Genomic DNA, 56,105 nt, shown 5'->3' with positions numbered 1-56,105 from the left:
GGGTCGATGAGGGGTCGTCGACCGACACGCTGTCACGCGTCGGCCTTGCCTGTGGTGCGCCCGGCCCGGCTGCGGATGGCGTACCAGCCCGCGACCAGCGCCGCGACGATCAGCGGCAGGCACAGCACGGTGGTGCGGCCGGCGCCGCCGTCGGCGTACATGAGGACCAGGACGGAGGCCAGGAAGGCCAGGGTCACGAGTTCGGTCCAGGGGGAGCCCGGCAGTCGGTAGCCGGGGCGGGTCAGCTCGCCCTTCTGGGTCTTCTGCCAGAAGAGCAGGTGACAGATCATGATCATGCCCCAGGTGGAGAGGATGCCGATGGCCGCGAAGTTCAGCACGATCTCGAACGCCTCGGCGGGGACGACGAAGTTGAGACCGACGCCGAGGACACAGATACCGCTGGTCAGCAGGATGCCGCCGTACGGGACCTGGCTGCGGCTCATCACCGAGGTGAACTTCGGGGCGGAGCCGGACATCGCCATGGAGCGCAGGATGCGGCCGGTGGAGTACAGGCCGGAGTTGAGCGAGGACATGGCCGCGGTGAGCACGACCAGGTTCATGATGCCGCCGGCCGCCGGGATGCCGATGTTGGACAGCACGGTGACGAAGGGGCTCTCGCCCGCCTTGTACGACGACCAGGGCAGCAGCATCGACAGCAGGACGACCGAGCCGACGTAGAACAGGCCGACGCGCCACATGATCGAGTTGATCGCCTTCGGCATGATCTTCTCGGGGTTCTCGGTCTCACCGGCGGCGACGCCGACCAGCTCGACGGAGGCGTAGGCGAAGACGACGCCCTGGACGATGAGCAGCATCGGGAGCAGGCCGTTGGGGAAGACGCCGCCGTTGTCGGTGATCAGGGACGGGCCGGGGGTGTGGCCGTCCACGGGCTGCTGGGTGACCAGCAGGAAGATGCCGATCAGCATGAAGACGACGAGCGCGCCGACCTTGATGATCGCGAACCAGAACTCCAGTTCGCCGAAGAACTTCACCGAGATCAGGTTCACGGTCAGGACGACGGCGAGCGCTATGAGCGCGATCACCCACTGCGGTATGTCGGAGAACATGCCCCAGTAGTGGGTGTAGGTGGCGACCGCCGTGATGTCGGCGATGCCGGTGGTCGCCCAGTTCAGGAAGTACATCCAGCCCGCCGTGTACGCGCCCTTCTCCCCCATGAACTCCCGGGCGTACGACACGAAGGCGCCGGAGGAGGGCCGGTACAGGACGAGTTCGCCGAGGGCGCGGACGACGAGGAAGGCGAAGATTCCGCAGACCGCGTAGGCGATGAACAGGGACGGGCCGGCGTCGGCGAGTCGGCCGCCGGCACCGAGGAACAGGCCGGTGCCGATGGCACCGCCGATGGCGATCATGTTGACGTGCCGGGCCTTCAGCGACTTGCTGTAGCCATGGTCTCCGGCGTCTACGTGACCGGACGAGGGGCGCGTCTCTTCTTTGAGGTGCTGCTCGCTCACGCCTCGGGTCCGCCTTCCGTGGGGCTGTCCGTGCGCGGGGGGCGCACGATGTCGGTGAGGGTCGTCTCGACGCGGTCGAGGTGGTGCGCCATGGCGTCGGTCGCGTCGAGTTCGGAACCGTCGATCAGCGCCTCGACGATGGCGCGGTGCTCCCGGTTGGACTGTTCGCGGCGGCCGCCCAGTTCGTTGAGGAAGGCCGACTGACGCGCCAGTGCGTCACGGATCTCCTCGATGACCCGGCGGAAGACCGGGTTCTGGGCGGCCTCGGCCACGGCCAGGTGGAAGAGGGTGTCCATCGCGACCCACGCGGTGGTGTCCGTCTCCCGTTCCATACGGTCGAGCAGGTGAGCCAGGTGGTCGAGGTTCTCCGGGGTGCGGCGCAGCGCCGCGTACCCGGCGACCGGGATCTCGACGTGACGGCGCACCTCCAGCAGGTCGCTCGCCGAGTAGTCGCCGAAGGTGGGGTCCTCGACGGTGCTGGCGACGACGAAGGTGCCCTTGCCGGTCTTGGAGACGGTCAGGCCCATGGTCTGCAGGGCCCGCAGGGCCTCGCGCAGGACGGGCCTGCTGATCTCCAGGGTGCGGCACAGCTCCGCCTCGGAGGGGAGCTTGTCGCCGACGGCGTAGTCGCCGCGCTCGATGGCGTCGCGCAGATGCGCCAGGACCGCTTCCATGGCGCTGATGCGTCGCGGAGGCTGTCCGGCTGTCCGGCTGTCTGACAGGTTCACGGGAGTGATACTCCGGGTGAGCTGTGGGTGGTGTCAAGGGATGCGAAGGGAGAGATTCACCGGGCGTGACGCCTCAAAGCCGGCATCACGCCCGTGAGAGCCGGCATCACGCCGGGGCTCCCGTCAGCTGTTGATCACACCCGCGCCCAGCAGCCCGAACAGCAGCAGCCCGACGACGATCCGGTAGATCACGAAGGCGTTGAAGGAGTGCTTGGCGACGAACTTGAGCAGCCAGGCGATGGAGGCGTAGGCGACGACGAAGGAGACGGCGGTGCCGACGGCCAGCGGCAGCGCGCCCGTGCCCGTGGTGCCGAGGGCGTCCTTCAGCTCGTAGATGCCTGCACCGGTCAGGGCGGGAATGCCGAGGAAGAACGACAGTCGGGTGGCGGCGACGCGATCGAGGTCGAGCATCAGCGCCGTGGACATCGTGGCGCCCGAGCGTGAGAAGCCCGGAAAGAGCAGGGCGAGGATCTGGGAGCTGCCGACGAGCATCGCGTCCTTGAAGGAGGTGTCGTCCTCCCCTCGCTTGTGCCGTCCCATCTGGTCCGCCGCCCACATCACACCGCTGCCCACGATCAGCGAGCCCGCGACCACCCACAGGGAGGCGAGCGGTCCCTCGATGAGCGGCTTGGCGACCAGGCCCACGGCGACAATCGGGATCGTCGCGTAGATCACCCACCAGGCGAACTTGTAGTCGTGGTGGTACCGCTCCTCCTTGTCCCGCAGCCCGCGCAGCCACGCGGAGACGATCCGCACGATGTCCTTGAAGAAGTACACGAGGACGGCGGCGATGGCACCGACCTGGATGACGGCCGAGAACCCGACGACCGCGTCGTCGTCGACGGGGATGCCCATCAGCCCTTCGGTGATCTTCAGATGGCCGGTCGAGGAGACGGGCAGGAACTCGGTCACCCCCTCGACGGCTCCGAGGATGAAGGCCTGACCGACGCTGATGGCGCTCATGGGATCCAGTTCCAGGGGTCGGCGGGACAGCTGGTGCGCACTGTCCTACCAGGTGCGGGTGTGGATCCGTGGCCCGCGACGCCGCGATGGCGGCCTACGACCACACCGCCTGAGCGACCGACACGCCGAGGAACGCGGCACCGAGGCCCACGGTCACGCTCCCCACGACGTTGGCGACGGCGTAGCGCCCGGCGCCCGCCTCGGTCAGCCGCAGGGTCTCGTACGAGAAGGTCGAGTACGTGGTCAGGGCGCCGCACAGGCCGGTGCCGAGCAGCAGCTGGAGGTGGGAGCTCGCGGCGCCGGCCGCCACCGCGCCGGCGAGCAGGCCGAGGATCAGACAGCCGGAGACGTTGACGACGAAGGTGCCCCAGGGGAACACCGAGTCGTGCCGGGACTGCACCGCGCGGTCGGTGAGGTAGCGCAGGGGCGCGCCGACGGCGGCGCCCGCGATCACCAGGAGCCAGTTCACGGCGACTTCTTACCTTTCGTATCCGATGTGCGCGGAATGTCGCCGCCGGTGTACCGGATGACCTCGCAGTCGTCGAGGGTGACGAGCCCTTCGGTGACGAGTTCGTCGAGCTGCGGCAGGAAGGCCCGTACGCGCTCCTCGGTGTCGACGACCACGACCGCGACCGGCAGGTCCTCGCTCAGCGACAGCAGCCGTGAGGTGTGGATCAGCGAGGAGGCGCCGAAGCCCTCGATGCCGCGGAAGACGCTGGCGCCCGCGAGGCCGGCCGCGTGGGCTCGGTGCACGATCTCCGCGTAGAGGGGTTTGTGGTGCCAGGTGTCGTGCTCGCCGACGAGGACGGTCAGGCGCAGGGCCCTTCCGGTCAGTCTGGTCATGACTGCCTCCGCTTCAGGACGCGGCGGGTGGCCGCTGCCGCGAGCCAGACCGCCGCAAGTGCCGTGATCAGGGTGGCGGCCAGGTAGGCCATCCCCGTGCGAGGGTGCCCCTCTTCCACCAGTCTGCGGATGTCCACGGCGTAGGTGGAGAAGGTGGTGAAGCCGCCGAGCACGCCGGTGCCGAAGAAGGGGCGGACGAGGCGGTGGGCGGCCCGCACTTCCGTGATCACCACCATGAACACGCCGATCACGGCGCAGCCGGCGGCATTGGTCCAGAAGGTCGCCCAGGGGAAGCCGCCCGGCTGGACCGGCCACCACAGGGTGAGCGCGTACCGGGCCGTGGCACCGATCGCTCCGCCGGCCGCGACCACCGCGACGATCGGCGCCTGCGTCCGCCAGGCCGGCTGCCGTGAGGTGCCGGCGGGGGCGCGGAGGCTCTCGGTGTCCGGAGCTGTCATGGTCGTACGTCTCCTACTCGCCTGGGCCCGGGCGTGCGGGCCTCGCGGGTGCAAGTAGGGACCGTTGGCGGCACCACTGCCGCGGTTCGGGTACGGCGGGCCCCACCACCGCGCCGCGAGGGTGATCGCGGCTGGTCAACAGGGTAACGGTCCAGTCGGCTGATCGTCCTGCCGCTTCGCCCAGGTCCTCTGGCCGTGGACCCGGACCGGCCGGACGTGGGCGCCAGGCTGCGCGTGCGGGTGGGGGTCGGCCGCCCGACCCTGGAAGCCGGGGCCCGGCCGCGACGGCGCGGCCGGGCCCCGCGTCACTGACTCGTCCGACTCACCGGTGGCGGAACCACGCCGTCGACGAGAGCGCCTTGTCGTCGTAGCCGAACAGGGACTGGTTCTCCCAGCCGTTGCCCGAGGAGGCGTCGGTCGGGTCCCAGCCGTTGCCCGTGACGGCGGTCCAGGTCGCCTCCCAGTAGAAGACGCCGAGGCCACGGCCGTTCGGGACGGCCTCCACGATGCTCGCGACGTCGTTCATCCACTTCGTCTGCCCGGCCACGGTGGCGGGGTAGCCGGAGACCAGTTCAGCGGTGGTGTCGATGATGTTCTCGTGCGCGTCCTCGCTGTCCAGCCGGAAGGGGTAGGCCGTCTCGGCGACGAAGACCGGCTTGCCGTAGCGGGAGGCCGCGTCGTCGAGGGTCGTCTGGAAGTCGTGGAGCGTGCCGTGCCAGTAGCCGTAGTACGACAGGCCGATCGCGTCGAACTTCACGCCGCTCGCGACCGCGTTGTCGAACCACCAGCGGGTGCCGGAGAGGTCGCCGCCCTTGGCGAGGTGCAGTGCGACCGTGGTGGACGAGCTGACCGCCTTGACCGCGTCGTAGCCGGAGTTGAGCAGGCCGGCGAGCTGCGCCCAGTTGTCCGTTGAGCCCTCGGACCACAGCATGCCGCCGTTGATCTCGTTGCCCACCTGGACCATGTCCGCGGTGGTGCCCTGTGCCTTGAGCGCGTTCAGGACGTCGTAGGTGTGGTCGTACACGTCGGTCCTGAGCCGGCTGTACGAGTGCCCGGACCAGGCGGCCGGCTTGGCCTGGGCGCCCGGGTCGGCCCAGGTGTCCGAGTAGTGGAAGTCGACCAGCAGCTTCAGGCCGGCCGCCTTGACACGCTTGGCCATGGCGAGAACGCGTGCCTTGTTGTTGTAGCCGTCGGCCGGGTTGACCCAGACCTTCAGGCGCGCGTAGTTCATGCCGGCGTTCTTCAGGATGGTGACCGCGTCGCCGGTGGTGCCCGAACTCGTCCGGTAGAGGCCGCCCTTGGCCTCGCTCTTGGCGAGGGAGGAGATGTCGGCGCCGTGGATCGACGTGCCACCCGTGCCGGACGCGAAGGTCAGGTCGTCGACGTTGAGCCAGTTGCCCGCGCCCGCGTCGCTGTTGATGCTGATCGTGCACTGGTTGCCGGTCACGCTGACCGGCACGACGATCCGGATCCAGCCGCTCGCCGAGACCGGGAGGTCGGTGTGCTGTTCGGCGCCGCCGCAGTTCTTCAGCGCGATGTACGCCGAGTTCTGGCCGCCGCCCGAGCGGACCCAGGCGGTGAGCTTGTAGTTCCCGTTGGTCAGGCCGGACAGGTACTGGTAGGTCTCCACCTTGTACGCCGACGAGGACCAGTGGGTCAGCCGGTAACTCCCGCTGTGCCCGCCCGCTTCGGTGAAGGAGGCGGAGTTCTGCCCGGCCGCCGAGTACGTGGACCAGCCGGCCGGGGTCGCGGTGCCGGTGCCGTCCGACTCGAAGCCGCCGTTGGTGAGCGTGCTCGCCGCCGAGGCGGTCTGCGCGGGCAGGGCGGTGAGGGCGAGTCCGGCGGCGAGCGGTATCAGCAGGACTCCGAGGGTGCGTCTGGGATGGAACATCTTCGTCCGTCGTCCCTTCGACGTATGGGGATGGGGGTCCCTCTCCGGGGAGGCCGGCGAGGGCCTCGCCACGGCGTTGACGAAACCGCCGCGGTGAGGAGCCCCTCCGCCCGCGGCTCGCGGCACACGCGGGCGGAGGGGAGTCGGCTCAGCCGTCGAGTCGTACGACCCGGACGGCTCCCGCGGGGACCTCCAGGCGACCCGCGGCGCGTTCTCCGGTCAGCAGCTCGGTGCCGGGCGCCTCCAGCGGCACCTTGGCGTCCGACGCGGTGTGGTTGACGGCGAACAGATAGCTGCCCGACTCGCCGGCGCGGCGCACGACCTCGACATCATGGGGAAGGTCGACACGCGGTGTGACCTGCGCGTCCTCGATCGCCCAGCCGAGCAGCGCGTCGAGGCCCTCGGCGCCCAGGCGCGTGGAGACGTACCAGGCGGTGCCCTCGCCGAGCCGGTGCCGGGTGACGGCGGGGTGGCCGGCGGTCAGGCCGTCGGCGTACGTCCAGACGGTCTCCGCCCCGCGCGGGACGACGAACTCCGACCACACGTCGCCGCTGAGCTCGGAGCCGTCGGGGCCGGTGATGCGCACCAACTGCTCCCGCAGCAGCGGCGAGAACTCCTCGATCGTCAGGCCGAGGACATCCCGCAGGGCGCCGGGGCAGGCACCCTCGTGCACGGCGTCGTGGTCGTCGACGATGCCGGAGAAGTACGACACGACGAGGGTGCCGCCGCTCTCGACGTACTCCTTGAGGTTGTGCCCGGCCGCCTCGGTCATCAGGTACAGGGCCGGTACGACGACAAGGGGATATCTCGACAAGTCGGCTTCCGGAGGGGCGAAGTCGACCGTGAGGTGGCGGTCGAAGAGCACCTCGTAGAAGGCGTCGGCGCGCTCGCGGGCGTCGTGGTCCTCACTGGGGCGCCAGTCGAGGTTCTGCGCCCACCAGGACTGCCAGTCCCAGAGCATGGCCACGTCGGCCTGGGTGCGGGTGCCGCGCACGCCGCTCAACAGGTCGAGGGCGGCGCCGAGTTCGACGACCTCACGCCACACGCGTGTGTCGGTGCCGCCGTGCGGGAGCATCGCCGAGTGGAACTTCTCGGCGCCGCGCCGGGACTGCCGCCACTGGAAGAACATGGCGCCCTCGGAGCCGCGCGCCACATGGGCGAGGGAGTTGCGGGCCATCTGGCCCGGGGCCTTGGCCGGGTTGCGGGGCTGCCAGTTGACGCCCGAGGTGGAGTGCTCCAGCAGGATCCAGGGCGCTCCCTGGGCCACCGAGCGCGTGAGGTCCGCGGCCATGGCGAGGTTGACGTGGGTGCGGCGGCCGTCGGTGATCAGGTAGTGGTCGTTGGTGACGATGTCGACCTCACGGCCCCAGGCCCAGTAGTCCACGGAGTCGCACTGGCTGAGGGCGGTCATGAAGTTGGTGGTGACCGGCACGCCGGGTGAGAGGTGGTGCAGGATGTCCCGCTCCATACGGAAGTTCTCGCGCATGGTGGCGTCGGCGAACCGCTTGTAGTCCAGCGCCTGGGCCGGGTTGACGGCGGTGGGTGTGCGGCGTGGCGGGTTGATCTGCCCGAAGTCCGTGTAGCGCTGGCCCCAGAAGGCGGTGCCCCAGGCCTCGTTGAGCGCGTCGACCGTCTCGTACGTCGACTCCAGCCAGCGGCGGAAGTGGGCGGCGCAGGAGTCGCAGTAGCAGGCCGAGACGGGGACGCCGTACTCGTTGTGCACGTGCCACATCGCCAGCGCCGGGTGGTCGCCGTAGCGTTCGGCGAGCTTGGTGGTGATGGTCGCGGCCGCCGTGCGGTAGTCCGCGTTGCTGTGACAGATGGCGGCGCGTGAGCCGAACTCGTGGCGCACGCCCTCCGCCGTCACGGGCAGCGCCTCGGGGTGGGCGCGGTAGAACCACACGGGCGGGCAGACGGTCGGTGTGCCCAGGTCGACGCGGATGCCGTGCTCGTGCAGCAGGTCGAACACACGGTCCAGCCAGCCGAAGTCGTACGCGCCGGGAGCGGGCTCCAGCAGGGCCCAGGAGAAGATCCCGACGCTCACCATCGTGACGCCGGCCTCCCGCATCAGCCGGACGTCCTCCGCCCAGACGCTTTCCGGCCACTGCTCGGGGTTGTAGTCCCCACCGAAGGCAAGCCCGGTGAGGCCCCTGGGGTTGGTCTCCGGCATGGATCTCTCCCGTTTGGTCGATCATTTGGGAACGTGCACACACTCGATCGGCGGTGCGAGCCCAACATAACCGCACAGCAACAACCATTGACAAGTGTCCGGGATGTTTCTCTACTGTGAACGCTCACAGAAGCATGGCAGGCCCTCGCAGCAGGCGAGGGCCCAGGTCAGGGGAGAGATCCATGCCCATCTCACAGCGCCGACGGCTCTTGTCCAGAAGTGCAGCCACATGTGTCGCCGTCGCCCTCGGCGCGACCGCCCTCACCGCTTGCGGCTCCGAGGACAGCGAGGCCGAGTCCGGTCCCGTCTCGCTGACGTACTGGACCTGGACGCCCGGCATGGACAAGGTCGTCGACCTGTGGAACAAGGGTCCGGGCAAGAAGGACCAGATCACCGTCACGGTGAAGAAGCAGGCGTCCGGCGACACGCTGGTCACCAAGATCCTCACCGCGCACAAGGCCGGCAAGGGCCCCGACCTGGTGCAGGCCGAGTACCAGGCGCTGCCGACGCTGGTCAGCAATGACGCGGTCGCGGACATAGCCGGCGAAGTCGGCGACGCGAAGGGCAAGTTCGCCGACGGTGTGTGGCAGCAGACCACGCTGGGCACCGACGCGGTCTACGCGGTCCCGCAGGACATCGGGCCGATGATGTTCTACTACCGCGAGGACCTGTTCAAGAAGTACGGCCTGAGCGTCCCGACCACCTGGGAACAGTTCGCCGAGACGGCCCGCGCGCTGAAGAAGAAGGCCCCGGACACGGACCTGACCACCTTCTCCGCCAATGACTCCGGGCTCTTCGCGGGTCTCGCCCAGCAGGCCGGCGCCAAGTGGTGGACGACCTCCGGCGACAAGTGGCAGGTCGGCATCGACGACGCCGCCTCCCAGAAGGTCGCCAAGTTCTGGGGTGACCTGGTCAAGGAGGGCGCCGTCGACAACCAGCCGATGTACACGCCGGCCTGGAACAAGGCGCTCAACACCGGCAAGCAGATCGCCTGGGTGAGCGCCGTGTGGGCGCCGGGCACGCTGACCACGGCCGCGCCCGCCACCAAGGGCAAGTGGGCCATGGCCCCGCTCCCCCAGTGGTCGCAGTCGGAGAACGTCACCGGCAGCTGGGGCGGCTCCTCCACCGCCGTCACCACCGACTCCCAGCACAAGGCGGCCGCCGCGAAGTTCGCCGCCTGGCTGAACACCGACGGCGACGCCCTCAACGCGCTGGCCAAGGAGAGCGGCATCTACCCGGCCTCCACGTCGGCCCAGCTCAGCGGCGCGTTCACCACGCCGCCGGACTACTTCTCCCAGCAGGCCGACTTCTACACCAAGGCCGCCGAGATCGCCGAGACCACGGCGCCGTCCGCGTGGGGTCCGAATGTGAACGTCGCCTACACGACGTTCAAGGACGCGTTCGGCAAGGCCGCCAAGGACAAGTCGGACTTCGTCGCCGCCCTGAACTCGATGCAGGACGACACGGTCGCCGACCTGAAGAAGCAGGGCTTCGAGGTCTCCGAGTGACCAGCACAAGCCGGAAGGCGTACGGGGTGAAGGGGGCCCCGTACGCCTTCCTCCTCCCCGCGACGATCCTCTTCGCCTTGTTCTTCGCACTGCCCATCGGCTACGCGATCTGGCTCAGCTTCCGCAAGATGAAGGTCTCCGGGCTCGGTCTCGGGTCCGGCGCCCGCAAGGAGGTCTGGGCCGGACTGGAGAACTACACCGACACCCTCACCGACAGCGAGTTGCTGAACGGCGCGCTGCGTGTGCTCGGCTACGGCTGCATCGTGGTGCCGGTGATGCTGGGCCTCGCCCTGCTGTTCGCGCTGATGCTCGACTCGGAGAAGGTGCGGCTCGCGCCCTTCACCCGGCTCGCGATCTTCCTGCCGTACGCCATCCCGGGCGTCGTGGCCGCTCTGCTGTGGGGTTTCCTGTACCTGCCGGACGTCAGCCCCTTCTACTACGTGCTGGCGAAGCTGGGGCTGCCGCAACCGGACCTGCTCGACGGCGGCCCGCTCTACCTCGCCCTGTCGAACATCGCGGTCTGGGGCGGTACCGGCTTCAACATGATCGTCATCTACACCTCGCTGCGGGCCATCCCGGCCGAGGTGTACGAGGCGGCCAGGCTGGACGGCGCCACGCCGCTGCAGATCGCGCTCAGGATCAAGATCCCGATGGTGGCGCCCTCGCTGGTGCTGACCTTCTTCTTCTCGATCATCGCCACGCTCCAGGTGTTCAACGAGCCGACCACTCTGAAGCCGCTCACCAACTCCGTGTCCACGACCTGGAGTCCGCTGATGAAGGTGTACCAGGACGCCTTCGGCAAGGGCGACATCCACGCGGCGGCCGCCCAGGCCACGATCATCGCCCTGGCCACGCTGCTGCTGTCCTTCGGCTTCCTGCGAGCCGCGAACCGTCGTAACAGGCAGGAGGCAGCACGATGAGTTCTCTTGCCGTGAGCAAGACGGGGCCGGCCGCCGGCACCGCCCCCGGGACGGTCCACAGCCGTCCGCCACTGCGCCGCCGGATCGCGCTGACACCTACGGTCACGCTGCTGCTCGGCGCGATCTACTGTCTGCTGCCCGTCGCCTGGGTCGTGATCGCCGCGACCAAGTCCGGCAGCGAGTTGTTCTCCACGTTCACGTTCCTGCCGGGCACCGGTTTCGCCGACAACCTCTCGGACCTGAGCGCCTACCGCGACGGCGTCTACTGGGAGTGGATGGGCAACTCCGCCCTGTACGCCGGTCTCGGCGCCCTGCTGTCGACGGTCGTCTCGGCGTTCAGCGGCTATGCGCTGGCCGTCTACCGCTTCCCCGGCCGGGAGACGATCTTCAACGTGCTGCTCGCCGGCGTGCTGATGCCGCCGGTCATCCTCGCCATCCCGCAGTACCTGCTGCTGGCGAAGGCCGACCTGACGGACTCGTATCTGTCCGTGCTGCTGCCGCAGATCCTCTCGCCGTACGGTGTCTACCTCTCGCGGATCTACGCGTCCGCCGCCGTCCCGGCCGATGTGGTCGAGGCAGGGCGGATGGACGGGGCGAGCGAGTGGCGGATCTTCACCCGAGTCGCGCTGCCGATGATGGTGCCCGGCATGGTGACGGTGTTCCTGTTCCAGTTCGTGGCGATCTGGAACAACTTCCTGTTGCCGTACATCATGCTCAGCGACGACGAGAAGTTCCCGATCACGCTGGGCCTGTTCACGCTCCTCGAACAGGGCGCCAACACCCCGGCGCTGTACACGCTGGTGATCACCGGCGCGTTCCTCGCGGTGCTTCCGCTGGTGGCGCTCTTCCTGGTCGTCCAGCGCTTCTGGAGCCTGGATCTGCTTTCCGGGGCCGTAAAGTCATGACCATGAGCAACACGGGGGGCCGACGCAGACCGCCGACCATCCACGACGTGGCGCGCGAGGCCGGAGTCTCACGGGGCACCGTCTCGCGCGTGCTCAACGGCGGGCACTACGTCAGCCCGGCCGCGCAGGACGCGGTCAACGCGGCGATCCGCAAGACGGGTTACGTGGTCAACCGGCATGCCCGCTCACTGATCACGGGCCGTTCGGACTCGATCGGCTTCCTGCTGACCGAACCGCAGGAGAGGTTCTTCGAGGACCCCAACTTCAACGTCCTGCTGAGCGGCTGCACCCAGGCGCTCGCCGCGCACGACATCCCGCTTCTGCTGATGCTGGCGGGTACGAAGGACGAACGGCGGCGCATCACGCGGTACATCACGGCCGGGCACGTCGACGGGGTGCTGCTGGTGTCCAGCCACTCCGGTGACCGGGTCGCGGAGGAACTGCGCGAGGCCGGTGTGCCCCTCGTCCAGTGCGGCAAGCCCATGGGGCCCGGCTCCAAGGTGAGTTACGTGGCCGCCGACGACCGGGACGGCGCCCGGGACATGGTGCGCCATCTGCTGTCCGTGGGCCGCCGCCGGATCGGCGTGGTGAGCGGCCCGCTGGACACCCCGGGCGGGGTGGATCGCCTCGCCGGCTACAAGGAGGTGCTCACCGAGGCGGGAATCGAGATCGACGAGCGGCTCATCGTCTCCGGCGACTACAGCCGGGCCAGCGGCGAGGCCGCCGCCGAGCGGCTGCTGGCGCAGGCACCCGACCTGGACGCCCTGTTCGTGGCCTCCGACCTGATGGCCCAGGGCGCCCTGGCGGCGCTCCACCGGGCGGGGCGCCGGGTGCCCGAGGACGTGTCCGTGGGCGGCTTCGACGACTCCGTCGCGGCGACGGAGGCCAGCCCCGCCCTCACGACGATCCGGCAGCCCTACGACCGCATCAGCGCCGAGATGGTGCGGCTGCTGCTCGCGCAGATCGGCGGCGAGGACCCGGCCGCGGTCATCCTGCCGACGGAGCTGGTGAGGCGGGACTCGACGTAGGGGTGTCGGGGGCGTGGGGGGTGGAGGCATGAGCGGGTCGCGAGGGGGCGGGTCGGGCAGGAACTCGCGAGCCGGTCAGGAATCGAGAAGCGGCCCGGCGCTCCCCCGTCCTAGCGTGAAACCACCGACGAAAACCCGTCGGCCACGTTTCACCGAGGAGGACGTCATGACCGCCGGAGTCAACACGATCATCTACCCCGTCAAGGACCTCGACCGGGCGAAGGCCCTGTTCAGCGCCCTGCTGGCCACGGAGCCCTATGCGGACGAGCCGTACTACGTCGGCTACAAGGACGCAGGTCAGGACGTCGGTCTCGACCCCAATGGACACGCGAAGGGCATGACCGGCCCGGTCCCCTACTGGCACGTGAGCGACATCAGGGCGACGCACGCAGCACTGCTGAAGGCGGGCGCCGAACCGCTCCAGGACGTCCACGATGTCGGCGGCGGCAGGCTGATCGCCTCCGTGAAGGACGCCGACGGCAACCTCGTCGGGCTGCTCCAGGACCCGACCGGCTGACCGCACCGAGCGTCGGCCGCGGCGCACACTTGCACGCGCACTAGTTGCACGCACAACAAATGGCCGAATCGGTGTTACCGTGCCGGTATGGCAGCGAAAACGGCCGACGTGGGGCTCGAGCAACGGTGGCGGAACATCCTGTCCGTGCACGCCCGCACGATGTGCGAGATCGACCGCGTACTGCACCCGCACGGCCTTGGAGCGAGCGACTTCGAGGTGCTCGACATCCTCGCGACGGCGGCGCCCGAGGAAGGCGAGCAGTGCCGGGTGCAGAACCTCGTCGGACGGGTGCATCTCAGCCAGAGCGCGCTGTCCCGGCTGATCGGCCGACTGGAGAAGGACGGGCTGGTGGAGCGTTCCGTCTGCGCCGAGGACCGTCGCGGCGTGTATGTCACCCTGACCCGCAAGGGCCGTGACCTGCACGCCGAGGTCCTGCCGTTGCAGCGCGACGCGCTGGCCCGGACGCTGAGCGGCTGACGGCCTGCGGCGAGCGACGGGCGCCGAGCGGCTACAGCGCGAACTCGGCGGCGTCCGGGAGGACTTCGATGCCCGCCTCGGACACCTGTGCACGGGCCGCCGAGCCCGGGTCGAGCAGGGGGTTCGTGTCGGCGAGGTGGGTGTAGATCCGGCGGGCGTGCGAGTGGCGGGCCAGCGCGGCGAGACTGCCGGCGGGGCCCGAGACGGGCAGATGGGACCCGTTCTGCGGCGCCTCGTCGGGCGTGAAGTGCGTACCGTCCAGTACGACGCAGTCGGCCGTCGCGATCAGGTCGTCCAGCAGCGGGGACCAGGTGCCGACGCGGGGTGCGTACACGAGGACGCGTCCGGTGGCCAGGTCCTCGACCCGGTACACCGTCACCCAGCGACGATCCGACGTCCTGGCCGGTACATACGCCGGCGCCCTGCCCCCGACCGGGTGCGCCGTGACGACCAGGCCGCCTGCCAGCACGAATCCGCCCTCGGTGAGGCTGTCCGCCCACTCCCACGGGGCGTGCCGGCCGAGCGCCGCCCGCGCCGGGCCCAGGGCGGCGAGCACCGGTGGGGCGGCGTATGTCTTCATCCCCGCGGCGTCGCGCAGCACGGCCAGGCCGGCCAGGTGATCGGCCTCGGCGTCGGTCAGCAGCACGCCCCGCACCGGGGTGTGCCGGGCGCCCGGCCACAGGGCGGAGGCGGCGTTGAGCTGGGCGCGGATGTCCGGTGAGGTGTTCAGCAGCCACCAGTCGCGGGAGTTGCCGGTGACGGCCGCGCATTCCGGGCCGCGGGCCGGAAGCTTCCCGTCACGTGCGGCGTCGCACCGGACGCAGGCGCAGTTCCAGCGCGGAAAGCCGCCTCCGGCGGCGGTGCCGAGCAGGACGACCCTCAAGACGACCCCCCACCCTTTCGCGTCGGCCCCTCGATGGGATCTTCCCTCTCCGTACGGCCGAACCACCCCGGGGCAGGGAGCAGTTCCGGCCGACCTTCGGGGCGCGGCCGGAACCAGTCGGGGCGGGCGGGGGGAGGCCGACTCAGGTGTCCGGCCCGGTACCCCGTGGGATCAGGGGCGGGCGAGCAGGGTGCGTACGCCCTCCGAGGTCAGGGTCAGCGGATGCGCGGACCCGGCGTCTATGGTCAGAGCCAGATCCTCGGACGGCCACTGGGAGGCGAGTGCGCCCAGCGGTACCAGGCGGTAGCGGGAGATGTAGGGCAGCAGCTCTGCCATCGCGGGCTCGGAGGTGAAAACCGGGACGACCGGCTCGCCGCCCGGGCGCTCGATGACCGGCAGCGCCACGGCGCCGGGGTCGGTTGCGTCCGCCTCGCCCACATCGTCGGGCACCGGGACGAGGACGTCGCTGCTCGCGAGCGTGTCCATCGCCGCCCTGTCCTCCGTGTTGTCGGCCAGCGCGTCCAGCGCCTGCCGTGCCGGTGTGGCGGTGTTGTCGTTCGCGGGTGTTTCCATGGCAGATCCCCTGGATAGCGACGGTCTACAGCCCTGCTCGCGTACCCGATCCGGACCGGAGCATTCCTATGACTGTCCGGGGGATCGGGCGGATGACGCGGGGTGGTCCTCGGAGCATCGGCCGTCCTCACCGAATCAGCGGAATGTGGTCGGACGCAGGCGTCCCGCCGAACAGCGCGGAGCGCGGCGACCACGTCCGGTCCTGCCCGGCCCACGGGCGAACCCGACCGACGAGGGCCGTACTCCTGGGCATCGAGGACACGGTCCGGCTTCGGCCCGTTTCGTAGTTATAGCCAGGAATCAGTGCGCGGAAGACTCATCGGACCCGAGGGCGTTCCGGCACCCGCGCTCAGCGAGTCGTGATCCACAGCGCGATCTCACCACCGACCATGCCGGGGCGGCAAAGCGCGTGGTTCGGAACGAGGGGTGGCGTCCCGGTTCGCTGTCGTAGTGGGGGCAGACCGAGCCCGGCAGCAGGCCCAAGCCGTCCGTCAGGAACGTCAGCGGCCCGAATGAGTCGGTGGCGGCCAGAAACCTCTCGGCATACGCGGACGCGTCGCCGCTGGCCGTCGGCAGGAAGCAGATCCTCGGTCGGGGCGCGCCCGCGTGTCCCAGGAGCCAGTCGTCGAGCAGACCGTCCTCCTCGGTGGAGAAGCCTCCGCCGAGCAGGGCCAGGCGGCGCGGGGCAATGTCGGACACCGGTGCGTCTCCTCGACGGGCGGGGACGGGGCGGGTGGGTGTCCGGGAACGATGCCGGGTCCGTAGCCGCGAGCGCAATCGAATTGACCTTGGAGAGGTCCCCTCGCGCGGTCCCCGCCCGGCGTCGGCGGCGGGCGAAGAGTCGTAGCCTGAGAAGGACGGGACAGGCTCCCGCCCTGATGGGCGCGGGAGGCGGTGTATGCGTTACGAGGACCGCAGGGCGGCCGGGCGGCTGCTGGCCGGAGGGCTGGAGGAGCTGCGCGGTCAGGATGTGGTGGTGCTGGGCCTGCCGCGCGGTGGACTGCCCGTGGCGGCCGAAGTGGCCCGGCATCTCGGCGCGCCGCTGGATGTGCTGGTGGTGCGCAAGCTGGGCGTGCCCCGGCAGCCGGAGTGGGGCTTCGGGGCGATCGGCGAGGATGGCGTCCGTGTCCTGAACCGGGATGTGATCAGCGAGGCCGGGCTGGATTCCGCCGAGCAGGCGTCCGTGGAGGAAGCAGAGCGGGCCGAGCTGGAACGGCGTGTGCGGGACTACCGGCAGGGGCGGGCCGCACTGCCGATCGCCGGTCGCACGGCCGTCGTCGTGGACGACGGGCTCGCCACCGGAGCGACAGCCGAGGTGGCCTGTCGAGTCGTACGAGGTCAGGGCGCTGCCCGTGTCGTGCTCGCCGTGCCCGTCGCGCCGTCCCACAGCGTGGCCCGGCTCCGGCAAGTGGCCGACGACGTCGTCTGCCCGCAGACGCACCGGATCCTCGGCGCCGTGGGCGCCTGGTACCGGGACTTCGCCCAGGTCTCGGACGCCGAGGTCACGTCCCTGCTCACGGCGGCCGCCCGCCGAACGCCCCAGTCCGAGCTCCCGGCTCCGCTCCCGCGGGCGCAATCCGCGTCACCGTCGAACCGCGAAGTGCTGATCCCCGCCGCCGGGGCCCGGCTGGGCGCCCACCTCGTCGTACCGGACGGGGCGCCGACGGTGGTGGCCTTCGCGCACGGCAGCGGAAGCGGTCGGCACAGCCCGCGCAACCAGTACGTCGCCACCGCCCTCAATCGCGCCGGCCTGGCCACCCTGCTGCTCGACCTGCTGACCGACGACGAGGCGCACGACCGGCACAACGTCTTCGACATCCTCCTGCTCGCCCGGCGCCTGCACGCCGCGTCCGTGTGGTTGCGTGATCAAACCGGCCTGCCCGTCGCCTACTTCGGAGCCAGTACGGGAGCCGCCGCCGCGCTGGAGGCCGCCGCACTGTCCGACTCCGGCATCGGCTCGGTCGTCTCCCGCGGCGGCCGCCCCGACCTGGCGACCCCGGCGGCGCTGACCCACGTACGGGCGCCGACCCTGCTCATCGTCGGCAGCCGTGACACTCAGGTGCTCAGCCTCAACCGCCTGGCCGCCGACCGGATGCACTGCGAGCACCGTATCGCCGTCGTCCCGGGCGCCACCCACCTCTTCGAGGAGCCCGGCACCCTCACCATGGTCGCCGAACTGGCCCGCGACTGGTTCACCACCCACCTCGACCGGCCCACCGCGCCTGCGCCGCCACGTCGGTCGGCGTGACATACGGAACCCTCGCGGCTTTGGTCGCGACGGTCCGGAGGCCCGGACTCCGCCGGCCTCCGGGGTCATGGAGATCGCGTGCAGAACGTATGCCTGAACTCTGGATCTCTGCACGGAGAGGGACCCCACGCGTGAGCGAACCGAACGGCCCCGTCTGCCCGGAGTGCGGCACGCCCAGGGCATCGGACGGAACTCCCGCCTGCTCCTGCGCCCGGCGGGCGTCCGATGCCCGCCGCGACACGCGCACGGCGGAGGCGGCAGCCGCGGAGGACTTCGATCCGGTGCGGATACGGCCGTTCGTGGAACTCGGCGACGACGCCGGGAAGGTCGCGAAGGACACCGAAGTCCCGAAGGAACGAGGGGACTCGCCGGATCCGGAGGGGACGCCCACCGCCGGAACGGTGTTCGGCACCGGGCCGGGCTTCGCCGAGGCCTCCCTTCTCCCCGGAGAGGGGGACGAACCGCTCCTTCCGGACGCGGGCGCCCCGCAAGTCCCCCGGCGTCGGCACCGCACCCTTCTGATCACCGGCGCGGGAGCCGCCTTGGCCGTGCTCGTCACGGGGGCTCTCGTCGGCGGACTCCTCTCGTACGAGAGCCCCGCGCGGGACGACGCTCCGTCCGACGGCGTGCGGGCGCCGGTCCCGGACGATGCCACCGGGGAGGGCCCCCAAGGGGCGCCGTCCGAGAGTGTCTCCCCCGCCCCGGTCTCCGGAAGCCCGACGTCCTCTGCCGGCACGACTCCCACCGGCGAGAGCCCCACCCCGACTCGCTCCACAACCCCCACCGAGTCCCCGTCCGCTCCCGGCCCCAGCTTCGGCCCCTCGGCCGCCCCCGCCGAGCCGAGCCCCCCTGAACAGCAGGACCCGATCCTCCGCTTCGGTGACAGCGGACCGGAAGTGACCGAACTCCAGCTCCGCCTGCGCCAGATCGGCTACTACAACGGCACCATCGACGGCGACTACGACCGTCAGGTCGAGAACGCGGTACGCGGCTACCAACTCACCCGCGTGATCCTCACGGACGAGCCGGGCGTCTACGGCACAGCGACCCGGAGGGCACTCGAATCCGAGACCTCTCAGCCGTGAGTCACGTCGCCGTCGCCGGCAGCTCGGCGACCGTCGTGACCTTGACCAACGGCCGGTACTGGTCCAGCACTTGCAGAGCCCTGGTGTGCGAGTCGTCGTCCGCGCCCGCACACGCGTCGGCGACGACCAGCACCTCGACGCCCGCGTCCGCGGCTGCCAGGGCCGTGGACAGGACGCAACAGTCGGTGCTGACGCCGGCCAGCACGAGGCGGCCCTCCGAGGCGGTGCGCCGGGCCAGTTCCGGGGTCCATTTGCCGAAGGTGGTGGCGTCCAGCACATGCCGTGCGCGGGCGGCGAACTCGTCGGTGAGCTGCCAGAGCCGGGCGTCCGGAGGTCGCAGGGCGAAGGGCCACTGCTCGTAGTACGTCCGCCAGGCGCCCTCCGGTTTCTCGGGCGCCACGAAACGGGTGAACGTGACCCGGTCCCCGAAGGCCGGCAGCAGACGCCGTACACCTTCCGCCGCCTCGGCGAATCGCGGGGCGGCCCAGGGGCTGTCGGGGTCGGCGAAGACGCGCTGCATGTCGATGACCGCGAGCAACCCGGCGGTCATACGGCGGCCCCCGCGTCCGCCGTGGGGCTCGGTGCCCGCTCCTCCTGCTCTCGGACGCGTCCGCGGCGCAGCACCAGCGTGCCGAGGAAACCGAGCGCGAGGGCCGCGAGGACGCCGAGGTTGGCGTACGCCCAGGCGCCGGACCTGCCGCCGATGCCCAGCGGGCCGAGCAGATAGCCCTGCCATTCCAGCCAGCTCGCCGTCGAGTTGGTGACCAGGCCCCACCCGAGCGCGGTGGCCGTGAGGGTCAGGAGCAGCGGGGTGAGCGGTACGTCGCCGTAGCGGCCGGTCGGGCGGTAGAGGTCGGGCTCGTCGTAGTCGCGGCGGCGCAGGGCCAGGTCGGCGAGCATGATGCCGCACCAGGCGGCGATGGGGACGCCCAGCGTGGTGAGGAAGCCCATGAACGGGCCGAGGAAGTCGTCGGCGACGAAGACGATGTAGACGGAGCCGAGGATCATCAGGACGCCGTCGACCAGTGCGGCCACGTACCGCGGCATGCGCAGGCCCGCCGAGAGCAGGGCAAGGCCGGACGAGTAGATGTCGAGGACCGCGCCGCCGACGAGGCCGAGGACGGCGACGACGGCGAACGGGACCAGGAACCAGGTCGGCAGGATCGTCGTCAGCGCGCCGATCGGGTCCGCGGCGACGGCCGCGTTGAGCTTGCTGGAGGAACCGGCCAGCAGGAGGCCGAAGACCAGCAGGAGCAGCGGTGCCAGCGACGCGCCGAAGGCGGTCCAGCCGATCACGCCTCGGCTCGACGCGGTGCGCGGCAGATAGCGGGAGTAGTCGGCGGCCGCGTTGACCCAGCCGAGACCGAAGCCGGTCATCATGAAGACGAGCGCGCCGATGAACTCCTGGGCGGAGCCGGTCGGCACGGCGCTGATGGCGGACCAGTGGACGTGGTCGGCGACCAGGGCGACGTAGACAAGGGTGAGCACGCCCGTGACCACGGTGATGACGGTCTGGAGCCGCATGATCAGGTCGAAGCCCATGACACCGACGACGACGGTCAACGCCCCCACCAGGACGAGGGCGACCACCTTGGTTCCGGTGCCGCCGCCCCAGCCGAGCCGGTCGAACACCGTGGCGGTGGCCATGGTGGCGAGGGCGCAGAGCACGGTCTCCCAGCCGACGGTGAGGACCCAGGAAATCACCGACGGCAGGCGGTTGCCGCGCACGCCGAACGCGGCGCGGCCGAGCACCATGGTCGGCGCGGAGCCGCGCTTTCCGGCCACGGCGACGAACCCGCACAGCAGGAAGGAGAAGACGATGCCGACGACTCCGGCGATCAGGGCCTGCCAGAACGAGATCCCGAAGCCGAGCGCGAAGGCACCGTAACTCAGGCCCAGGATGGAAACATTGGCCCCGAACCAGGGCCAGAACAGGATTCGGGGAGTGCCTTTGCGTTCGACGTCGGCGATCACGTCGAGGCCGTGGGTCTCCACCTGGAGCCTGCGGCTCGGGGGTCTGCCGTCGAGTGGGTCCGAGGATGTGATCACTGCGGCATCGTCGCACCACTCATCCCGCCGCGGAACACCGTCTGCGGGTGTCCGTCGCGCTGGTTGCCATGCGACAGTCACTCGTCCGAGTGGCTCTTGGTGTACCTGTTGCCTTCCGAGGGTGATGTTCATGGGGCAACAGCACTCAACCACAGGAGTACGAATGCGTATTCGCACCGCACTTGCCGCCACCGCCCTCGGAGCTCTGGCGCTCTTCGGCGGCGCCACCGCCGCCCACGCGGACGTCGACGACCAGAGCAGCGTCGGCGGCAGCCAGGGAACCCAGGAATGGCAGGGGCCCACGTTCACCGACCAGGGTGGCGCCGGCTTCGGCGCTGCAGGGGGCCAGGACATGGAGCAGGAGCAGGACTTCGGTGACGCCGACACCTCGTTCATGCAGTAGGTAGCAGTAGGTAAGGGTCTCAGGCCTCGGCCGCGCGCAGTGCCCACCGCCCCGCAGGGGCTGAAGGCGCCGTCGCGGCCGAGGGCCTGGCCGAGCCGGGCGGCGCCCCTGGCTCAGCCCAGCTTCTTCAGCAGTTCCACGGCGAGCGGGGCCGAGGAGGAGGGGTTCTGGCCGGTGACCAGATTGCGGTCGACGACCACGTTCGCAACCCACGGCTCACCCACCTGGACCTGCACGCCGGCCTCGGTGAGCCGGTCCTGGAGCAGCCACTTGGCCTTGTCGGCGAGGCCGGAGGCGGTCTCCTCCGCGTTGGTGAACGCGGCCACCCGGTAGCCGGCGAAGGTGTTGGTGCCGTCGGCCTTCGTGGCGGCGAGCAGTGCCGCGGGGGCGTGGCAGACGACGCCGAGCGGCTTGCCGGACTCCAGGGCGAGGGTCAGCAGCTTGCCGGAGTCGGCGTCGACGGCCAGGTCCTCCATCGGACCGTGACCGCCGGGGTAGAACACGGCGGCGTAGTCGCCGAGGTTCACATCCGTCAGCCGGACCGGTTCCCTCAGTTCCGTCATCTCGGCGAGCACGGCGGCGATCCGGTCGGCGTTCTCCTGACCTCCGTTGACCGCGGCCGCGAGGCTGCCCTGGTCGACGGTCGGTACGACGCCGCCCGGCGTGGCCACGACGACTTCATGGCCCGCGGCCTTGAACGCCTCGTACGGGGCGACGGCCTCCTCGGCCCAGAAGCCGGTGGGGTGCTTCGTTCCGTCGGCCAGCGTCCAGTGGTCGGCGCCGGTCATCACGAAAAGGATCTTCGACATGGGGTGCTCTTTCCAGCGGCGGAGTGGGTCGTTGTCCCGACCGTAGGCGCGCCCTGCCATTGGAATCCAATAGGCTCATGCATATGAGACATAGAGATTCCGATGCATCCAATGCATCCGATGCGGATTCGGAGGGAGCACAGGCGCGGAGAGCCCAGTTCAGCGGCGCGGCGTCGGTGGACCTGAACCTGTTGCGCACGTTCCTGGCCGTGTACCGCACCGGCTCCTTCACCGCCGCCGCCCGTCTGCTGGGCCTGTCCCAGCCGACGGTCACCACCCAGATCCGCGCGCTGGAGCGGCAGCTGGACCGGGAGCTCTTCCAGCGTCAGGCGCGCGGCGTCGCCCCGGCACCCTACGCGGACGAACTCGCCGCCCGGATCGTCGAGCCGCTGGACGCCCTCGCCGCCGTCACGGGTCCGGGTGGTTCCGCCGACGTCCACCCGGCGGAGCCGGTGCATCTCGCCGGTCCGGCCGAGCTCCTGACCCACCGCGTCATGCCGGCCCTCGCGCCGCTGGTCGACAAGGGCGTACGGCTGCGTGTCACGCCCGGCCTGACCGAGCCGCTCCTGGAGGAACTGCGGGCGGGCCGCTACGACCTGGTGCTGTCGACGTACCGGCCGCGCGGTCGCACCCTGGCCTCGGTGCCGCTGATGGACGAGGAGTTCGTGCTGGTCACGGCGCCTGCCTGGGCGGAGCGCAGCGGCGGACCGGCGCGGATCGCGGCCGACGGGCCCGCCGCACTGCACAGCGTGCCGCTGGTCGCCTACGCCGAGGACGTGCCGATCGTGCGCCGTTACTGGCGTCATGTCTTCGGCAGGCGTCTGGTCCGCCAGCCGGCGGTCACCATGCCCGACCTGAACGCGGTCAAGGCCGCGGTGGCGGGCGGCGCGGGGTTCAGCGTGCTCCCGCGCTACCTGTGCGCCGCCGAGCTGCTCTCGGGCGCTCTGGTGCTGCTGCACGACCCGGACGATCCGCCCATCAACACCGGCTTCCTCGTCCAGCGCCCGGGCTCCTCAGGCAACCCGCATGTCGCCCTGGTCCGCGACCACCTGCTGGAGACCGCCCGCGATTGGTGACGCCGTGAGGCTCAGCCGGCGCAGTCGCCGCCCCCGACGTCACCGACACGGTCATGGGGCGCGTTCAGTACTTCTTCGCGCCTGCAACGATCGCCTCCCGGATGCGGTGGTACGTCCCGCAGCGGCAGACGTTGCGGATCTCGTCGAGGTCGGCCTCGGTGATGTCACGGCCCTCTTCGCGGGCCTGGCGGACCTTGGCCACGGCGGTCATGATCTGGCCGGGCTGGCAGTAGCCGCACTGGGCGACGTCGTACTCCAGCCAGGCCTCCTGCATGGGGTGGAGCTCCTTGCCGACCGTGGCGGGCAGGCCCTCGATGGTGGTGACCTCGTCGGTGGGCCGCAGATCCTTCACCGGGACCGAACAGGGGTTGAACGCACGGCCGTTGATATGGCTCGTGCACGCCTGGCAGACGCCGAGCCCGCAGCCGTACTTCGGTCCGGTGACGCCAAGGACGTCCCGCAGCACCCACAGCAGACGTACGTCGTCCTCGATGTCCACGGTGACGGACTCGCCGTTGAGGATGAAGGTGTGTTCGGGCACGCTGGCTCCTAGAAGGCGCGGCTCAGGCCGTCGGTGGGGGACGCCGGGATCGGCGGGCTGGTGGGAAGCGGGTCGAAGCCGAGCGGTTCGCCGTGGTTGACCGGGAAGGTCGTCGGCATCGTGCCGGTCGCGCGTCCGTAGGCGCAGGCCACGGCCGCCATGGCGCCCGCGACGGCCAACTCGCCCGCGCCGCCGGGGGTGTCGGTGGTCGGCGGCATCACGATGATCTCCAGCTGCGGCGGGGTGTTCCACTGGCGGGTGTAGAAGTAGTTGTCCCAACTGCCCTCCAGGAAGCGTCCGTTGTCGAGATGCAGTCCAGAGCTGAGGGTGATCGCGATGCCGTCCATGATGCCGCCCATCATCTGGGCCTGAAGGCCGCGCGGGTTCACCGCCAGACCCACGTCCACGGCGCACACGACCTTGGTCACGCGCGGGCCCGTGTACGCGTCGGGTATCTCCCGTCCGGTGGTCTCCGGGCGGCAGTCGATCTCGGCGAGCACCGCGACGCAGGCGTGGTACTCGGGGTGGAGCGCGATGCCCTGCGCGGTTCCGTCCGGCATGGCACGGCCCCACTCCCCCACCTCGGCGACCTTGTCGAGAACGGCCCGTGCCCGCTCGTCCTTGAGGAGGGCGCGGCGGAACCGGTAGGGGTCCTTGCCCATGCGCTTCGCCAGCTCGTCCACCACCAGCTCCTGCGCGCAGCGCACGTTGGGCGAGTAGATGTTGCGCATGGAGCCGGTGTTGAAGCCCTTGTCGGTCTCGCTGAGGAGCTGGGTGACGACGCCGAAGTGGTAGGGGGTCTGCTGGGTGAGGGTGAAGATCGTCTGGGAGAAGGTGAGATCACCGACGGGCAGGCGGCTCGCCTCGGCGGTGATGATCTCGCCGACGCCGTGGCCGAAGTCGGTGGCCACGGAGGTGTGGCGCTGGTCGTAGGTCAGCACCTGGCCGAGCGCGTAGGTGGCACGCACCCGTGAGGTGGACATCGGATGCGTCCGGCCCTGGCGGAAGTCGTCGGTGCGGTGCCACATCAGTCTGACCGGCTTGCCCATCGCCCGCGAGACTTCGGCGGCCTCGCCGGCGGCGTCGTGGAACAGCTTGCGGCCGAAGGAGCCGCCGCCCTCCGTCACATGGACCTTGACCGCGCTCACCGGGAGTCCGAGCCCCCGGGCGATCTCCTCCTGGGCGACGATCGGCGCCTTCAGGCTCGCCCAGATCTCGGCCGAGTCCTCGCGCACGTCGGCAACGGCGCAGTTGGTCTCCAGGGCGCTGTTGCTGGCGAAGTGGAAGGTGAACCGGGCGTCGACCGACTTGGTCAGCAGATCCAGCCCGGGCAGCGGGAGTTCGGCCCTGCGCAGCTCGGCGCGGATGCTGTCGTCGGAGGCGTCCTCGGTGGTCCCGGGTCCCCAGCCGACCTGGAGCGCGCGTACCGCGTCGATGCACTGCCCGAAGGTACGGCCGCGCACCGCGACGCCGGTCGAGACGCGTACGACGTCGGTGATGCCGGGCATGGCCCGCACCGCGTCCAGGTTCTGCACCGAGCGGACGGTGCCGTTGATCGTCGGCGGCCGGCACACCATCGTCGGCAGCGCGTCCGGCACGTGCACGTCCATGGCGAACTTCTTGCGGCCGGTGACCGCCTCCAGCGCGTCGACGCGTCGCCGCGCGGTTCCGATCACCTGGAAGTCGGCGGACTCCTTGAGGGTGACGGCGACCTGGCCGGTGGCCACCGAGGCGGCCTTCTCGGCGAGTTCGCCGTAGCCGAGGCTCTTCCCTGTCACGGTGGAGGTGATGACCCCCGCTTTCGCCGTCAGGGTGCCGACGGCCTCCCCCAGTTCGAGCGCGGCGGCCCTCAGCAGACGGCCGCGGGCCACGGCGGCGGCGACGCGGATCGGGGTGTAGGTGGAGATGGTGGTGTTCGAGCCGCCGGTGAGCTGGTTGAACAGCAGCTCGGGCCGTGCGTCGGCGAGGGTGACGTGGATCCGCTCCAGCGGCAGGTCGAGTTCCTCGGCGATCAGCATGGCGCTGGAGGTGGTGATGCCCTGGCCGACCTCGGCCCGCGGCAGGGCGAAGGAGGCCGTGCCGTCGCTGTCGAGCCGGATGGTGATCAGGTTCGCCGTGGGCAGCGCGGCATGGGTGAGCATGTCGTTGAGGTCGTAGATCTCGGCCGGGCCGGGCAGCGAGGGGACCGCCGAGGCGGCCTCGGTGGGCGCGAGGACCGCCTCCGCGAGGGATGCGGCGACGGTCAGTGTGGAGGCGGCGACCACATAGCCGAGGAAGCGGCGTCGGCTGACGCCGTCGGGGTCGGCGGCGGACGCGGTGTCCGGCCGCTCGGAGCGGTGGTGAGTTCCCATCGGCTGGCCTCCCGGCGACGTGGCGTGCGGCCGTGCTCGGCGGCTCCTGACTGTGCACGGCCCGCACGCGTTCCGGAAGATCCTGGCGGCGCTTCGACACGCAACGCCCACAACACGCCTCACCTGTGAAGCTCCGGGCGGACGAGACATGACGTACCGGCCCGGCCAGGGCGAAGCTTCACCTGGAGCCGCGCCAGGGCGTGCTGATCAGCGTGCGGATCCCCGGGACGACTCTCGTCCGACGGCCGGCGCCGCACACGCGCCGGCGGCGCACGCCGTCAGCCACTGGTCGAAGTCGGCGTCGTAGCGGGTGCCGATGTCGGTGGCGTAGACGGCGTATCCGCCCGCGTAGTCACCGACGCGGAAGCGGGCGAGCATGCGGTGGACGTCGGCCGGGTGACGCTCGAACATGTAGCGGACGGCGAGGTAGCCCCACGGGTAGGTGCGGGTCACGTCGCTGTTGCTGTAGGTGTTCTGGAACAGGGTGCTCAGCCGGTAGGTGTGCCTGTCCGCCTCCTTGACCGCCTGGTCGTAGGTGATGCCGCGGTAGCCGTAGGAGACGTACTCGGCCAGCCCCTCGATCCACCAGACGTCCGGCACCGAGGTCTGCTGGGCGAAGTCGCCCTTCATGTCGTGGCGGGCGTCGAGGTAGTGCGTGTACTCGTGGTTGAGGTTCCAGATCCGGGCGGCGTGTCCGGTGTCCTGGCTCTTCTGGTACATGACCGCGAACGGTTCGTTCGCGGGGTCCGCCGGGTCTCCGATCAGCGTCATACCGCCGTTGTCCGTGCTGATGCCGAAGATGGCTCCGGCGTACGTCCGGTAGTCCTCACGGCTGGCGAAGACGAACAGGTCGAGGGTCGACAGGTACTGGCCCGGGATGGGTCCGTCGTCCCTGACCAGGTCGTGCACATACGCGTCCTGGCGCAGCACACTGGCGCAGGCCGCGTCGAGGTCGGCCGAGGTGAGCGACTGGGCCCGGATCGTGCGCATCGTGTCGCAGTCGCGGGTGACGGGCAGGGCGGCCCGGGTCAGCCGGCCGGTCAGGTCGCAGACGCCGTAGTAGGCGCAGTTGGCGCGGTCGTAGTAGTCGGCCTGTGTCGCCACCGCCACCCACAGACCTGCCGTGGGCCCGGTGATCCGGGTCGTGTCCAGCAGGTGCCGGGCCCGGGGGCGCACCGTGGGCCGCAGGGCCGGGTGCTCGACGTAACGGGCCAGGTTCATCCCGGCGTTGGAGGTGAGGTACGCGCGGTCGGTGCCGAGCAGGTCGAGGTGGTCGCGCGCGAAGGCGTGCAGGGTCCGGACGACGGACGGGTCGGCGGTGACCGCGCTGACGTACTCCTCGTTCCAGTTGCCGCGCCACAGGGGGGTGTACACGGAGTTGACGGCCGCCAGCATGGCGGGGATCGCGTCGTAGGAGCTGTCGTACGCCTTCAATATCCGCTGGTAGACCCGCAGATAGCGGGCCTGCTGGTCGGCGCTGTCGGTGAGGATGACGACCTCGCCCAGCACGTCGCCGTTGGCGGCGCTGACGTCCCTGGAGTGCGGACGGGCGAAGAAGGCGTCCAGTCCGCGGACGGTGTTCCGGGCCAGCGGCGCGCCGTACGGGCCGACGTCGTCCGGGTTGTTGAACTGCACGTAGTAGCCGGCCCGGAGGAACAGGACGAGCTGCCACACGCGGGCGGAGTTGTCGCCGGCGTACTGCCGTGCCGTGCGCGTGAACGCCTCGGCGATCGTGACCATTTGGGACTCACGGAAGACGGCGCGCGCGTCCGTGCCGGTGACCCCGAACAGGGAGTTGACACAGTCCGTGGTCGACGCCTTGACGAACGCGACGAGTGCGGCTCCGGTCCGGCGCCCGAAGTCGCCGGGTGTGCAGGGGGCGGCCTGCAGGCCGGGGTCCGTGGTCGGGCGGGTCGGGATGCGCGTCGGCGTCAGAGGGGGGAGGTGGGCGGGGGTGAGTGGCCGGTCCTGTACGGCGGGACGGGCGGCGGCATTGAGGGTCGGGCCGGCCGGCGGCGGGGGCTGTGTCGCGTCCCGGGAGGTGGTAGGGGCGGCGTCGGCCCGGGGCGCGGGTGTGGCGAGTGCCGGCGTCGACAGTAAGCCGCAGACGGTGACGCAGGCGGCGAGCGCCGTGACCATGCGTCTGGGCAGCACGAAGCGGTAGCGCATCTGGATTCCTTCATGGGTGGATGCGCCTCGATACGGGTGTTGAGGCGTGTGAGGCACTGTCTCAACGCCGCGTCGGCTCAACAATGCCGTGTGACATAGCACATGGCACTGCCGAGACATAACATCCGACCCCGACCAGCGCGCCGAGGTGCCGTCTGTCTATCCCCCGGTCGCGCTCCATGTCCGGGCGGCCCACGTCCTCAAGTGCGGTGACCGGCCCACGAGTTGGCGGTGGGCGTCGGTCGCGGACTGGAACAGGGCGTCGATCACTCCCTCGGCGAGCGCCGTGCGCCGCCAGGCCAGCACGTACCGGCACCACAACGGTGTACCGACCAGCGGTTTGACGACCACGTTCGGCACCGGCCGCATCGTCGGCTGCACGACGGCCACGCCGAGCCCGTCGGCGATCATTCCCTGCAACTGCTGCTGGTCGCCCAGGAATTCGTGCACGGCCGCGGGCGTGAAACCGGCCGCCGCACAGGCCGAGTAGAAGACGCCGGGCCAGCCCGCGCCGTCGTCCGGTGTCAGGAACCACGCCTCGTCGGCGAGGTCGGCGAGGGCGACCTGCGCGCGCCGCGCGAGCGGGTGCCGGTACGGCAGGGCCACGAACGTGGGCTCGGTGACGATGCCGCGGTGGGCGAGGGCGTCCGAGTGTTCCAGCTCCCTGCCCGGGTAGTCCGCGGCGATGGCCGCGTCCACCACGCCCTCCTCCAGCAGCTCGACGATCCGCGAGGAGGCGTAGACACTGCTCACCGCGAGCGAGACGTCCGGCAGCCGGGAGCGCACGCCCGAGACCATGCCGGCCAGCATCGGCGAGTTGGTCGCGGCCACCCGCAGGGTCCGGCGCGCGGACCCGGCACCGGAGGCGGAGCGGCGCCCGATCGCGTCGGCCCGGGCGAGGACGTCACGGGCCTGGGCGACCACCTCGAAACCGTACGGCGTCAGCCGCACGCCCGTCGGGCCGCGCTCGAACAGCGACTCGCCGAAGTGCCGCTCGATCCGCCGGAGTTGGGTGCTCATGGCGGGCTGCGAGTACCCCAGCTCGGCCGCTGCCCGGCCCACGCTCCCCGCGTCCGCGATGGCGCACAGCACCCGCAGATGCCGTAGCTCCAGCTCCACCCGTCCACTCCTCCTCCGCGTCGACAGAACGCACGCTTGAACAAAAAGAGCAATTACTTACAAACAGGACAATCTCGCTTCACGCAGACCCCCTTTGAACACTCATCGGAAGCTGCGGTTAGCATATGAGCGCCTCCTAGCTCGAAAGATAGGCCTGTGACTGTCAACGACGACTCGTTCACCAACTGGAAGAACCGCGAGGAGATCGCGGAGTCGATGATCCCGCTCATCGGGAAGCTGCACCGGGAGCGGGACGTCACCGTCCTCCTCCACAGCCGCTCCCTGGTGAACAAGTCGGTGGTCAGCATCCTGAAGACCCACCGGTTCGCCCGGCAGATCGCCGGTGAGGAGCTCTCGGTCACCGAGACCCTGCCGTTCCTCAAGGCCCTCACCGAGCTCGACCTCGGCCCGTCGCAGATCGACATCGGCATGCTGGCCGCGACGTACAAGGCCGACGACCGCGGTCTGACCGTGGAGGCGTTCACCGCCGAGGCCGTCGCCGGTGCCACCGGCGCCAACAAGATCGAGCGCGGTGAGGGGCGCGATGTCGTCCTGTACGGCTTCGGCCGCATCGGCCGGCTCGTGGCCCGGCTGCTGATCGAGAAGTCCGGCTCGGGCAACGGCCTGCGGCTGCGGGCCATCGTCGTCCGGGGCGGCGGCGAGCAGGACATCGTGAAGCGCGCCTCGCTGCTGCGCCGTGACTCCATCCACGGCCAGTTCCAGGGCACGATCACCGTCGACGAGGCCAACAGCACGATCAACGCCAACGGCAACGCGATCAAGGTGATCTACGCCAACGACCCCAGCGAGGTCGACTACACGGCGTACGGCATCAAGAACGCCATCCTGATCGACAACACGGGCAAGTGGCGCGACCGCGAGGGACTGTCCGAGCACCTGCGCCCCGGCATCGACAAGGTCGTGCTGACCGCCCCGGGCAAGGGCGACGTCCCGAACATCGTGCACGGCGTCAACCACGACACCCTCAAGCCGGACGAGCAGATCCTGTCCTGCGCCTCCTGCACCACCAACGCCATAGTCCCGCCGCTGAAGGCGATGGAGGACGAGTACGGCGTGCTGCGCGGCCACGTGGAGACCGTCCACTCGTTCACCAACGACCAGAACCTGCTGGACAACTACCACAAGTCCGAGCGCCGCGGCCGCAGTGCGCCGCTGAACATGGTCATCACCGAGACCGGCGCCGCCTCGGCCGTCGCCAAGGCGCTGCCCGACCTCAAGGCGAGGATCACCGGCAGCTCGATCCGCGTCCCGGTGCCGGACGTCTCCATCGCGATCCTCAACCTCCAGCTGGGGCGCGAGACCACTCGCGAGGAGGTCCTCGACTACCTGCGCGACGTGTCGCTGACCTCGCCGCTGCGCCGCCAGATCGACTTCATCACGGCGCCCGACGCCGTCTCCAGCGACTTCATCGGCTCCCGCCACGCCTCGATCGTGGACGCCGGGGCGCTGAAGGTGGAGGGCGACAACGCGATCCTCTACCTCTGGTACGACAACGAGTTCGGCTACTCCTGCCAGGTCATCCGCGTCGTCCAGCACGTCTCCGGGGTGGAGTACCCGACCTACCCGGCGCCGGCGGTCTGATCCCGCTCGACCGCCCGGGGCCGCGCGAGCGTGCGCCGGGCGGTCGTCGCGATTCCGTCCGGTCAGCGGCCTCGGTCAGTGACCTCGGTCAGTGGCCTCGGAACGCCTCCTCCAGCCACCATGAGCCGTGCTCGGCGACCACCTTGGCGTCGACGAGCAGCGGCGCGGACCGAGGGCCCGCGGCCCAGTCCGCCACGGCCTTGAGGTCGGCCCGCGTCCGGACCGTCACCGCCTCGAAGCCGTAGCCCCGCCCCACGGCGGCGATGTCCGTCGGCGGGAAGCGCACGGTGTCGAGAGGGTGCCCGTCGGGGCCGAAGTGGTGCACCTCGGCGCCGTAGGCCTCGTCGTCGTACACGACGACCACCATGGGCAGCCCGAGCCGGCGCACGGTGTCCAGTTCCACGGCGCTCATCAACGCGCCGCCGTCCCCGAGCGCGGCCACGGGCAGCCGGTCCGGCTGTGCCAGCGCCGCCCCGATCGTGGTCGCCAGTCCCAGCCCGATCGACTGGAAGGCCTGCGTGAAGCAGAAGCCCTTCTCGTCGGGCACCGAGAAGTACGCGCTCGGGTAGCCCATGAAATTGCCGGAGTCCACGCCGACCACGCGCTCGGCGGGCAGGATCTCGTCCAGCGCGACGCTCAGTGTCCTCGGGTCGATCCGCTCACGGGTGCTCGTGTCCGCGTAGGGCACGTCGCGCAGGCGCAGTCGCGCCGCGAGGGCCGTACCCACCTCCCCGGTCCGGTAGCCCTCCCGCTGTGCGCCGCCCGCCTCGAACGCCTGGCGCGCGGTGAGTCGGACGTCGCCGGTGACGCCGAGGTGCACCGGCCGGTGCGCGCCGAGTGCGGACGGGTCGTCGTCGACCTGTACGACGGTGGCGTCGGCGCCGATCAGGCTGCCGTGCCGCATGGTCCACATGTTGAGCGCGCAGCCCCAGCCGACGATCAGGTCGGCGCCCTGGATCAGTTCGGCGGCCAAGGGCGAGGCGAAGCCTCCGGAGACGTCCAGGGACCAGGGGTTGCCGTGGAAGAGGCCGCGGGCGACGGCCGAGGTCGCGAGCAGCGCGCCATGGCGCTCGGCGAGCGCCTCCAGGGCTTCCCGGCTGCCGGGTCCCCGTGCTCCCCGGCCGGCCACGAAGACCGGCCGTGCGGACCGTCCGAGCAGCTCCGCCAGGGTGGTCGCGCCCGCCGCGTCCGGCTCGACCGCGGCCCGTTCCGGTGGTGGTGCCGCGCGCTCCAAGGCCCCGTCGGGCACATCCAGCGCCTGGACCGGCAGGGGCAGGTTGAGCAGCACGGTACGCCGCTCCCCCACCGCCAGCCGTACCGCCGCACACGCCTGCTCCACGGCCTCCTCCGCCGACGTCACCCGAACCGCGGACGCCCCCACCGCGAGGGCCAACGCCTCTTGGTCCACATGGAAGTTGGACCGCGGCTCGGTCACCTCGGCCGCGAGCACGACAAGCGGCGTACGGCTCTTGGCCGCCTCCGCGATTCCGGTCATCGCGTTGGTCAGACCGGGGCCCTGATGCACGCTGACCACCGCGACGGTGCCGCTGGTCCGGGCGTACGCGTCGGCCATCGTCGCCGCGCCGCCCTCGTGCCGTGCGGCGACGAACCTCGCCCCCGCCGCGACCATCGCGTTCGTGACGTGGAAGTTGCCCGACCCGACCACACCGAAGACGTGGCCGACCCCGGCCGCGCACAGCGCCCTGCCGACCGCCTCCGCGACCTTCATCACCGCTCCACCAGGGCCAGCACGCGCGCCGGAGCCCCGGAGCCGGCCACGATGGGCAGCGGTCCCGCGAGCACGACGGAACCGGTCGGCGGGAGCGCGGCGAGGTTCCGCAGCTGCGTCAGACCGTACTTGTCACTGCCCATCAGGTAGGAGTGGCAGGGAAAGGCGGGCTCGAAGGAGTGCGCGCGCCCGGCATCCGTGCCCACCGTCTCGACCCCGAGTCCGATCACGGGCGACTCCTCGGCCACCCAGCGGGCGCACTCCACCGACAGTCCGGGTGTGTGCGGCCCGCTCTCGTCGGCGTTCAGGAAGGCTTCCTGTGTGTGCGAGCGGGCGTCCCAACCGGTGCGCAGCAGCAGCCAACCGCCGTCCGGCAAGGGGCCGTTGTCGGCCTCCCACGCCTTGACATGGTCGATCTCGACCAGGAAGTCCGGGTTGTCGGCGGCCTCGGCGGTGAAGTCCAGCACGGCCGCGGGCGCGATCAGCCTGCGCGCCGGCACGGAGGCCACGTCGGCGAGTTCCTTCCCGGTGACCCAGTGGTTCGGCGCGTCGAAGTGGGTGCCGGTGTGCTCGCCGCTGCGGAAGTTGTTCCAGTACCAGGCCGGGCCCCGGTCGTCGTAGCGGCTGATCTCCTCCAGCTCGAAGACGGCGGTCTGCCCGAACTGGGACGGCAGTTGGATCACCGGCGTCGACGACGACAGGGGCGAGGTCAGGTCGACGACTTCGATCGCCCCTCCTCGCAACCCGGACACCAACGCGGCAAGGACGGACGGCTCGGACATGGCGCCTCCTCGAACGGGACGGTGCTCGCACGGACAGCATGTCAGTCCCGCCCCGACCTCTTGGCGCGTCGATGACAACAGTGGCTCGATGCGTGAGGTGCCGAGACTCCCCCGCGTGTGCGGGATCGCGCCAATATCGCGGGCGCTCCCTCAAGGCCGACGGACGGTCCGCCGCGGGCGGAACAGCCACTTCACATGCACGTCACAGCTTCAACACACCAGGAACACATTCGGTCGATCACCGGCCCGGGCTGCCTTCGCCGGGCAGACGGCACGGGCGCCCGCTGCCTAACCTCCCCGGCTATGCGATCACCACGTACGAGACGTATCGGTCTCTCCGCCGTCCTCGGCCTCCTGCTCGCCGTCTTCGGACTGGCCCCCAGCGCGAGCGCGGCCGACCCCGCGCCGGCCGCCCTGACGTTCGCCACCGACTCGGCCACCACGACGCCCGGCGGCACGGTGCAGCTCTCCATGACGCTGACCAACAACAAGACGTACGACGTCCTGTTCGTCTACCAGACGATCGAGCCCACCTGGCGCACCACCCAGCGTCCCGACCTGAAGTACAGCTTCACCGGATGCGCACTGGCCACGGCCGCCGGCAGCACGCCCTGCTCCGGCACCGGCCCCAGCAACCTGGGCGCGAACTACGGCGCCACCATCCCGCCCGGTCAGAGCCGGACCGTCACGCTGACCCTCCAGATCGCCGCCGACTCGGGCTGCAACGGCAACATCGGCTTCTACTCGTACTACTACGCCGAGTTCAGCGACGCGACGAACACCAGCGGCGGCCCGGTCTTCACTCCGGAGACGCGGGTGCTCTGCGCCTGACGGCCGACTCCGCCCAGCCGGTGCCCCGCGCAGCCGCCCAACCTGCGCGGGGCATCGCCGCGCCGCTCAGGTAATCCGAACAGAGGATGAGTTTTCGCAGAGGTCGGCGAAACGCCGCCGTGGTGCTTCTTCCCCTTCCGCAAACGAGCGAACATGCCCCGTCATGGAGATCTTGCTCGTCGCCAGCGCGTTCAACAGCCTGTCCCAGCGCGTGTACGCGGAACTGTCCGACCAAGGGCACCGGGTGGACGTCGTCCTCGCCTCGCACGGCGCCGAAGCGGTCCGGGCCGCCGTACACGCGAACCGCCCGGAACTGATCATCGCCCCGATGCTGAAGACGGCGTTGCCGGAGGACGTGTGGCGGGAGCACACCTGTCTCGTCGTGCACCCCGGACCGCCGGGCGACCGGGGCCCCTCCTCCCTGGACTGGGCGGTCGCCGAGGAGGCGACCCACTGGGGCGTGACCGTGCTCCAGGCCGAGGCGGCGATGGACGCCGGCGCCGTGTGGGCCGCCCGGACCTTCCCGGTGCCGCTCGTCGGCAAGAGCGACCTGTACCGGGGCGAGGTCTCCGACGCCGCCGCTGCCGCTGTTCTGCTCGCGGTGGAACGGTTCGCCGAAGGATCGTTCAAGCCGCAGGCCCAGAGCGACCCGGCGATCCGCGTGCGGTGGCGCGACTTCTTCCGCCAGGAGCAGCGGCGGATCGACTGGGACGCCGACGACACCGCCACGGTGCTGCGCAAGCTCAGGGCGGCCGACTCACAGCCGGGAGTCCTGGACGAAGTCGTCGGCCGGGAGATGTTCCTGCACGGCGGGCATCCCGAGGACCGGCTGCGGGGAAACCCGGGCGAGCTGCTCGCGACGCGGGCCGGGGCGGTCTGCCGGGCCACCGTGGACGGCGCGGTGTGGATCCCGGAGCTGCGCCCGCGCAAGAGCTCCGGTGATCCGGCGCCGTTCCGCCGCCCGGCGGCCTCCGTACTTGCCTCCTTCCAGCGACCGGCCGAGCCGCGGCTCCCGGAGATCGCCGCCCCGCTCGAACTGGCCCCCGACCGCCAGACCTGGACCGACATCCGCTACCGGCAGCAAGGCGACGTCGGCTTCCTGCACTTCTCCTTCCCCGGCGGGGCGATGAGCACCGAGCACTGCCGCAGGCTGCACGCCGCCTACCGGTTCGCGCTCACCCGCCCCACCCGGGTGCTGGTGCTCGGGGGCTGCCGGGACTTCTTCTCCAACGGCATCCATCTGAACGTCATCGAGGCGGCCGGCGACCGCGCGGGTGAGTCCTGGATCAACCTCAACGCCATGGACGACCTGGTCGAAGCGGTGCTGCGCACCACCGACCGCCTGGTGGTGGCGGCGGTCGGCGGCAACGCGGCGGCCGGCGGGGTCATGCTGGCCCTGGCCGCCGACCTGGTGTGGTGCCGCTCGGGCACGGTCCTCAACCCGCACTACCGGCGGATGGGCCTGTACGGGTCGGAGTTCTGGACGTACACCCTTCCGCGCCGCGTCGGAAGCGAGACGGCCCGGCTGCTGACGACCGAGGCGCTGCCGGTGAGTGCGACGAGCGCCGAGCGGATGGGTCTGGTGGACCGTCTGGTGTCCGTGTCGGCGCAGGAGTTCGGTGCCGAGGTCGGGCACATGGCGGCCGCGCTCACGGAGGACCCGGACCTCGCGCGGCGGATCGCGGCGAAGGCGGCGGCACGTCAGTCGGACGAGGCCCGGCAGCCGCTCGCCGAGTACCGGCGGGCCGAACTCGCCCGGATGCGCGACATCTTCTTCGATCCGCACGCGCCGTACCACGCCCTGCGGTCCGCCTTCGTCCGCAAGCAGCCGAGCGGCTCCGCCCATCCGCTGGCCATGGGGGATGCCCGGTGAGCACACGGCTGCTCGTGGCGGGTGTCGGCAACATCTTCCTCGCGGACGACGCCTTCGGCCCGGAGGTGATCCGTGCCCTGGACCGGCACCCGCTGCCGCCCGAGGTGCGGGTGCGGGACTTCGGCATCCGCGGGATGGACCTCGCCTACGAGCTGCTCGACGGCTACGACGTCGCGCTGCTGGTCGACGCCGCGGCGCGGGGGCTTCGGCCCGGGACCCTGTCGCTGATCGAACCGGAACTCCCCGACGGCTCCTCGGGCGGCGCCCCGCCCGAGGCGCACGGCATGGACCCGGCGAAGGTGCTGGCCCTGGCCGCGCATCTCGGCGACGAGCCGCTTCCGCGGGTCCTCGTCCTGGCCTGTGAGCCCGAGCTGCGGAGTTACGGCGACGAGGACATCGCGCCGGGCATGAGCGCGACGGTGCGCGACGCGGTGCAGCGGGCCGTGGCGGCCCTGCACGGCATGGTGCCGGTGCTGCTCGCCGACCCGGCGGCCACCGACCCGTTGAGCCGCCCGGACGAATCCGCCGCCCTGTCCCCGGCCGGGCTCCGGCCCATGGTGGGCGGCGGCGCGGAGGATCGGTAGCGGACCGGCACCCTGGCCCGTCCCCAGCGATCGCGAGGAGCAGCGCCCATGTGTGAGTCCGTGGACGAGGTCACCCAGGCCGTCCTGGCGAAGAACGACGGTCTGGCGGCGAGCCTGCGCGACGAACTGGCCCGGCGCGGGGTGAGCGTGGTCAACCTGCTGTCCAGCCCGGGCAGCGGCAAGACGGAACTGCTCGGCCGGGTGCTGGCCCGGGCGGTGGAGCGGCACATCCCGGTGGCCGCGCTCACCGCGGACCTGGCGACCGAGAACGACGCCGCCCGGCTCGCGCGTTCGGGGGCCCCGGTGAAGCAGCTGCTCACCGACGGACTGTGCCACCTGGAGGCCCGCCAGCTGACCGCCCATGTGGAGGGCTGGCTGCCGTCTGACACCTCGCTGCTGTTCGTGGAGAACGTCGGCAACCTGGTCTGCCCCGCGGCGTACGACCTCGGCGAGAGCCTGCGGATCGTGCTGATGGCGGTGACGGAGGGCGAGGACAAGCCGCTGAAGTACCCCACGGCCTTCGGTTCCGCCCATCTGGTGGTGCTCACGAAGACCGATCTGGCCGAGCCGGCCGGTTTCGACGCGGCCGCCTTCGAGGCGCATGTGCGGCGGGTCAATCCCGGGGTGGAGGTGCTGCGCTCCTGTGCCCGCAGCGGCGAGGGCGTCGACACGCTCCTGGAGCGGGTGCTCGCCGCACGGGACGGAGCCCCCGTCCACCGGCCTCCGCTCGCGCCGCGCCCGCACGGACATGTCCACGCGACGAGCCGCGTCTCATGACGGCTCCCGTCACCCAGGCGGTACGCCGCCGCGTCACCGTGCGCGGCACCGTGCAGGGCGTGGGGTTCCGCCCGTTCGTGCACCGCCTGGCCACGGACCTCGCGCTGGCCGGGTTCGTGAGCAACACGGCGAGCGGTGTGCTGATCGAGGTGGAGGGCCCGCCGGACGGTATCGCCCGCTTCTGCGACCGACTCGCCACCCAGCCGCCCCCGTTGGCCGCCGTCGTCGGCGTCGGGGTCGAGGACCTGCCCGTCACGGGAGCCGACGACGTCTTCACCATCCGCTCCACCGACCGCTCCCCCGGCCGCACGCTCCTGCCGCCCGACACGGCGACCTGCGACGACTGTCTGCGGGAACTGGCCGATCCGGCCGACCGCCGCCACCGCCACCCGTTCGTCACATGCACCCACTGCGGGCCCCGCTTCACCATCGCAACCGGAATGCCGTACGACCGTGCGGTCACCACCATGTCCGGCTTCCCGATGTGTCCGGCCTGCGCCCGGGAGTACGGCGATCCCGGCGACCGCCGCTTCCACGCCCAGCCCGTGGCCTGCCCCGACTGCGGTCCCCGGCTGCGCCTGGTGCCGGCCGCCGGCAGCGGTGTCGGCCCCGCGCGGGACGCCGACGCGCCGGCGGCGGCCCGGGCGCTGCTGGCCGCCGGGCGGATCGTCGCCGTGAAGGGCCTGGGCGGCTACCACCTGGCGTGCGACGCCACGAACGCGCGGGCCGTCGACACGCTGCGCGCCCGCAAGGAGCGCGGCGGCAAACCGTTCGCGGTGATGTGCGCGGACCTGGACGCCGTCCGGCGGATCGCCGTGCTCTCCACGGCGGAACTGGCCGCCCTCACCAGCCCCCGGCGCCCCATCGTCCTGCTGCGCCGAGGTGCGGGGCAGGGCCCGCTCGCGCCCGGTATCTGCCCCGGCAGCCCGCACCTGGGCGTGATGCTGCCGTACACCCCCTTGCACAGCCTGCTGTTCGGGCTGCCCGGCGATCCGCCGGGTCCGCGTGTGCTGGTCATGACGAGCGGCAACCGCTCCGGGGAGCCGATCGTCACGGACGACGAGGAGGCACTGACCCGGCTGGCCGGGCTGGCCGACGCCTGGCTCGCCCACGACCGGGCCATCGCCTCTCCCTGCGACGACTCCCTGCTGCGGGTGCGGCCCGACGGCACCGAGCAGGTGCTGCGCCGGTCCCGGGGCTATGTACCCCGTCCCCTGCGGCTGCCGGTGGCCGTGCGTCCGGCGCTCGCGGTGGGCGGCGACCTGAAGAACGCGCTCTGCGTCGGCGAGGGCGACCAGGCGTGGTTCGGGCCGCACATCGGCGACATGGGCGAGCTGACCACGCTGGAGGCGGCCCGAAGGGCCGAGTCCCAGATGAGCCGTCTGACCGGCGTCAGCCCTGAACTCGTCGCCGCGGACCGGCACCCGGGCTACCACTCGGCGCGCTGGGCCCGCCGCCGTGCGGCACAACTGCCGGGCGGCAGACCCGTGTTCGTACAGCACCACCACGCGCACATCGCCTCGGCGATGGCCGAGCACGGACTCGACGGCACCGCACCCGTGATCGGTGTCGCGTTCGACGGCACGGGTTACGGCGACGACGGCACCGTCTGGGGCGGCGAGATCCTGCTCGCCGACTTCGCGGGCTTCCGGCGCTTCGCCCGGCTGACCCCCGCCCCGCTCCCCGGCGGGGACGCGGGGGTCGCCAACCCCTGCCGGCTGGCGCTGGCGCGGCTGTGGGCGGCGGGGGTGCGGTGGGACCCTGACCTGCCCTGCGTCGCGGCCTGCGCTCTCGGGGAACTCGCCCTGCTGGAAAGGCAGTTGAGTCGAGGCGTGGCCTGTGTGGCGACCTCCAGCATGGGCCGGCTCTTCGACGCCGTCTCGTCCCTGCTGGGTGTGTGTCACCGGGCGGAGTACGAGGCGCAGGCGGCCCTGGAGCTGGAGGCCGCGGCCGCTTCGGCGTGGGACGCGGACGGCTCGGCGTACGCCTTCGGCATCGCGGCCGACGCGTTCGATCCCGCACCCGTGCTGAGCGCGCTCGTCGCCGACCTGCGGAGCGGCACCCCGGCCCCCGTGCTCGCCGCGCGCTTCCACCGGGGCGTCGCGCGGGCCGTCGTGGAGATCTGCCGACGGACACGCCAGGACGCGGGGCCGGGCACCGTCGCCCTCAGCGGTGGGGTCTTCGCCAACGCGCTGCTGGAGGAGGAGTGCGCTCGGCTGCTGGGCGGGGCCGGCTTCACGGTGCTGCGGCACGGCGAAGTCCCACCGAACGACGGCGGGTTGGCCCTCGGCCAGCTGGTGGTCGCCGCGCACGAACGACAAGAGGAGTGACGCATGTGTTTGGCAGTGCCCGGCAAGGTCGTGGCCATCGACGGCGACGCGGACCCGCTCACCGGGCTGATCGATTTCGGCGGAGTGCAGAAACAGGCGTGCCTGGAGTACGTGCCCGATGTGCGGGTGGGTGAGTACGTCATCGTGCATGTCGGCTTCGCGCTCCAGCGCCTGGACGAGGAGTCGGCCCTGGCCTCGCTCAAGCTCTTCGAGGAACTGGGGCTGCTGGAGGAGGAGTTCGGCGACGCCTGGGAGCAGGCGGCCCGACAGGAGAGCGGGAGTGAGGTCCAGTGAAGTACGTCGACGAGTTCAACGACCCGGTTCTCGCCGGCCGGTTGCTGGACGAGATCCGCGCCACGGTCACCCGGCCCTGGGCGCTGATGGAGGTGTGCGGCGGCCAGACCCACTCCATCATCCGGCACGGGATCGACCAACTCCTGCCGGACGAGGTGGAGTTGATCCACGGTCCTGGCTGCCCGGTGTGCGTCACCCCGCTCGACGTCATCGACCAGGCACTGGAGATCGCCGCACGCCCGGGCGTGATCTTCTGTTCCTTCGGCGACATGCTGCGGGTGCCCGGCACCGACCGGGACCTGTTCCGGGTCAAGGGGGAGGGAGGTGACGTCCGGGTGGTCTACTCGCCGCTCGACGCCCTCGACCTCGCCCGCAGGAACCCGGACCGGCAGGTCGTCTTCTTCGCCATCGGCTTCGAGACGACCGCCCCCGCCAACGCCATGGCCGTGCACCAGGCCCGCCGTCTCGGTCTGGAGAACTTCAGCCTGCTGGTGTCCCATGTCCGGGTCCCCCCGGCCATCGAGGCCATCATGACCTCCCCCAGCTGCCGGGTGCAGGGCTTCCTCGCGGCCGGGCACGTGTGCAGCGTGATGGGCACGGAGGAGTACCCGGATCTGGCGGAGAGGTTCCGGGTGCCGGTCGTCGTGACCGGTTTCGAGCCGCTGGACATCCTCGAGGGCATCCGCCTCGCCGTCCACCAGCTGGAGCGCGGTGTGCACCGGGTGGAGAACGCCTACGCCCGGGCCGTGCAGGAGCGGGGCAACCCGGCGGCCCGGCGCATGATCGAGGAGGTGTTCGAGGTCACCGACCGCAACTGGCGCGGCATCGGGCGCATCCCCTCGAGCGGCTGGCGGCTGACCGACGCGTTCCGCGCCTTCGACGCCGAGCACCGTTTCGACGTCGCCGGCATCCGCACCGAGGAGCCCGCCGAGTGCCGCAGCGGCGAGGTGCTCCAGGGGCTGATCAAGCCGACCGAATGCGCCGCGTTCGGCACCACCTGCACCCCGCGCACCCCGCTCGGCGCCACCATGGTCTCCAGCGAGGGCGCCTGCGCGGCCTACTACCTCTACCGCCGGATGAGCGACCCGACGCCGCAGGCCGCCCCGGCCGCGCGGGAGGAGATGAACCCCGTTGCCTGAACAACTCGCCGAGACGGCCGACCCGGCCGCCTGGACCTGTCCCGCCCCGCTGCGCGACCAGCCGGTCGTGGTGATGGGGCACGGCGGCGGAGGTGCGCTGTCGGCGGAGCTGATGGAGCAGATCTTCACACCTGCCTACGGCAACAGCACCCTGGCCGCGCTCACCGACTCCGCGGTCCTCGAACTGGGCGGTGCGCGGCTGGCGTTCTCCACCGACTCGTACGTCGTCAGGCCGCTGTTCTTTCCCGGCGGCAGCCTCGGCGACCTCGCGGTCAACGGCACCGTCAACGACCTGGCGATGAGCGGTGCCCGGCCCGCGTATCTCTCCGCCGCCTTCGTCCTGGAAGAGGGCGTGGCCCTGACCGTCGTGGAGCGGATCGCCCGCTCCATGGGTGCGGCGGCCGAGACGGCCGGGGTCACCATCGCCACGGGTGACACCAAGGTGGTGGAGTCCGGCCACGGCGACGGGGTGTACGTCACCACCGCCGGCGTGGGGCTCGTACCCGACGGGGTGGACATCCGCCCCCAGCGGGCCCGGCCCGGAGACGCGGTCATCGTCAGCGGCCCGATCGGTCTGCACGGGGTGGCGATCATGAGCGTCCGCGAGGGGCTGGAGTTCGGCGTCGAGATCGCCAGCGACACCGCGCCGCTCGCGGACCTGGTGACGGCCATGCTCGCCGTCACTCCCGACATCCATGTCCTGCGCGACCCCACCCGGGGTGGTCTGGCCGCGTCCCTGAACGAGATCGCCCGCGCCTCGGGAACCGGTGTCCGGCTGCGTGAACGTGCCATCCCGGTGCCGGACGCGGTGGCGAACGCCTGCGGTTTCCTGGGGCTCGACCCGCTGTACGTGGCCAACGAGGGACGGCTGGTCGCCTTCGTGCCCCCGTCGGCGGCGGAGCAGGTCCTCGCGGCGATGCGGGCCCACCCTCAGGGATCCGGGGCCGAGTTGATCGGCGAGTGCGTCGCCGAACACCCGGGGATGGTCGTGGTCGCCACCGGTCTGGGCGGCACCCGGGTGGTGGACCTGCCGTTGGGTGAGCAGTTGCCGCGTATCTGCTGACGCGCACACGACCGGGCCCCGCCGGTGCCTCAAGAGCACCGGCGGGGCCCGGTCGTGTCAGGCGACGGCCGGCTCGATCCCGGTGATCTCCAGTTCCCGGCCGCTGCGCAGCTCGGTGGAGGGCCGGTCGCAGCGCGGGCACCAGAAGAACGGCGGCATGCCGACCGCGAACTCCTCGGCGCACGCATCGCACCAGGCCTGTGCCGGCACCTGCTCGACCACGAGCCGTGCCGCGGCGAGGGCGGTGCCGTCGCGGGCGACCTCGAAGGCGAAGTCCAGGGCGTCGGGAACGACCCCGGCCAGCTCCCCGACCCGGACGGTCACCTCGGAGACGGCGTCCGCCCCGTCCGCCCGGGCCAGCTCGCCGGCCCGCTCGATGATCGCGGTCGCGATCGACAGTTCGTGCACGGTGGGCTCACGGGTAGCGGTGGCCGGCGCGCACGCCGCCGGCCATCCGCCAGATCCGCATCTCCCGCCGCAGGCTGGGCAGCTCCCTGACCGCCACCGCCACGGCCAGCGCGCCCAGGACGAGGCACTCCGCCAGCAGGACCCGCTGTCCGGTCATTTCCGCTCCTCTACCCTTGCCAGGGCCCGTTCGTGCCAGTTGGACGTTCATTGCGGCGACTCCCAGCTGTCTGTCATCCCGGTGAGATGTTCGGCATGGACTCCACGAGGGTGTCGTGCCGCTTCCAGTGGATCCCGGTGGAGCGGCGCGCGTCGGCGGTGCCGTCCTTGTGGTGACCGGTCTGGTCCTCGTAGCGCCCCTGGTTGCCCTGGTGCATGCCGGGGACGTGCCCGGTCAGGTCGGGCTTCGCCTGGGGCCGGCCCACTCTGATGCTGCCCATGGGGATCTCCTTCCTCGCCTCCGACGTGCGGAGTGCGTGCTCATGTCCGCTCGGTGAGGTCCGTGAAGAACCGCTCGACGGCGGGCCAGACCCGGCCGCCGCCGGACAGGCCCTCCCATTCCTGGCGTACGACGGCGACCATCCGGTAGCAGTCGTCGATCGGCACGATCCAGTGGTGGTCGAGGCCGTGCACGGTGTTCACCAGCAGCGCCTCCACCTCGGGTTCCACGGTGGCGAGCTGCGGACACGTCTCGGCCAGCCGCTGCCAGGCCGCCGCGTCCACCTCCCAGCGCATGGCTCCCGCGGGGCTCGGGCCCTGGGCGGTGACCGTGCCGTCCGCCCTCGGTACGAAGAAGACGAGCCCGACGGGTACGCCCAGGACCGCAGTGTCGACGCGGGGCAGCCGCACCCGGCGCCGGGGCACCGGCCGATAGTGGCCGTCACCCGCCCCGCTCCCGGCGAACAGCACCGAACAGGGGCCGCAGACGCAGCGCACCTGATCCTGCCCGGTCTCGTAGAGGTGGGCGTGCTCGTCCGGCACCGGCGCGGCGCACAGGTCGCACACCTCCACCTCGGCCGTCGCCGCGCGATCGGCCGAGGAGCGGATGAGGCGGGCCAGCGCGCCGTCGGTGGTCACGGTGCGCCCCGGTGGGTCAGCGTGGTCAGCGGTACGAAGGCGGGGGCCGCCGGCCGGTCCGAGGGGGCCGGTACGGACTCCACCGCCGTCAGCTCGGGCGCCACGGCGAGCACCGCCTCCCGGACGGCGGCGCTGACCTCGCCCCCGGCGCTGCCGCACCCCGAGGCGCATCCGCCGCCGGACGAGACCCGCACCCGGGCCACGTCTCCCTCGACCCCGGCCCACTCCACGTCGCCGCCGCGCTCGCGCACGGCCGGGCGCATCCGCTCGACGGCGCGGGCGGCCCGTAGCTCGGCGGGTTCGGGGTGGATGTCGTGCAGCACCAGCAGATGGCCCAGCAGTTCGTCACCGGTCAGGTGTCCGACGAGCTGTCCGTCCGCGTGGTCCAGGACGCGGGCCAGCGCCTCGCCGTAGACCTCGGTCAGCAGCCGTACCGCCTCGGTCGCCGAGCGGGTGGTGGGGCCGGGCGCGGACTCGATGCCGGCGAGCAGCTCGTCGAGCCGGGCGAGCCGGGCCTCGACCTCCAGGTCCGCCAGCCGTGCCGCCGTGGCCTCAGCCATGGTTGGCTCCGTAGGTGGGCGAGTGCAGGGTGGTCAGCGTCTTGCCCTTGCCGACGTACATGTGCACACCGCAGGGCAGACACGGGTCGAAGCTGCGGACCGTGCGCATGATGTCGACGCCCTTGAAGTCGTCGGGGCCGTTCTCCTCGAAGATCGGCTGTCCCTGGACGGCGTCCTCGTACGGGCCGGGGGTGCCGTACATGTCGCGGGGGCTGGCGTTCCACGGGGTGGGCGGGTACGGGTGGTAGTTGGCGATCTTCTTGTCCTTGATCACCAGGTGGTGGGACAGGACGCCGCGCACCGCCTCGTGGAAGCCGCAGCCGATGGCCTCGTCGGGCACCTCGTAGTTCTCGAACACCTTGGTCTCGCCCGCGCGCACCAGCCCCATGGCCTCCTCCAGGAACTGCAGGGCCATGGCGGCCGCGTAGGCGACGAAGTAGGGGCGGGCGCGGTCCCGTTCGATGGTGTTGCTCCACTTCGGGATGCGCCACTCCAGGGTGGTCTCCGGCAGGCTCTCGCCCTTGGGCAGCGAGATGCGCACGCTGTGGCCGGTGGACTTGATGTACGGAGTGTCGACCAGTCCGCTCAGCGCGGTCGACCACAGCCGGGCGAGCGGGCCGCCGCCGGTGTCGAGGGCGAGGTGGTCCCCGCTGCGCTGGTCGAACCAGCGCGGGCTCATCACCCAGCTGTACTTGTCGTCGAAGTTGCGCTTCTGCGGGACCGGGACGGTCGTCTGGTTCCAGGGGTGGCGCATGTCGACGGGGTTGCCGAGCGGGTCGTGGGTGACGAAGGGCTGCTCATTGACCCAGTCCTCGTAGTAGGAGCTGCCGAGCATGATGCGCAGGCCGAGGTTGATGTCGACGAGGTTGTTGGTGACCAGTTCGCCGTCCACGATGATGCCCGGGGTGACGTACATCGCCTTGCCCCAGGTGTTCATCGTCTCGTAGCGGTAGTCGACGACCTTGGGGTCCTGGAAGGCGCCCCAGCAGCCGAGCAGGACCCGGCGGCGGCCGACCTCCTCGTAGCCGGGCAGCGCCTCGTAGAAGAAGTCGAAGACGTCGTCGTTCATGGCGACGGCCTTCTTGACGAAGTCGATGACCCGCATGAGCCGGCTGAGGTAGTCGGTGAACGCGGTCGGCTGCGGCATCGTGCCGACACCGCCCGGGTACAGCGTGGACGGGTGGACGTGCCGCCCCTCCATCAGGCAGAACATCTCCCGGGTGACCCGGCTGACCTTCAGGGCCTCCTTGTAGACCTCGCCCTCGAAGGGGTTGAAGGCCTTCATGATGTCGGCGATCGTCCGGTAGCCGTGGATCTCGCCGCGGGGTGCGTCGGTGCGGTGGGCGCGGGCCAGCAGACCGGGGTTGGTGGCCTTGACCATGGCCTCGCAGAAGTCCACGAACACCAGGTTGTCCTGGAAGATCGTGTGGTCGAACATGTACTCGGCCGCTTCGCCGAGGTTGACGATGTGCTCGGCGAGCGGGGGCGGCTTGACGCCGTAGGCCATCTGCTGGGCGTAGTCGGAGCAGGTGGTGTGGTTGTCACCGCAGATGCCGCAGATGCGGGAGGTGATGAACCCGGCGTCGCGCGGGTCCTTGCCCTTCATGAACACCGAATAGCCGCGGAACAGCGACGAGGTGCTGTGGCACTCGACGACTTCCCGGTTGGCGAAGTCGATCTTCGTGTAGATGCCCAGGTTTCCGATGATCCGGGTGATCGGATCCCAGGACATGTCCACGAGCTGGGGCGGCTTGCGCCCTGTGGGCCGGGCCTCGGTTGTGGTCATGTGCGGTACTGCCCCTCGCTGTCGGTGTTCCGTGAGTGAATCGGGTGGTGGAGTGCGCGGCGCATGGCGTCAGGGCCGCCAGTGCGGGTCGTAACCGCTGGTGAGCTTGCGCTTGTTGTGACGCCACCTGGGCTCGTGGTTCACCAACTCGTTGGTGAAGCCGCGCAGTCGGCGGATGACGGCCCCGTACGGCTTGATCGCCAGCGACGAGATGGTGCCGCCGGGGGGCTCGTCCATGAACGGCATGAAGGCGTCGGGGAAGCCGGGCATCGTGCAGCCGATGCAGATGCCGCCGACGTTCGGGCAGCCGCCGATGCCGGCCATCCAGCCGCGCTTGGGCACGTTGCAGTTGACGACCGGCCCCCAACAGCCGGTCTTGACCAGGCACTTGGGCGAGTTGTAGTCCTTGGCGAAGCTGGCCTGCTCGTAGTAGGACCCGCGGTCGCAGCCCTCGTGCACCGTCCTGCCGAACAGCCACTGCGGGCGCAGCATGTGGTCCAGCGGTGGTGGGGGTGCGGAGCCGGCCGCGTGGTAGAGGACCCAGATCAGGGTCTCCATGAAGTTCTCGGGCTGGATGGGGCAGCCGGGCACGTTGACCACGGGAAGGCCGCCCTGCGACCGGTAGTCCCAGCCCAGGTAGTCCGCGAGGCCCATGCTGCCGGTCGGGTTGCCCGCCATCGCGTGGATGCCGCCGAAGGTGGCGCAGGTGCCGGCGGCGACCACCGCCCAGGCCCTGGGCGCCAGTTCGTCGATCCAGGAGTTCAGGGTCTGTGGCTCACCGGTCTCCGGGTCGTTGCCGAAGGACGTCCAGTAACCGTCGCCCTTGATGATGTTCTGGTTGGGGATCGAACCCTCGATGACGAGGATGAACGGTGACAAATCGCCCCGGGCCGCCGCCCGGTAGGGAGCGAGGAAGTCCTCCCCGCCGAGGCTCGGTGAGAGGACCTTGTTGACCAGGTTCACCTTCGGCACGCCGGGGATGAGGCCGAGCACCAGGTCCTCGATGGAGGGTTGGTCGGCTGCGGTCAGGGAGACCGTGTCGCCGTCGCAGCTCATGCCCTCGGAGATCCAGAGAATGGTGATCTCGTCGAAGCCCTGCCGGTCCTCGGCGCGACTCGGTTCGCCGCTGACCTCGGTGGTGCTGCTCTGCGTTGTCATGTCATCGGCCTCCGCTGCGGGGGGTTTCGAATGGGGCGGACTCCGGGGCGGACTCGAGCGGCTCGAGCTCGTCGGGCCGGAAGTAGTGGAAGCGGCCGTACCAGGTGTGCAGTTCGGACGCGGGATCGTCGTCCAGGGTGACGGCGAGGTGCACGCTGCCGTCCACGTCGTGGAAGACGGCCGCCACCTCGGCGGTCCGCCCGGCGAGGAACATGTCCTGGGCGTCGGCGCCCCGTCGTGGGCACAGCCGTACGCGACTGCCGCCGCCGAGGGGTACGCCGTCGACGAGCACCGTGTCCGTGGTCGGGGACAGTCCCTCGTCGGCGCCCTCCTGCCACCAGGCCGGGCGGTCGGTGGGTGGGGTGGCCGATGTGGCCGGGGCGCTCCCTGAGCCCGGTGCGACCGGAGTGAGGGAGCGGACGGCGCCGTGCAGGCGGGCGAAGACTTCCGGCGGCATGGTGTCGACACGGTCGAGGATCGCGGCGGCCCGCGGGTCGGTGGCGCGTGCCTCGCGTTTCTCCTCGTCCGTCAGCAGCATGGTGCGCAGGGTGAGGATCTCGTCGATCTCCGCCGCGTCGTGCAGGTCTCCTGGGCTCTCCGGGGCGACCTGGGGGTGGTCGGGGAGGATGATCGGCGCGGACAGCATGACGTGTCCGGTGCCGGGTTCGCCGCCGAGGACGGGGAAGGTGAACTCGTTGCGGCACGCGTCAGCGGGTGCGCGCAGGTCCGCGGGGGGATCGATCAGCGAGACGAACTCCACGCCCTCGCCGCCGACGAGCGTGTGTGTGGCGATGAGCGCACCGCGCAGGGCCTCGTCGCGCGCGGTGCGCGGCTCCGGCGCGGGTCCCGTGTGCGTGGTGCGTACCCGGAGCCGGCAGAGATCCGGTGCGAGCCGCTCGACGGAGACCGTCGTGCTCGCCCGTACCTCCTCACGACGCCGCACCACCCGTCCGGCCCGTCCCGGCAGCGGCTCGACGTCCTCACCGGCCGCCGCTCCCGCCGGAACGGTGTGTTCGCCCTGGAGGAGGTCGGCCAGGGGGATCGTCACGTCGATCTCACGCGGCACCGCTTCGTCGAAGGTCAGGTGGACCGTGCCGTCGTCGGTCCGCAGTGACTCGACGGGCCGGTGAGCACCGTCCCGGCCGCTTTCCTCCACCTGCTTGCGCTGCATCTGGAGGTATCGAAGCCTCACCCGTACCGCCGCGCCGGGCCGTCGGATCCGCAGCAGGCACTCGGTCTGCTGGTACCACGTGTCGGCGGAGCCGGACACGCCCGGGACGACGGGGCCGTCCGACTCCACCCACTCCCGGGGGAAGAGGACCCCGAACTGCCACCGGACGCGGTTCTTGGCCGAGGACCGTCGGTAGGGATAGAGCAGGTACCCCTCGTAGAGCACGGCGTCGGCCACGGCGCTCACCCGCTCGAAGACGTCCAGGGACCGGGGTGGCGGCAGGTCCCCGCCGCCCTTCGGGACAGCGCGCGCCAGGCCACCCTGGGCCAATCCCTCCGACATCGTGCCTCCTCGTCTCTGCGTGCACGCCCATCCCTTCCACCACGTTCACATCGCTCACTCACCCTCGCCCCTCCGGCTGAGCGCGAATGGGCCGTTCGAGGGGGTACTCGGCGTGACGGCGTGCCGGAGGGCGGCTGGAATCGGTGTCCGCGTCGGAGGCAACCTGGAGGACAGCGGAGACGTCTTGGTGCGGGAGCGGGGTCCGACGGGGCGGCTCCCGACGACAGGAACGAGGGTGACACGATGAGCGAAAAGGCCCGGAAGTTGTTCGAGGCGCTCGACCTCGATCACAACGGGACCCTGACCCGCACAGAGGTGATCATCGCGTTGCGGAGCAAGGGCCCGTCGCTGGCCGCGTCGGGAGACCTGCCGTTCTGGGGCGTGGGCGACGAGAACGCCTCGTCCGCGCTCTTCGACGCCGCCGACCAGAACGGGGACGAGGTTCTGACCCTGGAGGAGTTCGCGGCGGTGGTGGACCGCCGTTTCGGCTGGCGCTGATCGCTATCCCGCCCGGTCGGCCCGGGCCGCGGCGTCGACCTCGTCGGCCACCCAGTCCAGGAAGGCCCGTACGTCTGTCGTGGGCAGCGCGGTGGCGGCGGCGCGCGAGGGACGTTCGTAGCTGTGCAGTGCGGCCCGCAGGAGCGGCCGGAAGCGTTCCTCGTACGCCGCGACCGCCTCCGCCGCCCGGCGCTTGGCCGTCCAACGGCCCGTACGGCAGTACTGCACGGCGCGGCAGCCGTTGAGCACCCGGTTGTCCGAGAGATGCCCCTCGCCGGTGCTGTGCTCACGGACCGAGGCACCGAGCGCGGTGAGCAGGTCGGCCCGCGCGGGTTCGGCGATCACCTCCCGGGCCGGCCTGCCGTGCAGCGCGAGCCCCTCCTGATGGGCGACGGATCGGTCGATGACGTACCAGAACACGGGGGATTGCGCCGGGTCGAAGCTGACCCGCTCGGGCAGCGACGGTCCGGTGTTGAGGTCCAGCAGATAGCCGCCCGCTCCGGACGGCCGTGCCGCGAAGTCCGCGTCGTAGACGGCCAGCTCCAGTCCTGCCGCGGGACAGGGCAGAGCGGGGTGGGCGAGCGCCTCGGCCAGGCCGGACAGGGCTCCTTCGGGGAGCGCGGAGGCGTCCACGACCACCGTCACATCGACGTCGCTGCGCCCGTGCCGGTAGTCGCCGAGTGCGACGGAGCCGACGGCGATGACGCTCACCAGGTGGGATCCGCACACGCTCGACGTGCGGCGGACGAGTTCCTGGAGGTAGGGGCGGAGTTCGGCGGGGACGGCGTGGGGGTCCGCGAGGGTCGGGGTCATACGGTCAGTGTCCGGCGCGCTCTTCGGCTTCCGCGGGGGCTCGGGGCTGCGCGCCTGGCATCGCCCGGTATGCCGTATCGCCCCGCGCGAAAAGGATCTCGCGGGGGGCGGCACGGCAGTCGGTGGCCGAATGACCAGAGGGTCAGGCGAGTTCCACCAGCAGATCGCCGCCCTCGACCTGCTGGATGCGGTTGATGGCGAGCCTGGCCACCCGGCCGGACTTCGCCGCGGTGATCGAGGCCTCCATCTTCATCGCCTCGATGGTGGCCACCGTGGCACCGGCCGCCACCTCGTCGCCCTCGGCGACCGTGAGGGTGACCACGCCGGCGAAGGGCGCGGCGACATGACCGGGGTTGGCGCGGTCGGCCTTCTCGGTCACCGGGACGTCCGAGGCCGCGGCCCGGTCGCGGACCTGGATGGGGCGGAGTTGGCCGTTCAGGGTGGACATCACGGCGCGCATGCCGCGCTCGTCGGCGTCGCCGACGGCCTGCAACTCGATCAGCAGCCGCACACCGCGTTCGAGGTCGACGGCGTACTCCTTGCCCGGGCGCAGCCCGTAGAAGAAGTCCTTGCTGTCCAGCACGCTGGTGTCGCCGAAGGTGTCACGGTGCGCTTCGAACTCGCGCGTCGGTCCCGGGAACAGCAGCCGGTTGAGCGTGGCCCGCCGGTCCTTCGCCAGGCCGTCGCGGTCGTCGGCCCCGAGTTCCTGGACCGGCTTGGCCTCGGCGCGGCCCTGCAGCGCCTTGCTGCGGAACGGCTCCGGCCAGCCGCCGGGCGGGGTGCCCAGCTCGCCGCGCAGAAAGCCGATGACGGAGTCGGGGATGTCGAACCTGTCCGGCTCCGCCTCGAAGTCCCGCGGGGACACGCCGGCGCCCACGAGGTGCAGCGCCAGGTCGCCGACCACCTTCGACGAGGGGGTGACCTTCACCAGGCGGCCGAGCATCCGGTCGGCGGCGGCGTACATCGCCTCGATCTCCTCGAAGCGGTCGCCGAGGCCGAGGGCGACCGCCTGGGTGCGCAGGTTGGAGAGCTGTCCGCCGGGGATCTCGTGGTGGTAGACCCGGCCGGTCGGCGAGGCCAGACCGGCCTCGAAGGGGGCGTAGACCTTGCGGACGATCTCCCAGTACGGCTCCAGGTCGCCGACGGCCTGGAGGTCGAGGCCGGTGGGCCGCTCGGAGTGGTCGGTCGCGGCCACGATCGCCGACAGCGACGGCTGCGAGGTGGTGCCCGCCATGGACGCCACCGCCCCGTCCACCGCGTCCGCGCCGGCCTGGATCGCGGCCAGGTAGGTGGCGAGCTGGCCGCCCGCGGTGTCGTGGGTGTGCACGTGGACCGGCAGGTCGAACTCCCGGCGCAGGGCCGACACCAGCCTCGCCGCGGCCGGAGCGCGCAGCAGGCCCGCCATGTCCTTGACGGCCAGCACATGGGCACCCGCGTCCACGATCCGCTCGGCCAGGCGCAGGTAGTAGTCCAGGGTGTACAGGCGCTCGGACGGGTCGGACAGGTCGGAGGTGTAGCACAGGGCCACCTCGGCGACGGCGGTGCCGGTCTCCCGTACGGCCTCGATGGCGGGCCGCATCTGGTCGACGTCGTTGAGGGCGTCGAAGATGCGGAAGATGTCGATGCCGGTGGCGGCCGCCTCCTGCACAAAGGCGTCGGTCACCTCGGTGGGATACGGCGTGTAGCCCACGGTGTTGCGGCCGCGCAGCAGCATCTGCAGGCAGATGTTCGGGGCGGCTTCCCGCAGGGCCGCCAGGCGCTCCCACGGGTCCTCGGCGAGGAAGCGCAGGGCGACGTCGTAGGTCGCGCCGCCCCAGCACTCCAGGGACAGCAGCTGGGGCAGGGTGCGGGCCACGACCGGGGCGACGGCGAGCATGTCCTTGGTCCGCACCCGGGTGGCGAGCAGCGATTGGTGGGCGTCGCGGAACGTGGTGTCGGTGACGCCGATGGTCGGCGAGGCGCGCAGCCAGCTCGCGAAGCCCTCCGGGCCGAGCTCGGCGAGCCGCTGCCGCGACCCGGCAGGGGGCTCACCGGCCGGCAGCGCGGGCAGCTTGGTCAGCGGATCGAGCAGGTCGGGCCGTTCGCCGTGCGGCTTGTTCACGGTGACGTCGGCCAGATAGGTGAGCAGCTTCGTGCCGCGGTCGGCCGAGTGGCGGGCGGTGAGCAGGTGCGGGCGCTGTTCGATGAACGACGTGGTGACGCGGCCGGCCTGGAAGTCGGGGTCGTCAAGGACCGCCTGCAGGAAGGGGATGTTGGTGGCCACGCCGCGGATGCGGAACTCGGCCACGGCACGCCGGGCACGGCCCACCGCGGCGGAGAAGTCGCGGCCCCGGCAGGTCAGCTTGACCAGCATCGAGTCGAAGTGGGCGCTGATCTCCGTACCGGCGTGGGTGGTGCCGCCGTCGAGGCGGATGCCCGAGCCGCCCGGTGAGCGGTAGGCGCTGATGCGGCCGGTGTCCGGGCGGAAGCCGTTGGCGGGGTCCTCGGTGGTGATACGGCACTGGAGCGCGGCGCCGCGCAGCCGGACGGTCTCCTGGGCGAGGCCGAGGTCGGTCAGGGTCTCGCCGGCCGCGATGCGCAGCTGCGACTGCACCAGGTCGACGTCGGTGACCTCCTCGGTCACCGTGTGCTCGACCTGGATGCGCGGGTTCATCTCGATGAAGACGTGGTTGCCGTCGCGGTCCAGCAGGAATTCCACGGTGCCCGCGTTGCGGTAGCCGATCTGCCGGGCGAAGCGGACGGCGTCGGCGCAGATGCGGTCGCGCAGCTCCGGGTCGAGGTTCGGCGCGGGCGCCAGCTCGATCACCTTCTGGTGGCGCCGCTGCAGCGAGCAGTCCCGCTCGAACAGGTGGATCACATTGCCCTGGCCGTCGGCGAGGATCTGCACCTCGATGTGGCGGGGCTCGACGACGGCCTTCTCCAGGAAGACGGTGGGGTCGCCGAACGCGGACGCCGCCTCACGGGACGCGGCCTCGATGGACTCCCGCAGGTGGGCGGGCTCCTCGACGCGGCGCATGCCGCGCCCGCCGCCGCCCGCGACCGCCTTGACGAACACGGGGAAACCGATGTCCTCGGCGGCGGACACGAGTTCGTCCACGTCGTTGGAGGGCGCCGAGGAACCCAGCACCGGCACCCCGGCCTCCCGGGCGGCGGCCACCGCGCGGGCCTTGTTGCCGGTCAGTTCCAGGATCTCCGCGCTCGGTCCGACGAACGTGATGCCCGCCTCCTCGCACGCCCGGGCCAGATCGGGGTTCTCGGACAGGAACCCATAGCCCGGGTAGACCGCGTCCGCTCCCGCACGACGCGCCGCACGGACGATCTCCTCCACCGAGAGATAGGCCCGCACCGGGTGGCCCGGTTGACCGATCTCGTAGGCCTCGTCGGCCTTCAGCCGGTGCAGTGAGTTGCGGTCCTCGTGCGGAAAGACGGCGACGGTGCGCGCGCCCAGCTCGTAGCCTGCGCGGAAAGCGCGAATCGCGATCTCGCCGCGGTTGGCGACCAGCACCTTGCGGAACATTCTCGATCCCTTCAGCCTGCCGGTTGACGGATCACCCATGGTGTCGGCGGCACTCCTCTCACGCTATGTGAGCCGGGCCACTTACGAGGGCCTAGGCTGTCCTTGAGCCGCCTGTGGTCAAGGGTGGTGTGAGCGAGGTGCCCTCATGGCCAGCGTGAGTCACCGCAGTGCGAGTGCACACGACGCGATCGGCGAAACGCCGGGCCCGCCCGCGTCCGCGGTGGGGTACGCGGGGGTGTTCCAGGATCTGCTTCCGCTCGCTCTGTGGGTGGTCGACTCCGACGGCCGCCTGGTGCAGTGGTCGCTGGCCGCGCAGGATCTGCTCGGTCATACCCCGGAGCAGATGGTGGGCCAGGAGGCCATGCGCGTACTCGTACCCGAGGAGAACCACGAGCTGGCCGAGCGGCTGGGCCGCATGGTGCACACGGGTGCGGCGGTGGTCGGACGGCTGCCGGTGCGGCACCGCGACGGGACCCTCGTCGACATGGAGATGTGGCACTGTCCGATCGCGGACGCGCGTGGGCGGACCGGTGTGCTGGCCATCGCGGCGGAGACCTCCGCGGTGGAGCGGATGCGGGACGCGCTGGCCGCACTGGAGGGGTTGTTCACCCAGTCCCCGATCGGCCTGGCCATGCTCGGCCCCGACCTGCGTTTCCTGCGGGTCAACGAGGCGCTGGCCCGTATGGACGGCGTGCCGGTGGCCGAGCACGTGGGCAGGCGCGTGACCGACGTCGCCCCCCGCGCCGGCGCGCTGGAGGCGGTCATGCGGCGCGTCCTCGACCGGGGTGAGGCGGTGGTGGACTTCCGTTACACGGCCGACACGGCCGACCCGGCGCGGCGGCGGACGTGGTCCTGCTCCTACGCCCCGCTGCTCGGCGGTACCGGCCGGCCGGTGGGCGTGATCGCCTCGCTGATCGACGTCACGGCGGGGCAGCGGGCCCACCTGGAGGCGGAGCAGGCACGGCAGCGCCTGGCGCTGCTGGCGGAGGCGGGCACCCAGATGGGTTCCACGCTGGACCTGGCGCAGACGGCGCGGGAGGTGGTCCGCGTCCTGGTGCCCCGGCTCGCGGACTCCGCCGACGTCCAGCTGCTGGAGGAGGCGCTGGCCCCGGACGAGACCGCCGCGTCGGCGCACGGCGTGGTTCGCCGCGTCGCGGCGGTCTTCACCGATCCGGCTGCGCCGGCCGACCTCCTCACGGTCGGCATGACCCTTCAGGTCCCGCCCGGCTCGGTGTACGAGCAGATCATGACCGCCGGGCGTCCCATGAACCTGTACCAGAGCGACATCGGCCCGCTGGTCAACACCCCCGGCGTCGACCGGCTGCGCGACTACCTGCGCTCCCGCGTGGGCGCGGCGCGGCTGGTCCCGCTGGTGGCCCGGGGCACCGTACTCGGCGCGGTGGTGGTCACCCGTACCCGTGCCCGGGAGCCCTTCGACGACCAGGACACGCTGCTGATCGACGAGCTGGTCGCCCGAGCCGCGCTGAACATCGACAACGCGCGCATGTACAGCCGGGAACGCGACGCCGCACTCACCCTCCAGCGCAGCCTGATGAACCCCTCGCTGCCCACCGTCAGCGGACTGGAACTCACCGGCCGTTATCTGCCAGCGGGCGACAACGAGGTGGGCGGCGACTGGTTCGACGCCATCGCCCTGTCGGGCGACCGGACCGCCCTGGTGATCGGCGACGTGATGGGGCACGGCATCCACGCGGCGGCGGTCATGGGACAGTTGCGCACCGCCGTACGGACCCTGGCACGCCGGGACACCTCGCCCGACCAGGTGCTGCGATTCCTGGACGCCGCCGTCGCGGACCTGGGCGACAACGAGATGGCCACCTGCCTGTACGCCGTTCACGATCCGGGCACCGGCCGCTGTCTGATCGCCCGGGCGGGCCACCCGCCGCCCGTGTTCGCCGACGGGCGGGGAGCGGTCGCCTTCCTGGAGGGACCCGCGGGCCCGCCGCTGGGCGTGGGCGGGCAGGACTGCGAGGTCCAGCAGCTGGTCCTTCCTCCCCACAGCCTCCTGGTGACCTACACCGACGGTCTGATCGAGACCCGCGGAACCGACCTCGACCAGGGCATGCGCCGTCTGGCCCAGGCGCTGCGGCATCCCGAGCATCCCCTGGAGGACATCTGCGACGACCTCCTGGCCCACGTCATGCCCGACACGGCGGACGACGACGTGGCGGTTCTCCTCGCCCGGGCGCTTCCCCGGTGACCTGGACGTCCGTCCGGGAACGGACAGCCCGCCCCGGCCGCGACGACGAGGCACGCGGTGCCCGCAGAGCCGATACTGGGGGTGAGTCGCTGCAAAGCCAGGCATCCGGAACGGCGGGAGCGCCCCGGAACGCCGCACTACCGGCCCGCGAACGGTGCGAGATGGGTGGGCGATGCACAACACATCCCCGACGACGCTCAGCGAGAGCCCGGAGGATCCGTTCTCGATCCACCGGTCGGCGTCCGCCGTGCTGGACGGCCGAGGACGGATCGTCGCCTGGAGCGAACAGGCCACCACGCTCCTCGGGCACCGGGCGGAGGAGGTGCTGGGCCGGCACGTGGGCGAGGTCCTGGTCGACAGGGGGGAC

52 protein-coding genes (1 of these 52 only partly in view) are annotated in these 56,105 nt (G+C 71.2%); 22 read left to right on the top strand and 30 right to left on the bottom strand.

Going from position 1 to position 56,105, the window contains the following annotated elements; all coding sequences use genetic code 11:
* Window positions 1-32 precede the first annotated feature (32 nt).
* The 8 genes from ACZ7NC_RS13490 to ACZ7NC_RS13455 all read right to left on the bottom strand — a co-directional run bounded on the left by ACZ7NC_RS13490 (window position 33) and on the right by ACZ7NC_RS13455 (window position 8,525).
* Window positions 33-1,472, bottom strand: coding sequence for an amino acid permease (locus ACZ7NC_RS13490; RefSeq protein ID WP_471487766.1), 1,440 nt, complete (start codon window positions 1,470-1,472; stop codon window positions 33-35).
* The gene (locus ACZ7NC_RS13485; RefSeq protein WP_471487764.1) at window positions 1,469-2,146 is read right to left on the bottom strand and encodes a FadR/GntR family transcriptional regulator; all 678 of its coding nucleotides are present in this window, start codon (window positions 2,144-2,146) and stop codon (window positions 1,469-1,471) included. The genes ACZ7NC_RS13490 and ACZ7NC_RS13485 overlap by 4 nt, the downstream gene beginning before the upstream one ends.
* A gap of 177 nt (window positions 2,147-2,323) precedes the next feature.
* Window positions 2,324-3,163: an undecaprenyl-diphosphate phosphatase gene (locus tag ACZ7NC_RS13480; protein WP_471487762.1), complete on the bottom strand. Its 840-nt coding sequence runs from the start codon at window positions 3,161-3,163 to the stop codon at window positions 2,324-2,326.
* A gap of 94 nt (window positions 3,164-3,257) precedes the next feature.
* Entirely contained in the window at window positions 3,258-3,632 is a 375-nt protein-coding gene (crcB, locus tag ACZ7NC_RS13475) for a fluoride efflux transporter CrcB (RefSeq protein ID WP_471487760.1), read from the bottom strand.
* Window positions 3,629-4,006, bottom strand: coding sequence for a DUF190 domain-containing protein (locus ACZ7NC_RS13470; RefSeq protein WP_471487758.1), 378 nt, complete (start codon window positions 4,004-4,006; stop codon window positions 3,629-3,631). Before ACZ7NC_RS13470 ends, crcB (ACZ7NC_RS13475) begins: the two co-directional genes overlap by 4 nt.
* Window positions 4,003-4,464: a fluoride efflux transporter CrcB gene (gene crcB / locus ACZ7NC_RS13465; protein WP_471487756.1), complete on the bottom strand. Its 462-nt coding sequence runs from the start codon at window positions 4,462-4,464 to the stop codon at window positions 4,003-4,005. The genes ACZ7NC_RS13470 and crcB (ACZ7NC_RS13465) overlap by 4 nt, the downstream gene beginning before the upstream one ends.
* A gap of 322 nt (window positions 4,465-4,786) precedes the next feature.
* On the bottom strand, window positions 4,787-6,355 hold the full coding sequence (locus ACZ7NC_RS13460; RefSeq protein WP_471487754.1) for a glycoside hydrolase family 53 protein: 1,569 nt from the start codon (window positions 6,353-6,355) through the stop codon (window positions 4,787-4,789).
* Between the two features lie 148 nt (window positions 6,356-6,503).
* Complete coding sequence (locus tag ACZ7NC_RS13455; protein ID WP_471487752.1) at window positions 6,504-8,525, bottom strand: beta-galactosidase; 2,022 nt, start codon at window positions 8,523-8,525, stop codon at window positions 6,504-6,506.
* Window positions 8,526-8,707: 182 nt separating this feature from the next.
* On the opposite strand from ACZ7NC_RS13455, the gene ACZ7NC_RS13450 reads away from it, so the two are divergent.
* The 6 genes from ACZ7NC_RS13450 (at window position 8,708) to ACZ7NC_RS13425 (ending at window position 13,880) form a co-directional block, all read left to right on the top strand.
* A complete protein-coding gene (locus ACZ7NC_RS13450; protein WP_471487750.1) occupies window positions 8,708-10,033 on the top strand; it encodes an ABC transporter substrate-binding protein in 1,326 nt (441 codons plus the stop codon).
* Complete coding sequence (locus ACZ7NC_RS13445) at window positions 10,030-10,953, top strand: carbohydrate ABC transporter permease (protein WP_471487748.1); 924 nt, start codon at window positions 10,030-10,032, stop codon at window positions 10,951-10,953. Before ACZ7NC_RS13450 ends, ACZ7NC_RS13445 begins: the two co-directional genes overlap by 4 nt.
* Window positions 10,950-11,858: a carbohydrate ABC transporter permease gene (locus ACZ7NC_RS13440; RefSeq protein ID WP_471487746.1), complete on the top strand. Its 909-nt coding sequence runs from the start codon at window positions 10,950-10,952 to the stop codon at window positions 11,856-11,858. Before ACZ7NC_RS13445 ends, ACZ7NC_RS13440 begins: the two co-directional genes overlap by 4 nt.
* A complete protein-coding gene (locus ACZ7NC_RS13435; RefSeq protein ID WP_471487744.1) occupies window positions 11,855-12,886 on the top strand; it encodes a LacI family DNA-binding transcriptional regulator in 1,032 nt (343 codons plus the stop codon). Before ACZ7NC_RS13440 ends, ACZ7NC_RS13435 begins: the two co-directional genes overlap by 4 nt.
* Window positions 12,887-13,052: 166 nt before the next feature.
* A complete protein-coding gene (locus ACZ7NC_RS13430) occupies window positions 13,053-13,403 on the top strand; it encodes a VOC family protein (protein ID WP_471487742.1) in 351 nt (116 codons plus the stop codon).
* An 87-nt stretch (window positions 13,404-13,490) separates the two neighbouring features.
* The gene (locus ACZ7NC_RS13425) at window positions 13,491-13,880 is read left to right on the top strand and encodes a MarR family winged helix-turn-helix transcriptional regulator (RefSeq protein WP_471487740.1); all 390 of its coding nucleotides are present in this window, start codon (window positions 13,491-13,493) and stop codon (window positions 13,878-13,880) included.
* Window positions 13,881-13,911: 31 nt separating this feature from the next.
* Here the strand turns inward: ACZ7NC_RS13425 and pqqB are convergent, their stop codons facing one another.
* From pqqB to ACZ7NC_RS13410, 3 genes are all read right to left on the bottom strand, one after another.
* Window positions 13,912-14,763, bottom strand: coding sequence for a pyrroloquinoline quinone biosynthesis protein PqqB (gene pqqB / locus ACZ7NC_RS13420; RefSeq protein WP_471487738.1), 852 nt, complete (start codon window positions 14,761-14,763; stop codon window positions 13,912-13,914).
* Window positions 14,764-14,934: 171 nt separating this feature from the next.
* Window positions 14,935-15,336, bottom strand: coding sequence for an SseB family protein (locus ACZ7NC_RS13415; RefSeq protein ID WP_471487737.1), 402 nt, complete (start codon window positions 15,334-15,336; stop codon window positions 14,935-14,937).
* Between the two features lie 300 nt (window positions 15,337-15,636).
* On the bottom strand, window positions 15,637-16,035 hold the full coding sequence (locus ACZ7NC_RS13410; protein WP_471487735.1) for a hypothetical protein: 399 nt from the start codon (window positions 16,033-16,035) through the stop codon (window positions 15,637-15,639).
* 199 nt (window positions 16,036-16,234) lie between these two features.
* On the opposite strand from ACZ7NC_RS13410, the gene ACZ7NC_RS13405 reads away from it, so the two are divergent.
* Entirely contained in the window at window positions 16,235-17,584 is a 1,350-nt protein-coding gene (locus ACZ7NC_RS13405; protein WP_471487733.1) for a phosphoribosyltransferase family protein, read from the top strand.
* 131 nt (window positions 17,585-17,715) lie between these two features.
* Window positions 17,716-18,669 (top strand): peptidoglycan-binding domain-containing protein, encoded by a 954-nt coding sequence (locus ACZ7NC_RS13400; protein WP_471487731.1) that lies wholly within the window; start codon window positions 17,716-17,718, stop codon window positions 18,667-18,669.
* A 1-nt stretch (window position 18,670) separates the two neighbouring features.
* Here the strand turns inward: ACZ7NC_RS13400 and ACZ7NC_RS13395 are convergent, their stop codons facing one another.
* Together ACZ7NC_RS13395 and ACZ7NC_RS13390 are read right to left on the bottom strand one after the other, a co-directional pair.
* Window positions 18,671-19,219, bottom strand: coding sequence for a cysteine hydrolase family protein (locus tag ACZ7NC_RS13395; protein ID WP_471487729.1), 549 nt, complete (start codon window positions 19,217-19,219; stop codon window positions 18,671-18,673).
* Complete coding sequence (locus ACZ7NC_RS13390) at window positions 19,216-20,718, bottom strand: purine-cytosine permease family protein (RefSeq protein ID WP_471487726.1); 1,503 nt, start codon at window positions 20,716-20,718, stop codon at window positions 19,216-19,218. Before ACZ7NC_RS13390 ends, ACZ7NC_RS13395 begins: the two co-directional genes overlap by 4 nt.
* Window positions 20,719-20,881: 163 nt before the next feature.
* Between ACZ7NC_RS13390 and ACZ7NC_RS13385 the strand changes: the two genes are divergently transcribed.
* Entirely contained in the window at window positions 20,882-21,121 is a 240-nt protein-coding gene (locus ACZ7NC_RS13385; RefSeq protein ID WP_471487724.1) for a hypothetical protein, read from the top strand.
* Between the two features lie 113 nt (window positions 21,122-21,234).
* On the opposite strand, the gene ACZ7NC_RS13380 is transcribed toward ACZ7NC_RS13385, so the two are convergent.
* Complete coding sequence (locus ACZ7NC_RS13380) at window positions 21,235-21,930, bottom strand: type 1 glutamine amidotransferase domain-containing protein (protein ID WP_471487722.1); 696 nt, start codon at window positions 21,928-21,930, stop codon at window positions 21,235-21,237.
* Between the two features lie 83 nt (window positions 21,931-22,013).
* Between ACZ7NC_RS13380 and ACZ7NC_RS13375 the strand changes: the two genes are divergently transcribed.
* Window positions 22,014-23,006, top strand: coding sequence for a LysR family transcriptional regulator (locus ACZ7NC_RS13375; RefSeq protein WP_471487720.1), 993 nt, complete (start codon window positions 22,014-22,016; stop codon window positions 23,004-23,006).
* 64 nt (window positions 23,007-23,070) lie between these two features.
* On the opposite strand, the gene ACZ7NC_RS13370 is transcribed toward ACZ7NC_RS13375, so the two are convergent.
* From ACZ7NC_RS13370 to ACZ7NC_RS13355, 4 genes are all read right to left on the bottom strand, one after another.
* Window positions 23,071-23,547, bottom strand: a complete 477-nt coding sequence (locus tag ACZ7NC_RS13370; RefSeq protein WP_471487718.1) for a (2Fe-2S)-binding protein — start codon at window positions 23,545-23,547, stop codon at window positions 23,071-23,073.
* A gap of 8 nt (window positions 23,548-23,555) precedes the next feature.
* Entirely contained in the window at window positions 23,556-25,898 is a 2,343-nt protein-coding gene (locus ACZ7NC_RS13365) for a molybdopterin cofactor-binding domain-containing protein (RefSeq protein WP_471487716.1), read from the bottom strand.
* A gap of 207 nt (window positions 25,899-26,105) precedes the next feature.
* The gene (locus ACZ7NC_RS13360) at window positions 26,106-28,067 is read right to left on the bottom strand and encodes a collagenase (protein WP_471487714.1); all 1,962 of its coding nucleotides are present in this window, start codon (window positions 28,065-28,067) and stop codon (window positions 26,106-26,108) included.
* Window positions 28,068-28,226: 159 nt separating this feature from the next.
* Window positions 28,227-29,186, bottom strand: coding sequence for a LysR family transcriptional regulator (locus ACZ7NC_RS13355; RefSeq protein ID WP_471487712.1), 960 nt, complete (start codon window positions 29,184-29,186; stop codon window positions 28,227-28,229).
* 156 nt (window positions 29,187-29,342) lie between these two features.
* Between ACZ7NC_RS13355 and ACZ7NC_RS13350 the strand changes: the two genes are divergently transcribed.
* Complete coding sequence (locus ACZ7NC_RS13350; RefSeq protein WP_471487710.1) at window positions 29,343-30,788, top strand: glyceraldehyde-3-phosphate dehydrogenase; 1,446 nt, start codon at window positions 29,343-29,345, stop codon at window positions 30,786-30,788.
* 88 nt (window positions 30,789-30,876) lie between these two features.
* On the opposite strand, the gene ACZ7NC_RS13345 is transcribed toward ACZ7NC_RS13350, so the two are convergent.
* Both ACZ7NC_RS13345 and ACZ7NC_RS13340 read right to left on the bottom strand, forming a co-directional pair.
* Window positions 30,877-32,517 carry a thiamine pyrophosphate-binding protein gene (locus ACZ7NC_RS13345; RefSeq protein ID WP_471487708.1) on the bottom strand — a complete coding sequence of 547 codons (1,641 nt, stop codon included), beginning with the start codon at window positions 32,515-32,517 and terminating at the stop codon, window positions 30,877-30,879.
* Entirely contained in the window at window positions 32,517-33,299 is a 783-nt protein-coding gene (locus ACZ7NC_RS13340) for a cyclase family protein (RefSeq protein ID WP_471487706.1), read from the bottom strand. The genes ACZ7NC_RS13345 and ACZ7NC_RS13340 overlap by 1 nt, the downstream gene beginning before the upstream one ends.
* Window positions 33,300-33,602: 303 nt before the next feature.
* Here ACZ7NC_RS13340 and ACZ7NC_RS13335 point away from each other — a divergent pair, with 303 nt between their 5' ends.
* The 8 genes from ACZ7NC_RS13335 to hypE all read left to right on the top strand — a co-directional run bounded on the left by ACZ7NC_RS13335 (window position 33,603) and on the right by hypE (window position 42,190).
* The gene (locus tag ACZ7NC_RS13335) at window positions 33,603-34,130 is read left to right on the top strand and encodes a hypothetical protein (protein WP_471487704.1); all 528 of its coding nucleotides are present in this window, start codon (window positions 33,603-33,605) and stop codon (window positions 34,128-34,130) included.
* 163 nt (window positions 34,131-34,293) lie between these two features.
* Complete coding sequence (locus ACZ7NC_RS13330; RefSeq protein WP_471487702.1) at window positions 34,294-36,003, top strand: enoyl-CoA hydratase-related protein; 1,710 nt, start codon at window positions 34,294-34,296, stop codon at window positions 36,001-36,003.
* Window positions 36,000-36,587, top strand: a complete 588-nt coding sequence (locus tag ACZ7NC_RS13325; protein ID WP_471487700.1) for a hydrogenase maturation protease — start codon at window positions 36,000-36,002, stop codon at window positions 36,585-36,587. The genes ACZ7NC_RS13330 and ACZ7NC_RS13325 overlap by 4 nt, the downstream gene beginning before the upstream one ends.
* Before the next feature lie 48 nt (window positions 36,588-36,635).
* Window positions 36,636-37,364: a hydrogenase nickel incorporation protein HypB gene (gene hypB / locus ACZ7NC_RS13320; RefSeq protein WP_471487698.1), complete on the top strand. Its 729-nt coding sequence runs from the start codon at window positions 36,636-36,638 to the stop codon at window positions 37,362-37,364.
* Entirely contained in the window at window positions 37,361-39,694 is a 2,334-nt protein-coding gene (hypF, locus tag ACZ7NC_RS13315; RefSeq protein WP_471487696.1) for a carbamoyltransferase HypF, read from the top strand. Before hypB ends, hypF begins: the two co-directional genes overlap by 4 nt.
* Window positions 39,695-39,697: 3 nt before the next feature.
* Window positions 39,698-39,988, top strand: a complete 291-nt coding sequence (locus ACZ7NC_RS13310) for a HypC/HybG/HupF family hydrogenase formation chaperone (protein WP_471487694.1) — start codon at window positions 39,698-39,700, stop codon at window positions 39,986-39,988.
* A complete protein-coding gene (gene hypD / locus ACZ7NC_RS13305) occupies window positions 39,985-41,127 on the top strand; it encodes a hydrogenase formation protein HypD (RefSeq protein ID WP_471487692.1) in 1,143 nt (380 codons plus the stop codon). Before ACZ7NC_RS13310 ends, hypD begins: the two co-directional genes overlap by 4 nt.
* Window positions 41,120-42,190, top strand: a complete 1,071-nt coding sequence (gene hypE, locus ACZ7NC_RS13300; protein ID WP_471487690.1) for a hydrogenase expression/formation protein HypE — start codon at window positions 41,120-41,122, stop codon at window positions 42,188-42,190. Before hypD ends, hypE begins: the two co-directional genes overlap by 8 nt.
* 57 nt (window positions 42,191-42,247) lie before the next feature.
* Here hypE and hypA read toward each other — a convergent pair whose 3' ends face one another.
* The 8 genes from hypA to ACZ7NC_RS13260 all read right to left on the bottom strand — a co-directional run bounded on the left by hypA (window position 42,248) and on the right by ACZ7NC_RS13260 (window position 48,689).
* The gene (gene hypA / locus ACZ7NC_RS13295) at window positions 42,248-42,598 is read right to left on the bottom strand and encodes a hydrogenase maturation nickel metallochaperone HypA (protein WP_471487688.1); all 351 of its coding nucleotides are present in this window, start codon (window positions 42,596-42,598) and stop codon (window positions 42,248-42,250) included.
* A gap of 7 nt (window positions 42,599-42,605) precedes the next feature.
* Window positions 42,606-42,755: a hypothetical protein gene (locus ACZ7NC_RS13290; protein ID WP_471487686.1), complete on the bottom strand. Its 150-nt coding sequence runs from the start codon at window positions 42,753-42,755 to the stop codon at window positions 42,606-42,608.
* Window positions 42,756-42,828: 73 nt separating this feature from the next.
* Window positions 42,829-43,035 (bottom strand): hypothetical protein, encoded by a 207-nt coding sequence (locus tag ACZ7NC_RS13285; RefSeq protein WP_471487684.1) that lies wholly within the window; start codon window positions 43,033-43,035, stop codon window positions 42,829-42,831.
* Window positions 43,036-43,075: 40 nt separating this feature from the next.
* Window positions 43,076-43,672, bottom strand: coding sequence for a DUF5947 family protein (locus ACZ7NC_RS13280; protein WP_471487682.1), 597 nt, complete (start codon window positions 43,670-43,672; stop codon window positions 43,076-43,078).
* Window positions 43,669-44,232 carry a NifU family protein gene (locus ACZ7NC_RS13275; protein ID WP_471487680.1) on the bottom strand — a complete coding sequence of 188 codons (564 nt, stop codon included), beginning with the start codon at window positions 44,230-44,232 and terminating at the stop codon, window positions 43,669-43,671. The genes ACZ7NC_RS13280 and ACZ7NC_RS13275 overlap by 4 nt, the downstream gene beginning before the upstream one ends.
* Window positions 44,225-46,018: a nickel-dependent hydrogenase large subunit gene (locus ACZ7NC_RS13270; RefSeq protein ID WP_471487678.1), complete on the bottom strand. Its 1,794-nt coding sequence runs from the start codon at window positions 46,016-46,018 to the stop codon at window positions 44,225-44,227. The genes ACZ7NC_RS13275 and ACZ7NC_RS13270 overlap by 8 nt, the downstream gene beginning before the upstream one ends.
* Window positions 46,019-46,087: 69 nt before the next feature.
* Window positions 46,088-47,176, bottom strand: coding sequence for an NADH-quinone oxidoreductase subunit B family protein (locus ACZ7NC_RS13265; protein ID WP_471487676.1), 1,089 nt, complete (start codon window positions 47,174-47,176; stop codon window positions 46,088-46,090).
* Between the two features lies 1 nt (window position 47,177).
* The gene (locus ACZ7NC_RS13260; protein WP_471487674.1) at window positions 47,178-48,689 is read right to left on the bottom strand and encodes a hypothetical protein; all 1,512 of its coding nucleotides are present in this window, start codon (window positions 48,687-48,689) and stop codon (window positions 47,178-47,180) included.
* A gap of 243 nt (window positions 48,690-48,932) precedes the next feature.
* Here ACZ7NC_RS13260 and ACZ7NC_RS13255 point away from each other — a divergent pair, with 243 nt between their 5' ends.
* Window positions 48,933-49,187, top strand: coding sequence for an EF-hand domain-containing protein (locus tag ACZ7NC_RS13255; protein ID WP_471487672.1), 255 nt, complete (start codon window positions 48,933-48,935; stop codon window positions 49,185-49,187).
* A gap of 3 nt (window positions 49,188-49,190) precedes the next feature.
* On the opposite strand, the gene ACZ7NC_RS13250 is transcribed toward ACZ7NC_RS13255, so the two are convergent.
* On the bottom strand, window positions 49,191-50,000 hold the full coding sequence (locus ACZ7NC_RS13250; protein ID WP_471487670.1) for an aminoglycoside adenylyltransferase domain-containing protein: 810 nt from the start codon (window positions 49,998-50,000) through the stop codon (window positions 49,191-49,193).
* A 142-nt stretch (window positions 50,001-50,142) separates the two neighbouring features.
* Complete coding sequence (locus tag ACZ7NC_RS13245) at window positions 50,143-53,517, bottom strand: pyruvate carboxylase (RefSeq protein WP_471487668.1); 3,375 nt, start codon at window positions 53,515-53,517, stop codon at window positions 50,143-50,145.
* Window positions 53,518-53,662: 145 nt separating this feature from the next.
* Here ACZ7NC_RS13245 and ACZ7NC_RS13240 point away from each other — a divergent pair, with 145 nt between their 5' ends.
* Together ACZ7NC_RS13240 and ACZ7NC_RS13235 are read left to right on the top strand one after the other, a co-directional pair.
* Window positions 53,663-55,738 (top strand): SpoIIE family protein phosphatase, encoded by a 2,076-nt coding sequence (locus tag ACZ7NC_RS13240; protein ID WP_471487666.1) that lies wholly within the window; start codon window positions 53,663-53,665, stop codon window positions 55,736-55,738.
* A 172-nt stretch (window positions 55,739-55,910) separates the two neighbouring features.
* A protein-coding gene (locus tag ACZ7NC_RS13235; protein WP_471487664.1) for a SpoIIE family protein phosphatase crosses the window boundary here: on the top strand, window positions 55,911-56,105 show its start. The gene runs 2,253 nt beyond the window's last position; only the first 195 of its 2,448 coding nucleotides appear in the window; its start codon is at window positions 55,911-55,913; the stop codon falls past the right edge of the window.

It is taken from the genome of Streptomyces sp. NPDC111802 (assembly GCF_055634335.1).
The sequence above is the reverse complement of the archived record's forward strand: the minus strand, read 5'-3'. Positions and strand labels throughout refer to the sequence as shown.

Bases quoted from the DNA above. Each gene is read 5' to 3' on its own strand.
- ACZ7NC_RS13395 (WP_471487729.1), bottom strand. From the start codon at position 19,219: ATGACCGCCGGGTTGCTCGCGGTCATCGACATGCAGCGCGTCTTCGCC.
- ACZ7NC_RS13240 (WP_471487666.1), top strand. From the start codon at position 53,663: ATGGCCAGCGTGAGTCACCGCAGTGCGAGTGCACACGACGCGATCGGC.
- ACZ7NC_RS13270 (WP_471487678.1), bottom strand. From the start codon at position 46,018: ATGACCACAACCGAGGCCCGGCCCACAGGGCGCAAGCCGCCCCAGCTC.
- ACZ7NC_RS13385 (WP_471487724.1), top strand. From the start codon at position 20,882: ATGCGTATTCGCACCGCACTTGCCGCCACCGCCCTCGGAGCTCTGGCG.
- ACZ7NC_RS13375 (WP_471487720.1), top strand. From the start codon at position 22,014: ATGAGACATAGAGATTCCGATGCATCCAATGCATCCGATGCGGATTCG.
- hypB (WP_471487698.1), top strand. From the start codon at position 36,636: ATGTGTGAGTCCGTGGACGAGGTCACCCAGGCCGTCCTGGCGAAGAAC.
- ACZ7NC_RS13365 (WP_471487716.1), bottom strand. From the start codon at position 25,898: ATGGGAACTCACCACCGCTCCGAGCGGCCGGACACCGCGTCCGCCGCC.
- ACZ7NC_RS13250 (WP_471487670.1), bottom strand. From the start codon at position 50,000: ATGACCCCGACCCTCGCGGACCCCCACGCCGTCCCCGCCGAACTCCGC.
- ACZ7NC_RS13455 (WP_471487752.1), bottom strand. From the start codon at position 8,525: ATGCCGGAGACCAACCCCAGGGGCCTCACCGGGCTTGCCTTCGGTGGG.
- ACZ7NC_RS13405 (WP_471487733.1), top strand. From the start codon at position 16,235: ATGCGTTACGAGGACCGCAGGGCGGCCGGGCGGCTGCTGGCCGGAGGG.
- ACZ7NC_RS13285 (WP_471487684.1), bottom strand. From the start codon at position 43,035: ATGGGCAGCATCAGAGTGGGCCGGCCCCAGGCGAAGCCCGACCTGACC.
- ACZ7NC_RS13415 (WP_471487737.1), bottom strand. From the start codon at position 15,336: ATGGAAACACCCGCGAACGACAACACCGCCACACCGGCACGGCAGGCG.
- ACZ7NC_RS13335 (WP_471487704.1), top strand. From the start codon at position 33,603: ATGCGATCACCACGTACGAGACGTATCGGTCTCTCCGCCGTCCTCGGC.
- ACZ7NC_RS13345 (WP_471487708.1), bottom strand. From the start codon at position 32,517: ATGAAGGTCGCGGAGGCGGTCGGCAGGGCGCTGTGCGCGGCCGGGGTC.
- ACZ7NC_RS13310 (WP_471487694.1), top strand. From the start codon at position 39,698: ATGTGTTTGGCAGTGCCCGGCAAGGTCGTGGCCATCGACGGCGACGCG.
- ACZ7NC_RS13360 (WP_471487714.1), bottom strand. From the start codon at position 28,067: ATGCGCTACCGCTTCGTGCTGCCCAGACGCATGGTCACGGCGCTCGCC.
- ACZ7NC_RS13340 (WP_471487706.1), bottom strand. From the start codon at position 33,299: ATGTCCGAGCCGTCCGTCCTTGCCGCGTTGGTGTCCGGGTTGCGAGGA.
- ACZ7NC_RS13290 (WP_471487686.1), bottom strand. From the start codon at position 42,755: ATGACCGGACAGCGGGTCCTGCTGGCGGAGTGCCTCGTCCTGGGCGCG.
- ACZ7NC_RS13485 (WP_471487764.1), bottom strand. From the start codon at position 2,146: ATGGAAGCGGTCCTGGCGCATCTGCGCGACGCCATCGAGCGCGGCGAC.
- ACZ7NC_RS13450 (WP_471487750.1), top strand. From the start codon at position 8,708: ATGCCCATCTCACAGCGCCGACGGCTCTTGTCCAGAAGTGCAGCCACA.
- ACZ7NC_RS13435 (WP_471487744.1), top strand. From the start codon at position 11,855: ATGACCATGAGCAACACGGGGGGCCGACGCAGACCGCCGACCATCCAC.
- ACZ7NC_RS13260 (WP_471487674.1), bottom strand. From the start codon at position 48,689: ATGTCGGAGGGATTGGCCCAGGGTGGCCTGGCGCGCGCTGTCCCGAAG.
- ACZ7NC_RS13255 (WP_471487672.1), top strand. From the start codon at position 48,933: ATGAGCGAAAAGGCCCGGAAGTTGTTCGAGGCGCTCGACCTCGATCAC.
- ACZ7NC_RS13275 (WP_471487680.1), bottom strand. From the start codon at position 44,232: ATGGCTGAGGCCACGGCGGCACGGCTGGCGGACCTGGAGGTCGAGGCC.
- ACZ7NC_RS13265 (WP_471487676.1), bottom strand. From the start codon at position 47,176: ATGACAACGCAGAGCAGCACCACCGAGGTCAGCGGCGAACCGAGTCGC.
- ACZ7NC_RS13245 (WP_471487668.1), bottom strand. From the start codon at position 53,517: ATGTTCCGCAAGGTGCTGGTCGCCAACCGCGGCGAGATCGCGATTCGC.
- ACZ7NC_RS13480 (WP_471487762.1), bottom strand. From the start codon at position 3,163: ATGAGCGCCATCAGCGTCGGTCAGGCCTTCATCCTCGGAGCCGTCGAG.
- crcB (WP_471487756.1), bottom strand. From the start codon at position 4,464: ATGACAGCTCCGGACACCGAGAGCCTCCGCGCCCCCGCCGGCACCTCA.
- hypF (WP_471487696.1), top strand. From the start codon at position 37,361: ATGACGGCTCCCGTCACCCAGGCGGTACGCCGCCGCGTCACCGTGCGC.
- ACZ7NC_RS13330 (WP_471487702.1), top strand. From the start codon at position 34,294: ATGGAGATCTTGCTCGTCGCCAGCGCGTTCAACAGCCTGTCCCAGCGC.
- ACZ7NC_RS13460 (WP_471487754.1), bottom strand. From the start codon at position 6,355: ATGTTCCATCCCAGACGCACCCTCGGAGTCCTGCTGATACCGCTCGCC.
- ACZ7NC_RS13430 (WP_471487742.1), top strand. From the start codon at position 13,053: ATGACCGCCGGAGTCAACACGATCATCTACCCCGTCAAGGACCTCGAC.
- ACZ7NC_RS13380 (WP_471487722.1), bottom strand. From the start codon at position 21,930: ATGTCGAAGATCCTTTTCGTGATGACCGGCGCCGACCACTGGACGCTG.
- ACZ7NC_RS13440 (WP_471487746.1), top strand. From the start codon at position 10,950: ATGAGTTCTCTTGCCGTGAGCAAGACGGGGCCGGCCGCCGGCACCGCC.
- ACZ7NC_RS13425 (WP_471487740.1), top strand. From the start codon at position 13,491: ATGGCAGCGAAAACGGCCGACGTGGGGCTCGAGCAACGGTGGCGGAAC.
- ACZ7NC_RS13470 (WP_471487758.1), bottom strand. From the start codon at position 4,006: ATGACCAGACTGACCGGAAGGGCCCTGCGCCTGACCGTCCTCGTCGGC.